Here is a 57,671-nt window from a genome sequence, read left to right as displayed (position 1 = left end):
CTTAGAATCTCTCCAAGAAGATGCTGTGAGTGGAGTGCGTATAGGACGCATCAATGGACAATTTTTGCTGAATCCTACAATGCAACAATTAGCTGAAAGTGAATTGGATTTGTTTGTATCGGGGAAAGGTGATGAATTATTGATGATTGAAATGCGAAGTATTAGGACGCAAAAAGGTTCTAATGAGCTTGCCGAATCTGATTTGCTTGAGGCTCTTGAATATGCTAAGGGCTATATTGCCAAGACAAGCCGACAATATTTTACTGCCTTTTCTCCCTATAAAAAGCCACCTTTTGCTTACGCTTCTGCTTTGAAAGAGAGTGATGAGAATCTGATGCAAAAAATCAAAACACATTATCATCATTTGATTCAAGAGGCGATTGCTCAAATGGCAAAATCAGAGCGAGACACATCATTACATCATATTGTTAAACGCGTGATGCAAGAGCATCATTTAGATGATGAAAAATGTGTCAAAGAACATATTTTGGCATACAAAAAACAACTTGTGCGAGAGATGATTTTGACATCAAAACATCGTCCCGATGGGCGTAGTTTTACTCAAGTGCGCCCCATTAGCATTCAAACGAATCTCCTGCCTTGCGTGCATGGCAGTGTGCTTTTTACAAGAGGGCAAACGCAAGCACTTGTGAGTGCGACATTTGGTGTGGAGAATGATGCACAAAGTCATGAAATGCTTAAGGGTAAAGCACCTTTTAAAGAGCGTTTTTTGTTTCATTATAACTTTCCCGGATTCAGTGTCGGAGAGGCAAGTATGATTGGTTCTGTGGGGCGTAGAGAGCTAGGACATGGGCAACTTGCCAAACGCGCCTTAGAATCGAGCATTCAGGAAGACAAGACAATCCGTTTAGTATCAGAGATATTAGAATCTAATGGTTCAAGTTCTATGGCAAGTGTGTGCGGTGGTTCGTTGGCTTTATATGCGTGTGGTGCAAAGGTTGATTCATTGATTGCGGGTGTTGCAATGGGCTTGGTTACTTGTGATGAACAATATGCGATATTGACAGATATTAGTGGCTTGGAAGACCATGATGGCGATATGGATTTTAAGGTCGCTGGTGGATACAGGGGCATTACAGCAATGCAAATGGATATTAAGCTCGGTGGTATTAGTCATGAGATTCTCACACAAGCTTTATTTCAAGCAAAACAAGCACGGGAAGAGATTCTACAAAAAATGGAAGAGGCGCGTTTGAATATTGTGCTAAATGAAGATATTTTGCCCAAAAATGAAGTATTCTTAATCCCTCCGCATAAGATTGTCGAAGTAATCGGACAAGGTGGCAAGGTGATTAAAGATATTATTGAACGTTTTGAGGTGAGTATTGATCTTAGTCGTGAAAGTGGCGCAATTAATATCAGCGCAAGCAATAAAGAAAGGCTCTCTGCTGCCAAAGCCTTCATTTTGCAATTGATTGGGCAAGGAAAGAATGAAAAAGTTGATTTGGAAGATTATGAAGTGGGTGAAAGATTTGTGGGCAAAATCAAAAAGATTCTGGATTTTGGCGTGTTTGTCGAGCTTCCTCGTGGTGGAGATGGGCTTGTGCATATCAGTAAGATTACTAAAGATAAGAGTAAAAAGGCTGTCGATTTGTTGCAAGGCTACACGGAGTTAGAATGTGAGATTCTCGGTCTTAACAAGGGCAAGATAGAGTTAGGCTTAATACAAAGTATTGGTGAAGATTTAAACTAACTTTTATTGAAAATGAGGCATAATCAAGATTCCAAAGTGTCAAGTAGGGGATTGATCCGAACAGACTTTGAGATTATTACACGAGGTGTCCAATGAGACTTTTAGTCGTATTGTGTTTGGGAATGATTGGTTTTGCATTTGGTACAGAAATGGGTGCAGATGTGATTAAATCATATTCAGTAGCTGGGGCGGTAATCGGTTTAGGTATTGCTGCATTAGGTGGAGCAATCGGTATGGGGCATGCTGCAGCTGCAACTATTTCAGGAACAGCGAGAAATCCCGGTATCAGTGGTAAGCTACTTGGGACAATGTTTATTGCATTAGCACTTATTGAAGCACAAGTTATTTATACACTTGTTTTGGCGTTAATTGCTCTTTACGCTAACCCATTTATTTAATGATTTTACTCTCCCTTTTTAAAGGGAGATTTGCGCTGGTGGTGGAATTGGTAGACACACCATCTTGAGGGGGTGGCGGGGCGACCCGTGCGAGTTCAAGTCTCGCTCAGCGCACCATAGATTCTGATTTTTCTCAATATGCCGGAGTGGTGAAATTGGTAGACGCGCTAGACTCAAAATCTAGTAGGGGCAACCCTGTGTCGGTTCGATTCCGACCTTCGGCACCATTACTTCATTTTTGTTCAAGCTTTATTTTTTTATATTTTTTGATTGTAGTGAATCTGCAAGTTTAATTATGATAGTGAGATTCTGTAAAAAGACAAATAATCCAAAGTAGCGTAAGGGTAAAATTTAAGAATTTTCACCCTAAGAAATATCTAATAAGAAGGGATTTATTTTTCCCCGCAGTCAAAGACATCAGCTTTTACGCTATGCGAGAGAAGAGCACCACCTACAATATTGTCTTTACCAATTATAACAGGTTCTTTGCAAGTGATTTCTTGTTTGATTCCGTTCTTAAACAAAACCATACATTTTGTTTCTTCTTTAGTGATTCTTAGCATAATGCGTCTATTCTCACCTGCTACTTCACCCGCTTCGTTTTTTAGTTCATTTCTTGCACTTTCTTGTAATTTGTCTCTTGTCGGATTGCGTCTCCCTGAAACATAGTCTCTACCTTCAACTTCTCCTAGAATCTTGCAATTATAGGGCGTAGAATGTGCAATCGTGATACCGCGCCCTTGAGATTCTAAAGCTTTGGGTGTATAAAGAGGAGCTTGAGGTTCTGGTTCTTCTAAGCACCCAAAGAACAATAATGGACTTCCTAAGATGATTGATAATTGAGCTAATCTTTTTGTATAAGCTATTTTCATCTTATTTTCCTTTCTTTTGTTGATTAGGGTTAAGCTGTTTGCCTCTATTGCCTTGATTTTGGTCATATTGCTTGTTTGTGCCTTGTGTTCCTTTATTGGCATTTTGCATATTTGCCTGATTGTCCTTTGGGCTTATTTTACCTGATGACATAATACCCTCCTTTAGAAAAATACTCTATTATAATAGAGTGAAATAAAATGATAAACAAACTAAACTTAAAAGAAAATAATCTATTATCATAGAGTTTAGAAATGTCTATCAATACTAAATGTGATGAAGTCAGCAAAGAGCAAATTTATCATTTTTATCATCAGATTGCCCAAAATGTCGCGAGAATCCGCAAAGAAAAAGGGCTTTCACAGCTTGATTTGAGCCTAGCGATTGGCTATAAGTCTGTCTCTCTAGTCGCTGGAGCAGAGGCAGGGTATAAAAATATTCATTTTAACCTTGAGCATCTTTATAAAATCGCAAGAGTTTTGGAGGTGGATATTAAGGAATTGTTTTGATGCAATAAAAAATGCGCTAGATTCTGTATTTGGATTTAAGCTATTTGACTTAAAGAATCTAGCCTAGTTTTTTCTTAAAGGTGCTTGCAGCAAGTGTGAGGGTCAAAATCGCAATGATAATAAGCGGAATCCAATTTAAAACCACATCTGATAATGTCATTCCTTTGAGAAAAATCCCACGAACTAACACCATAAAAAATCTTATTGGATTAAGTAAAGTCAGATATTGCAAAGCTACGGGCATATCTTCAATAGGAGAGATAAACCCCGATAGTAAAATAGCAGGCATTTGAAAGGTAATCACTCCCAGAATCGCTTGTTGTTGAGTATTGCAGATTGATGAGATAAATAATCCTATGCCTACGATTGAAAGCAATGAGATAAATATCGAGATAAAAAATAAAACAAATGAACCTGCAAATGGGATTTCAAAGAATATGATGATTAAAAATGTCATTAGAAAAGTGAGAAACATTGCAATTATCAAGGGTGGGATTGTTTTACCGACTAAAATTTCAAACGATGATAGGGGGCTTACGATAAGCTGATCAAATGTCCCCATTTCACGCTCTCTCGCAATTGATAAGGCTGTCAAAAGTAGGGTAATAACGGTCGCAAGCATTGCAACAATAACGGTTAAGATATACCATCTGTATTCAAGGTTGGGATTAAACCAATTTCTAATACTTGGCGTTATCAAGTTTGTTTGCGTTCCTAAGATTTCTGCGCTGTATTCTGATATGATTTGTGTGGCATATCCTCCTGCAATTGCAGCGGAGTTTGTCTGTCTGCCATCGGTTATGATTAAAACATCAGCACCTTTGCTTGATTTTAATGATGATGAAAAATGATTGTCTATAAAGATTCCAATTTGAACTTTTTGGTTATCCACCTTGTGCTTTAATTCTTTTTCATTTTCCACATAATAAAACTTTCTGAATCTTGTCGAATGCTCGAATCTTGATAAAAGCTCCCTTGATTCAATAGAATTATCTCTGTCCAAAACGGCGACATCGATATTTTTCACTTCCATTGTGATGGCATTTGCAAAAATAAGTAGCTGCATTAATGGCATACCCAGTATTATTGCGCGATTTTTAGGATCAGACCATATCACGATAAATTCTTTTTTGATTAATGCGAGTATTCTTCTTAACATACCTGTCATTTTGCAAGCCTCATATTTGTTTTTTTATAAACGAGCATAAAGAGTATAAGCCCCAAAGTCGCTAAGAAGATTGAGTTTATCATTACGATTTGAGGAATCGTCCCTGACATAAATTCACTTTCGACAAATGTTACAAAATACCTAGGAGGCAAAATCATTGTGAAGTATTGAAAAAACAAAGGCATAGAATTGATTGGGAACATTAGCCCTGATAAAAGCAATGAAGGCAAAAGCCCGATACCCAGCGAAACTTGACTAGCAAGGAATTGATTTTTTAACACAGAAGAGATTAAAAGCCCTATCCCCAAAAGTGTGAATAAAAACAGACTGCACACAAGAAGTAGGATTAAAAAACTTCCTCTAAAAGGGACTCCAAAGACAAACACACACAAAAACACATTAAACAGCATGGAGCACATTCCAAGCGTAAAATAGGGGATATATTTGCCCAAAACAATATCGATTTTTCTTACCCTTGTGCTTAAGAGAGCTTCCATAGTGCCTCTTTCCCATTCACGCGCAATTACAAGTGCTGTGAGTAAGATTCCAATTAAGGGCATAGTGATTGCAATTGAGCCGGGTAAGATAAAATGGTGGCTATTTAAGTCTTGGTTATACCATGTGCGGATTTCTGTATTTATGGCAGGTTTGACATTTTTAGGAGCGAATTTACTTGAAGCAAGCCAATGATTAATAATCGCTACTGCATAGCTTGAAACATAATTTGCGGTATTGACATCACTCCCATCGGTGATAATGAGAATCTCCGCATTTTGACCTTTTAAAAGTTTCTTTGAAAAATCATTGGGTATTATCACTGCCCCTTTGATTTTTGAACGTGCAATGGCTATTTTTATTTCGTTTTCATTGTCAAAGACTATGGATTGGACATATTTGCTATGTCCGAAAGATTTGACAAGGGTTGCAATTTCAGAGTTGCTATCATCGTTTTTGATACCGAGTGTAACCTTCAGAGAATCCATATTGATTCCATACATATAGATTAAAATAGAAATCAGAGGCAAGACAAAAGCAATGATGATGCTTGAAGGATCGCGGATAATTTGCTTAAATTCTTTTTTGATTAAGGCAAGTAGAATCTTCATTGCCCACTCTCTTTAATCAATGTGATAAAAGCATCTTCCATATTAGCAGCACCTGCTTTTTGTTTTAATTCATCAGGAGTGCCGATTGCAATTGCTTCTCCTTTATAAAAAAGGCTTATCCTGTCGCAATACTCGGCTTCGTCCATAAAATGTGTCGTAATAAGAATCGTAACGCCCTTTTTGGATAAAGATGTGATGTGATTCCAAAATTCTTTTCTTGCCAAGACATCAACGCCAGAAGTCGGCTCGTCTAAAAATAAAACGAGCGGATTATGGATAAGCGCACAAGCCATTGATAGTCTTTGTTTGAATCCTAAGGGTAAATCTTCTGATTTGATATGTTCAATCTCCCAAAAATCAAAAATCTCAATGATTTCATTGATTCTTTGTTTGTGGTTTTTACTCTCTACACCATAGACTGATGCGAAAAATTCGAGATTCTCTCTAAGTGAAAGTGAGCCATAAAGAGAGAATTTTTGCGCCATATAGCCTAAATTTGAGCGGGCTTTTGTGGGGTTTTTGGCTATATCAATCCCCATGATTTTGGCAGTCCCACTTGTAGGCTTAGCAAGTCCGCACATCATTTTAAATGAGGTTGATTTTCCTGCGCCATTTGGTCCTAAAAGCCCAAAGATTTCACCTTTTTGAATCTGAAAAGAATTATTTTTGACAGCATAAAAGTTTCCGTATTTTTTCTCCAAATGATGCGCTTCAACGGCGTATCCTTCAAAATCGCTTAGTGATTTGTAATTTTGAGCGATTTTTGAAGTCTCTTTTTTGTATCCACCCATAAGCTCAATGACTTTGTCTTCAAATGCTTGTGAAGTTTGAGCCAAGTCGTGAGGTTTGCCATTAAAAATACATCTCCCTTTGTCTAGAACTATTGCCGTATCAAAACTATGGGCTTCGTCTAAATATGCAGTCAGCCAAAGAACCGTCGTTTGAGGATTAATCATTTCTCTAACCATTTTCATTAAATCCCTGCGAGAAATCGGATCAACCCCGACTGATGGCTCATCAAGAAGGAGTAAATCAGGCGTTCCAAGTAACGCACAAGCCAAGCCTAGTTTTTGCTTCATTCCTCCCGATAATGCACCTGCAAGTCTGTCTTGAAATGGTGTGAGAGATGTAAATTCAAGCATTTTGTCAAAATGATGAGGTTGGTTTTTTAAATCCGCATAAAGTTTGAGATTCTCAATAACGCTCAAGTCTTCATAAAGCCCAAATTTTTGTGGCATATAACCGATTTTTGCCGTGAGTTCTTCTTTTTGCGTCAATGGATCTAATCCTAAAACAGAAATACTCCCACTATCAGGTGATAATAATCCTACAATAAGTCTTATCAAGGTTGTTTTACCCGCACCATCAGCACCGATTAAACCAGATATTTTCCCTTTCTCAATATTTAAAGAGAGATGATCAAGTGCGCATATTTTCCCAAATGTTTTGGTAAGATCTTTAATCTCTATGGCGTTCATTTTGAGCTTTCAGGTCTAATTTTATAGTTGTTGGCATTCCTTGTCGCAAGTATTCATCAATATCATCAATATAAACGCGGATTCTATACACGAGGTCTGTCCTTAGATCTGTTGTTTGGACGGTTTTTGGTGTAAATTCAGCAACAGGTGAGATATAGCCAATATAGCCCGTGTATTCTCGTTCTTTTCTTGTTTGCGGATTGATGCTATCAATGGTAATTTTTGCTTTTTGCCCGTATGTGATATTTCCCAAATCAATTTCATTGACATAGGCTCTAATCCAGACAGGTTTTGTTTTTGAAATCGAATACACGATTTGCCCTGCATTGATGATACTGCCGGGTTCTTGCACTCTTATCATCACAATGCCATCTTCGGGCGCGTAGAGTTTGGTGTATTCAAGCTGATTTTGTGCATAATGTTGGGCAACAAGCGCAGAATCATAGTCTGCAAGTGCTTTATCCTTTGCGTTTTTAAAACTATCGTATTCTTCTTTTGAAATCGCATTGCCTTTGACTAGTGGCGCGTGTCGGTTAAATTTTGAAACAGCATCGTTTTTGAGCGCGAGAGTTTTGGCAGTCTCGGCTTGTGCTTTTTGGAGATTCAAAACATAATCTTTGGGATCAATTTCAGCAATCAATTCACCTTTTTGAACGCTATCACCCTCTTCTTTAAGCATTTTGTCTAATTTACCTCCGACTTGAAAGCCTAAATCAACTTGGCGAATCTTGATATTTCCATATAAGGTTAGCTCCTCTAAATTTTGTTTTTTATGGGTGAAAAAGTAAGCAACGCCGCTGATTATTAAGAATAGTAAAACGACTATAATTATTTTCTTTTTCATAATGTTTTCTCCCGATGGTTAATATTTAATGTGAGAATCCTCTAAAAGAGCCTTGATATAAAGTTTTACATTGGATTTTATCATTGCTATGTCTTTTTGCGTGAAATTATCTTGTCCCAATAATCCTAGTGAAAAAGCCATTAAGATTCTCGGAGAATTGACTTGAGACATAATAAAAACCGCCTTAAAGATAATCTCTTGTTCGCTCTCATCTTTTTCAAAAATAGCAGCGATTAAAGTCCTTAAGTATGACAACATAGGAGAATTAGGGGCAAAATTTTTATTTTGCTGCTCTTGTAAAAGCAGAATAAACAACTCTTGAGAAATCCTTGAATATAAAAAATCAATAGCCTTATCAAGCATTAAAAACAAAATATCAATTTGTTCTTTTTTGCTTAAGTTTGCAGGTTTTGTGGATATATCCATAAATTTTTTTGCATATTCTGTCTGTTTTTCAATCAAATCATCTAAGATTCCCTGATAAAGCTCCTTTTTCCCACCCCAATAATACGAAATCATACAGATATTGGCATCGGCATTTTTGCAAATCTCTCTGATACTTGTTCCCTCAAAACCTTTGGTTGCAAATAGCTTGATAGCGGCTTCAAGGATTCTCTTTTTAGAATCTTCATCTTTGTTTTTATTTTTTTTCATATCGTATACCTTGTGATTTGATAAAAATTTTGGATATTTTGGCATCAATTATAAATCAAACGATTGTTTTATTATATCACAGAATGACAGAAATTTAATTGATTGAAAACATATCATTCAAAAATGTTACTTTTGGTTTGTTATTTCTTAAAGATTCTTTAAAAACTTTTGCTTTTAAGCAAAAATCGGGGGGGGGGGGGGCGATAGAATAGCGGAGCATAATTAATACCGGTTAATATTATGCAAAATTTTTACTAAAAGGTGGATTAACATGAAAACAAAAAAATTGCTTATAAGTGCTGCTCTTTCTTTAACTCTTGCAAGCTCTGTATTGAGTGCTGAAGAAAGTGGTGTATTTGTCGGTGTAGGTATAGGTTATGGAGGTTCTTCATTTAAGATGACAAGCGATGAGGGTAAGCAAACGACTAAACTAGATGGATTGTCCTATGAAATCATTGCTGGGTATAAGTCATTCTTCACTCCTAACTTTGGGTTGCGCTATTATGCAAATTTTGCGTATGGAGAACACAAAAAAGGTGGTGCAGATAAAATAACAGCAAATGCAATGGATTATGGGGTAAATATCGATGCACTCTATAACTTTATCTCTAGCGAAAATGTAAATTTTGGTGCTTTCTTAGGACTAGGAGCTGGTGCAGTCAGTTGGGGCGGCAAAACCTTAAAAGATCAGAAGATGGATAAAACAGGTTTTAATCTTGCTCTTAATGTTGGTTTAAGAAGTGAGTTTGCTAAGCATCATGGCGTTGAAATCGCAGCTAAAGTGCCTTTTATGACAACAACATTAAAGGACGAGACAGGTTTCAAAATGACATCTAAAGCAAATTATAATGTCGGTGTGCGCTATATCTTTAATTTCTAAGATTCTGTAAGGTCAGATTGTTTATAGAATCTCAAAAGCAAGGCTTATTTTAGTCTTGCTTATCTTTTGCCATCTCACATCCATTCAAGAATCTTGCTGACCTCATTTGCTTCAAAGCATTTGATGTTGCTATTATTGCTATTTGGTTTCTTAGCTAAGACAACCTTGGTGAATCCATAGTTTTCAAGCTCTTTTAAGCGTATGTCAATATTACTCACTTCGCGAATGTCTCCCACAAGTGAGACTTCTCCAATAAAAGCTGTGCTGATATTAAGCGGACGATTCCGAAAGCTAGAAACAATACTTGCGATAACTGCTAAATCTGCGCTTGGCTCATTGATCTTAATCCCTCCGGTAACATTGATAAATACATCATAATGCCCTAAGGGAATCTCAAGCTTGCGCTCTAAAAGGGCTAGAAGCATATTAAGACGATTGTTATCAAAACCCGTGCTTTGACGCTTGGGATAGCCTGATTCACTCACTAATGCTTGAATCTCAATCACCAATGCACGACTCCCCTCCAATACCACGGTAATTGCACTTCCTGCCATGGAGGATCGTTGAGAAAAGAATAGCTTTGAAGCATTTTTAGCGCTGATTAAGCCATTTTCTTTCATTTCAAAAATCCCGATTTCGCTTGTCGTGCCAAAACGATTTTTGAATCCTCTTAGCATACGCAATTCTTTGCTTGGGTCGCCTTCAAAATACAGCACACAATCCACCATGTGTTCTAAGATTCTAGGACCTGCGATTGAGCCTTCTTTTGTAATATGTCCGATGATAAACACGCAAATATTCATTTCTTTTGCCAAACGCATAAGGGCGAAAGTTACTTCACGCACTTGTGAGACAGAGCCGGGTGCAGAAGTAATGTCGGGTGAAAAAATCGTCTGAATCGAATCAATCACACACATTTGAAAGTTTTGCTCATTGAGCGTATTTTTGATGATACTAAGATCAATTTCATTGAGTAAAAAAAGCTTTTCATCAATTGCATCTAAGCGTTGAGCGCGCATTTTGATTTGTCCCGGGCTTTCTTCCCCGCTAACATAGAGAATCTTTTTCGTGCTTTTTTTTGCAATTTCTCCTGCGATTTTGAGTAGAAGTGTAGATTTTCCTACGCCCGGACTTCCTCCGATGAGGTATAATCCTCCCGGGACAATGCCCCCGCCAAGCACAATATCAAACTCATCTTCGCAAGAAGTGAAGCGATCAAGTGTTTCGTATTCTACTTGCGTGATAGGGATTGCTAAGGAAGAAGGGGGGTTATATTTTTGGGATTGTAAGCTTTGAATCTGTGAGGGTTTAAGCTCGATGAGCGATTCCCAAGTGCCACAATTCGTGCATTTTCCTACCCATTTTGAGCTTTGCCAACCGCAAAACTGGCATTCAAACAAGGACGATGTTTTTTTCGCCACTATTTGTCCTCAAAGATAGAATCAAGCAAAATATTCACATATTCATTCGCATCAAAATCAATCAAATCATCTTCTTTCTCACCCACACCAATATAAAGAATCGGCGTGTGTAATTCATTAACAATACTGAAAATTGCCCCACCTTTGCTTGTGCCATCAAGCTTGGTAATGATAATGCCATCAAAATCGATATTTTGGGAAAATGCGCGTGTTTGATTGATCGCTGCGTTGCCTTGAGTGCCATCAAGCACAAGGAATTTTCTCAAGGGTCGCTCTTGGAGAGCTTTTTGACATACGCGTATGATTTTCAAAAGCTCATTGTTGAGATTGGTTTGATTGTGCAAACGCCCTGCAGTGTCAATATACAGCTCATCAATCCCTTTTGCAATTGCGGAGTTGATACTATCAAAGGCTACTGCGCTTGGGTCGTGCATATGTTGGGTGGCAATGACGGGAATCTGGAGCTTCTCTCCCCATAGTTTGAGCTGTTCAATGGCTGCAGCACGAAAGGTGTCGCCTGCTGCTACCATAACTTTTTTATTATTTTTTTGGGCACGATGGGCAAGTTTGGCAATCGTTGTCGTTTTGCCTGCACCATTAACGCCAACGATTAAAGTCGTCAGAGGCTTAGTTTGTGCTTGAAATGGGGGCGAAGGCAAGGGCTGATTAAGCAAAGCAAGAAGCTCTTTGCTTAGCATTTCACGAGAGATGTAATGAGGCAGATTCTCAAACATTTGCTCAATCAATTCATAAGCAATATCGCATTCGAGTAAAATATCTTCTAATTCGGCTTTTGTAAATTTATTTTTCTTGGAGGTGAGAATCGAGGCAAGATTCTGTGTGGTTTTTTGGAGTGTCTTGCCTAATAATGAAATCATTTTTGCTCTTTTTGCATCGTGGATTGAGAATCTGAATCTGATGTGCGTTCAGAATCTTCTTGCACATTGATTTCTTCTTGAGTAAGTGTTTGCATTTCGCGTTGGGTTTTGGCATCAAGTTGATCTTGGATTTGATAAACAATATCAAGCTCGACCATTTCTTCGGGGACTAGCCCGACATAGTCAATCACTTTTTCACCTTGTTTGTCATAAAGCGCAATATAGCTTTGTTTGTCGTCTTTGTAGAGGAAATCCAAAAGATTTTTATTGTCTGTAGAAGCGTAGAGCTTAAATCGAGGATTAATCTCATCAATCTTCTTTTGAAGATCTAAAAGGTCATCTTTGGGGCTAATGGCGATGATAGAGATGAATTCTTGATATTTGTTGTATAAATCCAAAATATGCAAAAGCTCATCTTGGCATTGTGTGCATTCTTTTGAGATAAAAAACAAAAGTGTGGGTTGTTTGTTGTCGCTTTGAAAGATGCTTTTGGATTCATCGGTTTTGAAAAGAAGGCTTTCATTTTGTGTATTAATCACTTCAATATCAAGGATCTTGTTTTTACTCACACCTTCAAAACCAAAAATATCTTTATCCTTATCTTTTTCATCGCATGCTGCAAAAAAGAGGCTTGCAATAAGGATAAAAAGAAAAAAAGTGGGGTAATGTTTTTTGCTATGAATCTTCATCGTGCTCATTCTCCATTTTGATGTTTTAGATAAAATTATACCTAAAAAAAGGAGTGAATTATAAAACAAGCATTCAGAATCCAAGCAAAAGCAATCCTAAGACATTTTTCCAAGAGGATTAATTTTTCGGATAAGATTGTTAATCAAGCCCTTTATAAATATCTTAGAGAAAGGCATTGCCGTAGTGTGCTGGTGTATTTGCCTCTTCATACAGAAGTCGATATTACCCCTCTTATTGCTACGCTTAGGAAACAAAAAGTGCGAGTTTTTGTGCCATTTATACAAGAACTTAGCTTTAAAATGATACCATTACGAATGCCGTTAAAGAAAAACTTATATGGCATTTATGAATCAAATAATTCTTTATTTCATTTAATTAAAGTTGATTCAGTGATTATTCCTGTTTTGGGTATTGATAGAGATTTTAGGAGGATAGGTTTTGGTAAGGGAATGTATGATCGTTTTTTGCCAAATCTCAAACACAAAGTTCATATTATTTTTGTCGCAAAAAGCCCTAATATAGCTCAAGATGTCATTACACAGCCTTATGATACCTTAGGAGATTGTTTTTTCACTGCATCAGCCATTTGTAGAAGGAAGAAAAATGGAAGTGTGGTATGTGATAGGAAGTATAATCTTCGGATTATTGGTAGGAATTAGTGTCTATTTAGTCAGTCGGAAAGTCTTTTGTTCATCTGCTCAAATTATTGTCGAACAATCAAAAGCTAAAGCTAAAGCCATAGAGTATGAAGCGCAAAAAATGCTTCAAGAGCATCAGCTTAGGATCAAAGAAGAGCAAATCAATGTCAAGCAATTTTTAGAGAGCGAAAGAAATAAACTGCATCAAGAATACGAATCTCGTTCGGCGCAATTAGTGCAAAATGAGAATCGCTCAAAGCATGACATCAAACAGCAAATGTTGGCTTTGGAAAAAGAAAAGCAAAAACTTTCAGAAATGGAAGTGAAAATTTTGCGCACACAAGAAGAGCAAAATAAGCTTAAGGAAGAGTATTATCGAGCCAAAAAGGAGATGCTTGAGATTCTCTTTTCTTATACAAAAATGACGCAAGAAGAAGCTAAAAATATCATTCTTTCTTCTTTAGAAGATGAGCTTTCTAACGAAAAGGCTTATTTGATCAGACGTTACGAAAAAGAAGCCCATGATGAAGCGAAGAAACACGCTAATTATATCCTTGCCCAAGCTACTACTCGCTATGCGGGGGAATTTGCCACAGAACGATTGATTAATGTTGTAAATCTCCCTAATGATGAGCTTAAAGGACGCATTATTGGCAAAGAAGGGCGTAATATCAAGACATTAGAAATGATTAGTGGTGTAGATGTGATCATTGATGATACACCCGGGACGATTATTTTGAGCAGTTTTAATATCTATCGCCGCGCTATTGCGACCAAAACTATTGAGAATCTTGTCGAAGATGGACGCATACAGCCTGCGCGTATCGAAGAAATGTATGAGCGTGTCAAGAAAGAGATGGATGAGCAAATCCGACAAGATGGCGAAGATATTGTGTTGGATATGGGGCTTGGCTATATGCACCCAGAATTGAAATTTTTATTAGGCAAAATGAAATATCGTGCTTCCTTTGGGCAAAATGCGCTTGGGCATTCAATTGAAGTCGCTAATCTCGCTTCTATTATCGCAGGTGAGCTTGGTGGTGATGAGAAGCTTGCTAGACGCGCAGGGATTTTGCATGATATTGGCAAAGCTCTCACACAAGAATTAGGAGGGAATCATGTCGATTTGGGTGCAGAGATATGCACACGATACAAGGAACACCCTGTGGTGATTAATGCGATTAAGGCTCATCATGGACACGAGGAAATCAAAAGTATTGAATGCGCGGCAGTATGCACAGCGGATATTTTATCAGCGGCTAGACCGGGTGCTCGAAGAGAAGTTTTGGAGAGTTTCTTGAAACGAATGCAAGATGTTGAGCGTATCGCTATGGATAAAATTGGCGTGAAACAAGCCTATGCAATCAATGCGGGGCGTGAAGTGCGTGTGATTGTGCGAGCAGATATTGTAAGCGATGCGCAAAGTGTTGTGTTAGCAAGGGATATTGCACAAGAGATTGAATCTAGTTTGCAATACCCGGGTGAAATCAAGGTCAGCGTGATACGAGAGACGCGTGCAGTAGAGTTTGCTAAATAAGATTCTAGAATCAAAATAAATTATAGTAGAATCAAAGCTTTTCAAAAGTAAAGCCCCTTTGACGCAAAAGAGGCACAATTTTTTTGATACCCTCGAATGTATCACCTTGAGGTTTGTTGAAATGGTAAATGAGAATCGAACCATCTCTTGCTTGTTTAGCTTGCTCTATAATTCTTGCGGTAGAAAATGTCGCTCCCCCATCTCCTAAAACATCAAAACCTCCGATTTGATACCCCAAATCTTTAGCAATTTTAACAGCTATATCATCATAATAAGCAGTCCCCGAACGAAAATAGCGTGGGCGTGTGCCGGTAAGCTTGGTGATAAGCGCATCATTTTGCATAATTTCCTCATAGACTTCTTGGATAGAATTTGTGCCTTTGATATGATAAATCTCGCGTCCATTGACACTTAGGGGGCGGTGAAGTGTGCCATGATTTTGAATCGAAAAAAGGGGATTGTGTGCTAATTCCATAAACGCATCGTGATGTTTGTCAATCCAGCGCGAATTGATAAAAAGTGTAGCAGGAATCTGCTCTTGGATAAGATAATCAATCAAGGCTTTATCATATTCTCCGCCACACGCGTCAAATGTGAGATAAACTCGTGGGGATTTTGGACGAGGGAGAAGTCGTGAAGTGATCCCCTCAAAGTCTTCACTCCATTCGGAAGGTTTTTGATCCTGATATTTATGTTCAATCTGCTCCACACTTGGGATAGGCTTTGTATAAGCGAGGTGAGAATCCCGCAAAGAGTGGAGTTTTTGGTAGGCGATAACCGAAAATACACTGACAAGGAAAATAACAACAAAACTAATAAAAACTTTTCGCTTATTCATCATTATGATTTGTTAATATCTTGCGGTGTAATGGCTTCTTGTTCATCAATCTTGCTTTTTTGAATCTGAATGATTGAATTCGCAAGATATTTAGCAATATTATGACTGAATCCAATAGCATTGAGCAATGAAGTGCCGCTTGCAACATTGATCTCTTTTTTGCTAAGCATGGATTCTATCTCAAAAAGTGATTCTTTATCAATTTTCTTAAAGGCTTTTTTTGTGCCTTTAAGTTTGATGATAGCTTCTTCTGGGTGGATTTGCTGATCAAGGTTAATTTCCCCAATCTCTCTTAAAAGCATTGCTAGATTCACTCTCAAAGTATTGTATTCACTTGAGAGTAGTTTGTTTTTAGAAAGACTATTCTTTTTAAGGTTAGGTTGGAGAAGTTCCATATTTTTGATCGCTTCGACAATATATCGTGATGATGCGGTGAGATTAGCAAATTTGCGGATATATTCTTCATCTTGTGTGTGAGCTTGGACTTTAGTTGTGAATTCTAAAATAGCATTAAAAAGCACCTTAATTTTTTTGAGATAGAAGATCTCAATATCTACATCTTCTTTTGCCCATATTTTTGCTTTGATGACTTCGTCCATATTTTTATCACTTAAAATATCTTCTCGTGAGAATCCAAGCGCATGCGCAATAAGCTCAAAGGCATTTTGGTAAAGGTGTTGCACTTCGTGTGTAAGGGCAAGCATAGCAGTATCGGGGTATTGGATAATGCTGCTGTTGATATAGAGAGGCTTATCAACCTGCGTGTCTTCTTGCTTGATAATGTGTGTGAGTAAATTAGCGATTTTAGGAATGAGCGGTAAGAGTAAAACGACTGCTACAAAGTTAAATAATGTATGGAAAACAGCAATTTTCAATACACTATCTTCGCTCAATCCAACCACGCGAGAAATAAAATGTGTCGCAATGACAAAGTAATCAAAAGTGATAATGACAAGAATGGCAATGCCAAAGTTAAAGATACAATTGGCAACAGCGAGCCGCTTACCATCAATATTAGTGCTAAGTGATGCAATGAGGGCTGTTACCACACCACCGACACTTGTTCCCAATGTCGCCGCAATAGCGTTGTCAAAAGTAATGCTTCCTGTAGCAAGTGCAGAAATAATAACCGTGAGTGTCGCGTGGGAGCTTTGGACAATAGCAGTCATCAAAGCTCCTAGTCCTACAAAGAGCAAGATTCCCTCTAAGCCGTCCATTGAATATTTAGCAAAATCCACAATGGATTGATATTCTTCAAAGCCTTCCTTGATATAAGAAACACCGAGAAAGAAGAATCCAATACCGATAAAAATTTGTCCCAATCCTTTGGAAGTTTTGTTACTTTGGAAGTTGAAAAGCACACCACCTACAATAAGCGGAAGGGCTAAAGCGGAAATTTTCATTCCACTTACCCCTGCAATCACCCATGATCCCGCACTGTTCCCGAGATTTGCACCAAACATCACACCGATGCTTTGTCCAAGTGTGAGAAGTCCTGCAGAGACGAATGAGATAGAAAGCACTGACACCAACGAGGAGCTTTGCATAATAGCAGTAGCAATTGTCCCAAAAGTAACACTTTTGATAGCATTGCTTGTGGAATGGGTGAGAAGATTCTCTAAGAATCCCCCATTGAAAGAGCGGAATCCGTTCCCTAAGCTTAGCATACCAAAAAGTAAGATGGCAAGTCCCGCACTCACACTCGTAAGAGCTTCGCTTGTGGAGACAAAATAAACTAAAGCAAGGATACAAATAGGTATAAGGTATTTTTGAAACATTATCGTCCTTTAAGTGAAATAAAGCCAAATAGGGACACTGATAAAACTAAGCAAGATTCCAAACGCAATTGCGCTGACTGCAAGTTTGGCATTTAACCCCGCTTTAATGACAATCGCTCCTGCGCTTACAACAGGTGGCATTGCTACCTCAATTAATGCCATGCGCAACAAATCATCAAATTCCCCAATCATCAATATAACAAATAAAAATAATAGCAAAGGAGCGACAAGCATTTTACCCAATAAACACACCATTGTCAAACGCCATTCTTCCTTAATGCCTTTTAAACTCATTTGCACACCAATGGCAAAAAGTGCGACAGGAGTTGCAGTTTGAGCAAGACTTTTGAGAGGGAGAAAAAGCTCATCAGGAATAGATATAGGAAATGCTTTGAGTAAAAGTCCCATCAATAAAGCAAGAAAAAGTGGGCTTTGAAAAAGCCTTAAAGCCACTGCACGAGGACGAAAACCTCCTTTGCCACCCATACTAAGAATCAAAGGAGCTAAAAAAGCAATGGGAATCCCCGTAACAATTTGATCATAAATAATTACTTTATTGGCATACGCCTCTCCTAAAGCTCCATTGACGATAGGCAGACCGAGAAAAAGTGTGTTACCAAAAGCTCCCATAAAGCTCATAGTGATAAGAGAATCCCGACTGACTTTAAGAATCTTGCCAATACCAAAGAGTGCTAATCCTCCACCGATAGAACAGAGAAATCCGATGAGGCAGACTTGCAAAAACATTATATCAATGTGTGCATGGTAAGTCCCATTAAAGATTTGTGCAGGTAATGCAAAGTTTAACAAGAATCCAAGCAAGATTCCGCTTTCTCTATTTCCCACGAGGCGCAAGAGTTTAGCGATATAACCGATACAAACAAATACACAAACACTATAAATAGCAAGTAGCATTAAAGTATCCCAAATCACAGAGCATTTTAAAGAATCTAGATTCTATCACAAATCAGATTAAGAGATTATTTTTTTTTGGGGTTTTATCAAGAGATAGATTCTCATTAATGAGCTTAATTTACTAAAATCCGAGATAAATGCGTTATAATGTGCGAAGAGTTTAATCTCATAAATTTTAGATTCTAGGAAGATAGAATGGCATATCAAACAAAAGAACAAGTTATAGAAGTTTTGAAACAAGTGATTTACCCTAATTTTTCAAAAGATATTGTAAGTTTTGGGTTTGTAAAAGAAGTCAATGTGGGAAAAGATAGTATAAGCGTAACTATTGATATACCTTCAAGCTCTCAAGAAGTTATAGATGCGCTTAGAAAAGATGTCGTTGCAAAGATTCAAGATTCTAATCTTACGCTTGTGATCAATCCTCCCAAACCTGCTCATAAGCCTCAACCTACGACTAAGAATCTCGCTCCACATATTAAGCATTTTGTCATGGTGAGTTCAGGAAAAGGAGGTGTGGGTAAATCCACAACAAGTGTGAATCTTGCTATCGCCCTTGCGCAACAAGGACAAAAGGTCGGATTACTTGATGCTGATATTTATGGTCCAAATATCCCGCGTATGCTTGGGTTGAATGTCAATAAAGCCGAAGTTGATGAGGATCAAAAAAAGCTTATCCCACTCAAAGCTTTTGGCGTAGAAATGATGAGTATGGGTGTGCTTTATGATGAAGGGCAAAGTTTGATTTGGCGAGGTCCGATGATTATGCGTGCGATTGAGCAAATGCTTACAGATGTATTATGGAGTGATTTAGATGTGCTTGTCATTGATATGCCACCGGGCACGGGCGATGCACAGCTTACACTTGCTCAAAGTGTCCCTGTGAGTGCCGGTGTGGTCGTAACCACTCCTCAAAAAGTGAGTTTAGATGACAGCGCGAGAAGTATGGATATGTTTGATAAGCTTAAAATCCCTATTGCTGGGGTGATTGAAAATATGAGCGGTTTTATTTGCCCTAATTGTGGAACAGAATATGATATTTTTGGTAAGGGGACAAGCGAGATTCTGACGCATCAATATGATACGACTTTATTAGCTCAAGTGCCTCTTGAACCAAAGGTGCGTGAAGGCGGCGATAATGGCAAGCCAATCGTATTTTTTGAGCCACATTCACAGAGTGCAAAGGCTTATATGAACGCAGCCATTAAGATTTGGGATTTTTTGCAAAAAGTCAAACATCATAACCTTGCTGACAATCGTGAGATTCAGCCTACACAAATGGCACGCTAGTCTAGAGAAAACACCATGTATAACTTTGTTTTAAGAATCTAAATATTCCTTAGGGTAAATTCTCTTACCCTAAGGTCAAGCTCGATAATGGATTCTATATCTTTAAGTTCCCCTAGATGATGAAAAGTATCTATCGCCTCAAATACAAGAGGCGCAATACGCCCAAAATCGATACTGCCTTTTAAAAATGCTTCAACTGCTATTTCATTACTAGCATTGAGAACAATCCCTTTTTTGGGATTTGAGAGGATTTCATCTTTTAAGCACCACAAAGGGTATCGTTGCGTGTCAATAGGTGCAAATGATAATTGCAAATCGCAAAGCGAAGTCGGCTGGATAAAAGATTGTTTTAAGGCTTGCTTATTATCCAAAGCATAGGCAATAGGTAGCTTCATATGAGGCTTACTGATGTGCGCAGTGATACTTCCATCAAGAAATTCTATCAGCGCATGCACATTTGAGCTTGGCTCAATATACGCATCAATATTCGTAGAACCAAATAGCCAAAATGCCTCAAGTATCTCAAAAAGCTTGTTTGCCATACTCGCAGAATCAATAGTGATTTTGCGCCCCATTTCCCAATTTGGGTGCTTGAGGGCTTGCTTTGGTGTAGCTGTGGCGATAGATTCTAAAGGCGCATCGCGAAATGCTCCGCCGCTTGCAGTGATATAAAGCTTCTTGATAGGGCGTTGATTAATCAGATACCATAATCCAAAATGCTCGCTATCAATAGGTGTAATGGGTGCTTTTTGGAGTAACCAACCCCCGCTGACAAGGGATTCTTTATTAGCTAGAGCAAGTTTTTTATTGCATTCTAAGGCTTTGAGGCTTGGCTCTAAACCGATAAATCCGACAAGAGCATTCAGCACAAGATTGCTTTTGCTTGATTGGATAAGCTCCAAAATGCCTTGATTCCCAAAGAAAAGCTTATAGTCGCCTTTGATGAGTTTAGGAGCGTCATTTTTATCGGCAATGCAGACATTACGCGGACGATGAGCTTGAATCTGTGTATTGAGTAAAGCAATGTTTTTACCCGCACATAGAGATTCTATGGGTATATGGAAACTTTGAGCAACTTCGAGGGCGTTTGTCCCAATCGAACCTGTGCTACCTAGTAATATCATCGATTTTCACTCAAAATGGGATAAAGACATCTCTATAACCGGGCAAAAAGAAAAGTAAAAAGTGCATTATAATCGCACCAAAAAATATTGCATCAAATCGATCAAGCACACCTCCATGTCCGGGAAATATCGTGCCACTATCTTTTACATCTGCTTCGCGTTTGAGATAACTTTCAAACAAATCCCCAAAGACAGATGCGATAGATACTGCAAGGGTGATTAACACAGAAGGCAAGAATCCACCGCAAGTGCCAATACCAATGATAGAGCCTACAATCACACCACACGCTACGCCACAAATAACGCCTTCAAGAGTTTTTTTAGGTGAAGTAGGGCAAAAGGGTGTTTTGCCAAATGCTTTTCCGCCAAAGTATGCGCCAATGTCGGTTAAAGCGACAATGACAATCAGCCAAATGATTACCCACACACCAGCACCTCCAGCATCACGATAAAGTGCCCAAATAGTTAAAAAGGGCAATACAGGATAAACGAATACAAGTAAAGCTTTCAACTGAATCGATTTGGTATAAGCTAAATAAGAAGCATAAATGAGTAACACAACAAAGCATGATTCTATGGGTGATTCATTAAAATATGCCAAAACCCAAATAAAGATTGTCGCAATATAATAATGCGGAGCAGATTCAAGTTTGTAGAGATTCAAAGCCTCCTTGACACCGACAACGCAAAATCCAGCGAGGATAGCACAAGTTAGCGGTGGATAATCAATACTTAAGACAACAACAAGTATTGCAATAAGCACAATGGCTGTGATAAATCGTGGTCGGTCAGACAAGAGTTTCTCTTTGAGATTCTGTGTATGCGGAGTTTGCAATGTCGAATCTGCTTGTGTGTCAGTGGATTCTGATGATTGATTAGGTTTTTCTAAATCATTTTTTTCGTTGTAATTGCTCAAATGACGCTCCTTTGAAGTATGAGATTAAAAATGGTGGTGAATGTAGAAAAACGCATGACTGCGATCATCAGTGCGATTTTTACTTAGCACACCTGCATTTTCTCCAGCATATCCAGCGATAGGACTATAACCTGCTTTGGTTGTATCACTAAACCATTCTATTTTACCACCAATGAACAAATCATCACGAATACGATAATTTAATGATAGCCCTACGCTTTGCTCATCGCTTCGTTCGCTTTTCGTGCCTCTTGCGATAATTTTCCAATGAAAGACATTGTAGTCTCCTCCTACAAAGCCATAGCCTGTAATTGCATCTTTTCCTACAATGTCTGAAAGTGCTTGCCCGATGTCGTAAGCACTTGCTGTCCAAATATCAATTGTCGATAGTAGAGGATTCCCCCATGTCCCAATGTGGGCATTAGCGTTGCCAAAATTTTGATAGTAACCCGCACCGAAATTAAACTTTGAGAGATCAAATTTTTGTTCTATATAAAGTGTGGCTGTCGTTTTTTCAATACCTCTCCATTGATTCTGTCGCACTGATGCGCTCTCTCCCCAAAATTCACCTTCAAGTCCCAAAGCCATAGGGACAATTGTGCGGATTTTTGTAATTGAGCGCAATCCTCTAAAAGCAAAATCCGGATTGGTATCATAAGTAAGGCTAATACCCGGAGCGACTACTTTTCCTGTAACACCATAAGAAAATAATGAAGCGGTGAATTTTGTTGTATTGAAGTCAATTCCAGCAGCATAAGTTTGTCGACCATTCCCATTTTTATCAACCCCATGCACGCGGTAAAAGTCATTGAAAAACTCATCATAAGCAAATCCGCGGCGGTTTGACCAAAAGCCCCAGATTCTAGTTATTCCTAATCGGATATAGCCCTCTGCTCCTTGCGTGTAACCGCTAAAATATTCACCCACTTTTTGATTATGATTAGCTCCAGCTGTGCCAGATTCATATCGTCCTAAACGAAAATAGATTCTGTCATTGTAGAGATATTCAAGAAAGGCATTTTGTATCATATAATTTTGCATGGTGTTTTTGTCATAAGCGTATCCGTAATATGATGTTTGGACAGCAGAAAATTCTTGACCTGCAATGATATTATTACGCGTGCTATCAAAGGCTAATCCTCCAATTGAGCCACCTAAACCAAATCGAAAACCGCTGCCTAAATCTGCATTGAGATTGAGCTGTGCAAAAATAGTTGTAAAACTTTCTGTAGGAGCTGCACCTGTAGATGAGTTGTAGCTTTGATTGTTGAATCCGACTTTTGTGAAAGTTTGCGCCGTGCCACCCACATTATAATCAAACGCATTTGCTATATTTGCTAGTAGTGCAATGCTTACACTCGAATATAAGATTTTCTTCATTTCTTTTCCTCAAAACTTATTCAAATATGCGTATTTTTTAAAATACAATATGTATTCTACAAAATAAAACTTAAATACTACTGAAGCGAGAATCAGCTGATGTCAAGGGCATTGATAAAATATTCTAGCACAGCCATTCTTACGCGCACACCATTATTGACTTGTTCAAGCACTTTGCATCGTTTGTCTTTAAGCACTTCATCATCAATATCAATATTGCGATGCACGGGTCCGGGGTGAAGAATCACCACATCACGATTACCGAGAATCTCCTTGGTGATGCAGTATTGAGAAGCATAATCTTTCAGCGAGCCATAAATTTGCTTATCATGGCGTTCGGTTTGAGTGCGCAAACTCATAAACGCATCGACTTCTTGCGCAATATCACGCAAACGATGAAAAGTGGGGAGATTTGTTGGTGGAAGAAAATGAGGCGGGGCGACTAGCAATACTTCCATACCAAAGCGTGTGAGAAGTTCGATATTGCTATTTGCAACACGAGAATTTTTAATATCTCCTACAATGGCAATTTTTTTACCTTTGAGTTGAGAAAAGTCATTACCAAAATATTCTTTCAGTGTGAGGAGGTCAAGCAAGGCTTGGGTAGGGTGAGCGTGAGCTCCATCTCCACCATTAATGATAGGGCAGCTTACTTGAGAGCGCAAATAATATCCCGCTCCGGCATTTTTATGGCGAATGATGATTGCATGAGGGTCCATTGCGTTAAGATTTGCTGCTGTATCTGAAATCGTCTCTCCTTTGCTTGTAGAGCTTTTACTGACATCAAGCCTAATAACATTCGCATTAAGACGCTTTGCTGCAATTTCAAAGCTTGAAAGAGTGCGGGTGGAGTTTTCAAAAAAAATCGTGATGATTGTTTTGTTTGCTAGAGAATCACAATGTTTTGTGTCTTTGTAGCTTTGAGCTTTGTCAAGAATAGATTCTATTTCTTTGACTTGAAGATCGCTGGTGCGCAAAAGATGTCGGGGTGTTTGCATCGGTGATCCTTGCGTTAGAGTTATTTGGCAGAATTGTAGCAAAGTTTGTGTTAAAATAACGCTAAAGAATGAGTAAAAAGAAATTGAGAAATAACAATGAGAATCATCTATTTTTTTCTATTTATTGCGCTATTATGCGGTTGTAGTGATTTGTATAAAAAAGATTTTGTCCGCATCGCTTCAGCAAATGTCGATTCTAAACAAGATAAAGCACTTTTAGAGCGGCATATTCAGGCAATGCGTAAATCTCAAATTATGCAAAATAATCGCACACAGCTTCTTGCTATTGTGCATTATATCAATCAGTCAGATTCTCATTTGGCTCAATCAATCCAAGAAGGTAGTGAAGTTTTTTTGGTAGAAATTTTTGACAGAGCGCATCAAATCAAGAAAAGCCAGATTCATTTTACACTTACTGCTTCATATAAAAGTATTGATGAAAAAAGTGTTATGCAAGCCAAAAGAGAAGATTTAGGAATTCTTACTCCCGATATTAGTTATAATAGCGCATATTGGGTGATTTTTGAGGGAATCGGTGAGCGTGGTAAAGAAGAGATGAAACTCATTATGAATGTGCAGAATATGGGTGAGATGGAATTTGATTTTGGGTATCACACTAATAAAAATAGTTTGGCACAATGATGCGTTTAGATGTGTATCTGAAAGAAAAATTAGGCTCAAGGCAAAAGGCACAAGAAGCCATAGAATCTGGTTGTGTGCGTGTCAATGGTATGTGTGTTTATAAGAGTTCTAGGCTGCTTGGAGATAATGATGAAGTGTGTATTGATACACAGGGCTTATTATGTGGGAGGGCGGGCTATAAGCTGCGAGGATTTATCGAGGAGTTAAAGCAGGTTGAGATATGGACAGAATCTTATCTTGCCTATAAAAATGCGCTAGATATTGGCTCTAGCACGGGAGGATTCACACAAGTGCTTCTCCAAAATGACATTAAGTCAGTCGTGTGTGTCGATGTAGGAAAAAATCAGCTGCACCCTATCGTGCGAGAAGATAAGCGAGTGAAAGCGTTTGAAGAATGCGATATTCGCACTTTTGTATCTAAAGAGTGTTTTGATATAGTGGTATGCGATGTGAGTTTTATTTCGCTTTATCAAATTTTGCCTTGTTTTAGGCAGATTCTGTGTGATGAATTTATTATGTTGTTTAAGCCGCAATTTGAAGTTGGTATAAAGGCTAAACGCAACAAAAAAGGCGTTTTGCAAGATTCGCAAGAGATTATTTTGGCATTAGAATCATTTTGTAAAGATTTACAAAATGAAGGTTTTAAGATAATTCACACACAAAAAAGTATTTTGAGCGGGAAGGAAGGGAATGAAGAGTTTTTTATCTATGCAAAAAAACTATGCGATTAAATCTCTCGCATTAGGGAAGTTTGATGGAATGCACCTTGCACACAGAATCCTTATAAAAGAGCTTTATCATCAAGGTGCTTTGTTGTGTCTTGAGATGGAAAAGGAAGATTGTTTAACGCCTAAAAATGAGAAATCACTTTATACGACATTGCCGATTTTTTATTTGCCTATCAGCAAGGTTCGTCAAAAAAATGGTATTGAGTTTGTGTGCCTTTTGCGTCAAAAATTTCCTAATCTCTCTAAGCTTGTTGTGGGCTATGATTTTCGATTTGGTAAAGATCGTGAGTTTGGGGCAAATGATTTGCCAAAGCTTTTTGATAAGCAAGTCGTGATTGTGCCAGAATATCGTATCAATGGTGTGGGTGTGCATTCTACGCTGATTAAAGATTTTATCCGTTTGGGTGATATGAATATGGCAAATGCACTATTGGGGCGATTGTATTGTTTGTATGGAAAGGTCGTCAGTGGGCAGAATCTCGGCTCAAAATATCTCTATGCGACTATCAATATTGAGACCAAAAATTATGTGATTCCTCAAGAGGGCGTTTATGTCAGTTTGAGTGAAGTTGATCAGCAAGTTTATCCAAGTGTCTCATTTATCGGGCATCGTTTGAGCACAGACAGACGTTTTGGCATTGAAAGTCATATTTTAGATAAAAATATCACTCTGCGTAAAAAAGAAGCAAGAATTTATTTTGTCCAAAAAATCCGCGATAATCAGGTGTTTGAAGATTTGAATGAGCTAAAAAAGCGTATTGCGCAAGATATTGTTCAAGCGCGAGATATTTTAGCTCTTGCGCGTTTAGATTCTATGCTTTCTCCCAAATCGTGCCTTGAGGCGTGTCCATAATCTCAATGCCTTGCTCTTTAAGCTCTTGACGCAAAGAATCTGCCAATGCGTAATTTTTCTGTGTTTTTGCAAGTGCGCGTTGGGCGATAATGTCATTAATGTGTTGCTTTTGCTCTTCGCTCACGCCTAACTGGAAGTAGCTTTGCGCATTTTTGCCTCCTAAGCCTAGCAATTTATCGATACACGCAAGATTGGCTGCAATCATTTGTTTGTAAGCCTTATCTTTGGGATTCTTATCAAGATGTTCATTGCTATTTGAAAGCATTTCTTCAATAATGCTTAGGGCTTTAGAGATATTAAAATCATCACTCAAAGATTCTATAAGGGTTTGGAGGAAATGTGAATCAGCCTTTTGCTGTGCTTGTGAGAGTATCTCTTGCGTCTCTTGTTCGGTGAGATTGAGACGTTTTTTGAGTCGATAGATTTTATCAAGACGCTTTTTGCTTTGTAATAAATCTTCTTCATTGAAGTTTAGAATCAGGCGATAATGCACGCCTAAAAGATAATTGCGCAAAATTTCTCCGTCATAGATTCTAAGAGCATCTTTGATAAAAAAGCTATTCCCTAAGGATTTGCTCATTTTTTCACCATTAATATTGACAAATCCATTATGAAGCCAATATTTAGCAATTTCTCGATGTGTAGCGCAACGCGTTTGGGAGGCTTCGTTTTCGTGATGAGGGAAGATAAGGTCTGCTCCACCAGCGTGAATATCAATAGCAAATTCACCGGTTTTGTAAGCAAGATGTTCTTCTATCATTGCCGAGCATTCGATATGCCAACCCGGACGCCCTTGCCCAAACGCACTTGCATAGGCAATGTCGTTTTCACCCTTATAACCTTTCCATAGTGCAAAGTCATTGTGGTCAAGCTTGTCATCTAACTCTGCGATACGGCTTTGGGCATTTGGGTCATCAATCCTGTGGGAGATAGAGCCATAAAGTGGGTCTTTATGGATACTTAAATACACATCACCATTGCTCCCTTTGTAAGCATAACCTTGTGCAAGAAGTTTTTGTATCATATCCTGCATAGGTTTTAGATTCTCTGTTGCTTTTGGTTCTATATCTGCGCGCCATACGCCTAGAGCGTCCATATCTTTGAGATAGAGATTGATATAATGTGTGGTGAGTTCTTCGAGCGGGATATGCTGCTCAAGGCTTTTTTTGATGATCTTATCATCAATGTCTGTGAAGTTTTTGACAAAAGTAACTTTATAGCCTAAAAACACGAATAATCTCCGCCATAAATCAAAAGCAATAGAGCTTCGCGCATGTCCAAGATGTGCCTCATCATACACCGTGGGTCCGCAGACATAGATTCTCACTTCATTTTCTTTGATGGGTTTAAAAGGGATTTTTTGTTTTTTAGCACTATCAAATAATGTGATCATTTAAATATTCCTTACAAATATGTGTATGCCTTCTACAAGTGCCTTAACATAAGGCTTAAGGAGCAAGAGAATCAAATATTCTATGCCTAAGATAGCGATAATGGCAAACCATGCTTTTTTTTGGTGAATTATACCCAAGAATTCTTTGAAGCCAAAGATTCTAATCGTCAATATAAAGAGCACAAATCCACTTAAACTTGCTGCAATCGCAAGTCCCATCGCACCCAATGGGTGCATAAGAATTAATGAGAATCCTACTCCACACAGAAGAGAAATGGCAGAGATTTTTGCCGCTTTCCCTTGCATTTGATGTGAATAAAGCCATAAAGAAAAGATTCTCGCAAGTCCAAAAGGCAGTAATCCTATCATATAAGCAGCAAATACATTTGCCACAACAAGAGTGTTTTCTTGTGTAAAATTCCCCCATTCATAAAGCAAAGAAATGATTTCATCTTTGAGCATAATACCGCCTAGCACGCATACGCTTAAGGCAATACATAAAAACCAAAATGATTTTTTCATCGCTTGGAGGGCTTGTGTAGATTGATCGTTTCTAATTGCTTTTGCAACAAGTGGAAAAAGAGCGGTTGAACAAGCAATCGCAAACACTGCGAGAGGAAATTGAAAGATGCGATTGGCATAATACAAATAACTGATACTTCCGCTTGCAAGAAATGAAGCAAGAAGGGTATCAATAAATGATGCAAGTTGTGCTGTGGAGCTACCTAGCATTGCAGGAAAGAATTGTTTAGCGAAGCTTTTGAGATCACTTTTGACAATAGCGATTTTCTTTTGAATCTTTTCGCTAGAATGAGGCATTTTAAACCACTGCCATAGCTCAATCATACCGACTTTCAAAAGTTTAAAGAATCGCAAACGATAAAGCGGATAAAAATGTAAGAAAATCTGTGCCACACCGCCACATAAAACGCCATAGCTTAGCATATATACCATTTGCATAGAATCTTTATCTTTTGATGAAATCAATGCGACAATCATACAAATGTTGAGAAGAACTGTGTTGTAAGCATTGACCCAAAAGCAATTTTTATATTGCAAAAGTGAAGATAAAAAAGTAACAATAAATACAAGCTCTAAATACCAAAAATTAATCACCACGATAGGTTTGGCAAGCTCAATAGTCGCATCATCGAATCCATAAGCGAGGAGTTTGGTAAAGAATCCGCTGAAGCAAACAACCAGCAATGAGAGTAATAAAATAAATGTAACAAAAAGGATAAAGGTAATTAGGGCAAACATTCCTTTGCGCCGACTGCGTATGAAGTTAGGCAAAAAGCTTTGCGTGAAAGCACCTTCACCAAACACGCGGCGAAAAAGATTGGGCATTTTGAATGCTGCAAAAAATATATCGCTATAAACACCCGCTCCAAGAAATTTTGCTGTGCATAAATCTCGCACAAATCCTGCAATTCTTGATAGCAAAATACCACTACTATTAGTGAGAAATGCTTTTTTTATCAACTTTTGCCTTTTTTAAAGTAAAATCATACTAAGATTATATCTATAATAAACAAACTGACACTAAGGGGTTTTTATGCAGTATTTTGAGCCCATTCCTATCAAGAGTTGTAATGATGTGGGTATGGAAATCAGAAAAGTCGCTGATTTTTTTGCGCTTGAAGAAGAGATGGTAAGTTTTGATATTGTATCTATTACAACTTTGCATCGGGGTGAAAAAAAGAAAGACTTCAGCGTCCTTAGTGGCGAAGAATTGCAGAATATTTTAGGCAATGATGAGCAATATCTTAAAGATGATTTTGAAGTCAAGCAAGTTTATGATGTCTTAATAAGATGTCTAAAAGAAAACGATCTTGCACCATTTGTAGCACTTAGAATGGATAATCAATGCTACGAGCTTACATTGGACTTAAAAGCGGGATTGGAAATCACGACAGATGATAGCTTTTTTAGCTCTTTGTATGAAGAAATCACGCGAAAGAAGATTGTAGAGCATATTATCATACGCCTTTTTGGAGAAAATACTCAAAAAGAAATCACCTACCTCAAAGAGCTTTTTTCACACTTGGGACTGAAGGGCAAATTAGAATCTGACCAAAGTGTTGTGATAGGGAAGGCTAGTCAATTTGTCCCAGAAATCAAGCCACATTTTACATTCGTGCTTGAGGATCAATGGAAAAAAAGTAATGCGACACATGTTGATTTTGCTTCTTATGCGGCAAAAGGTGGTGATGTCGTAGGTATTAGTATCAAAGCACAAGCAGGGTCAAGCGGACGCAATCTCAAAGGTGAATATGTCAATGTCAAAAAACAAGATAAGCCAGAGGGTGAGAAAGTCGAAGAAGAAATTAAGATTCGCTTTAAAGAGAGTGATTTTCGGAAAGAAGATAAAGAGGGCGTAGTGGAATATTATGCTCTCCAAGATGGCTATGTAGATTTTGGCGAAGGGGAGTTGCGTTTGATCTCGGATTTTGCATTTCCTGAAGTGAGCTTGCGTAAGAATGGCAGTTTGTTGGGAGGTGTGCAAAAAGGCTTTGTCATAGAGGTAACTTGTGCTGATCCTAGTCAAGATGCAATTGGAGCAAGCATTATTCTTGAAGCTAGTGAAGTGAAAGTTTATGGGAGTGTGGCAGAAAATGCTACAATCATAGCGAAAAAGATTGAAATCAATGGACAAACCCACCAAAGCTCACATATTAGAGCTGATGAGATTACGATTGATATTCATAAAGGGACAGCTGTGGGCGATAAGGTCCGTGTTAATCGACTTGAACTTGGACACATAGAGGGCGAAGAGGTTGTCGTTGAGAGTGCAAGTGGAGGACAGATTCAAGCAATGGATATTACCATTACTAAGCTCCATTCTCATTCAAAAATCTCCCTTTCTAATAAACTTTATATCAAAGAAATGTTAGGCGGAGAAAATGAAATCGTTATTTCTTCTCGCGCAAGCCTCAAGGCTCATGAACAATCAGAATATGTCAATTCGCAAATTGCGCATAATATTGAAGAAATTAATGCTTTGCTCCATGTGCTTAATAAAGATTTAGTGGAGGTGCGCAAAACAAAGCCGGTGGTAGAAAAAATTAAGGGCATTATGGAAGAGAACAAGAAAAACAATAGACCCAATGACAAAAATATCACTGATAGTGTAGCACAATATGTGATTTTGCTTAGGCGCACAAAATACCTTAAGGAACGCATTGTTACCTTGCAGGAGAGTAGTAAAAAACTCAATGCAAGTTTGGAGATTCTCGATAAAAAAACACAAGAAGCAAAAATCATTAGTGATACTCAATGGCAAAAGGATAATGAAATTGTTTATGAACACTTTTTCCCCGAGGGTCGAGATATGATGTTGATTAGTGGTGGCGAAAGTGCTAATATCAGCATTGATCAAGAGACATTAAAGCTGATTCGAGAATAAAGATTGATTGGCAAGGAAAAGAAGTGATTGTCGGTTTGCGTGGAAAGCTTATCAAAAATGAACCTACTTATGTGGAGATTGATGCGGGAGGCGTGATCTATGGAGTGCAAATGTCAGTTAATGCCACGACAAGCTTAAAAGATCGTATCAATGAAGAAGTGCAGATTCTGTGTATGCAGATTGTGCGAGAAGATGCACATCTACTCTTTGGATTCGCAGAGGCACTTGAGCGGACAACTTTTGAGCGTTTGATAAAGATCAATGGTGTGGGTCCCAAAGTCGCTATGGCGATTCTTTCGACTTATACACCTTCGAGTTTTGGAAGGATTATTGCAGACAAAGACATTGAAGCACTGAAGCGCGTTCCTGGTATTGGCGTAAAAGGAGCGGGCAAGATTATGGTTGATTTGGCAGGATTCTTTAATGGATTGGTGAGTTTTGAACAAGCATCTTCTTCTGAAAATCACCATCATGCCAAACAAGAAGCAGCCCTTGCTTTAGAATCTTTAGGCTTTAAAGCAAGCGATATTCAAAAAGCTCTTCACAATATACATTCTGATTCTGTATCTGAAATTGTCAAAGAAGCACTAAAAAAATTCGCATAAAGCTATTTATTAAGTTATAAAATTATAAAATTGAGAAAGATATTCCAATATTAAGGGAAAGTATGTTGAAGTCTTTTCGATCCAAGGTTCTTTTTACACTTTTTATTTTTATTATTATCGGTTTTAGCGCACTTTATAATATCATTTCTATGGATTATGAAAAAATGGCAGAAGCCGAGGGTAGTAAGACTGCTCAAATGTTGGGAGATTCAATCTTTCAAACCGTGCGTATGAGTATGAATCTGGGTATGCGGGAAATGATTGATGCGGGATTAGAGCAAGCAGCGAAGATTCCGGGCGTATTGTCTTTGGAGATTCACAAATCACAAGATGTGATTGATTTGTTTGGTATGTCTGCATCTCCTTCTGTCAGAGAAGATATTCAAGACATCTTTAAAAACAAACAATCTGTTTTGATTGAAACACATGAAGGCAAAACACATAATGTGATATTACAAAAGCCTTTGATTGCTGATGAAAGTTGTATGGCTTGCCATGAGTATGGTCATGTCAAAGCAGGCGATGTGCTGGGTGTTTTGGAGCTTAAAATTTCATCTGATAGTCTTTATGAACAAATTGATAATAGCAAGGAATATATGCTTTTGGCGATGATTATTGCGGGGATTTTGGCAATTCTTGGGCTTTATATCTTTTTTGAGAAAGAATTGGTTAAGCCACTTAATCGCCTACGAGATATGGCAAAGGATCTTACAGAGAGCGGGAGCGGTGATCTTACAAAACGGATTGTGATTAAGAGCGAAGATGAGGTTGGTATTACTTCTGGATATGTCAATAAATTTATACAGACGATTCAGGATACGATTGTCGTTAGCAAACGAGTAAGTGAAGAAAATACTCAAATTTGCGATCGTTTGCTGGAAGTTTCTGATACACTTGCAAAAAATTCTGACGAACAATTTGAGCTTGTTGATAAGGTCAATATACTTGCAAAAAATGTGAGTGAAAATACAGATGTCGCTGGAGAAACGATTGATTTGACGACTGATAGTATTACTGATACCGAAGAAATGCTTGATAAATTTGTCGATAAGCTTCAAGATTCAATCGAACTTGTTAATACATCGGCTCAAACACAGCAAAATATTGTTGAAAGTATTGGTGAGCTTATTGTGCATGCTGATGAGGTGAAGAGCGTTCTTTCTATCATCAATGACATTGCAGACCAAACCAATCTCTTAGCTCTTAATGCAGCTATTGAAGCAGCAAGAGCAGGAGAACACGGCAGAGGATTCGCAGTCGTTGCTGATGAAGTAAGAAAACTTGCAGAAAGAACTCAAAAGTCTTTAGGAGAAATAGAAGCCAATACAAATCTTCTCGTGCAGTCTGTCAATGATATGGGAGAATCTATCAGGGGTATCACAGATGAAATGATGTTGATTACAGAAAAAACGACACCACTTATCGAAGATGCACACAGCACACATCAAAGACTTACTTTGACTAAGCAAAATTCTGTCAAATTACGAGAGATTAGTGCGTCTATTGCGTCTAGCACTAAGGAATTGACACAAATGATGGAAAGTATTATTACTTCATCGGAATCGACACAAAATGTGGGACGCAATATCCAAAAAGTTGTCCATAGTATGTCTCAAAAAGCGCAAGAGCTTGATAGTGTGATTTCTAAATTTAAAACTTGAGAATCTAAAAAGAGCGTATGCGGCATATAGCGTATTTTGAGGCAAATTTACAATCCATCGATGCAATACTTTTGTGGGTAGATTCTGTCTTTGCTCCGCTTTCAAAGTATTGCTACGCTAGAACATTTTTGCCTATTTATCAGCCAAAGACACAAGGTCAATTTGATTTGTTAGGCTCGATGCTTTTTGAATATGTGAGTAATGTGATTGAGCATGGGATATTGGGATTGGAAAAGATGCAAGTGTATAACGCTAAGAGAAGTTATAGACAAAGTATTTTAGAGCGTAAAAAAATATGTGTTTATCTTGCATTTAATACTAGGTTTTTAACCTTTGATATAATATATCCTTTGGGCGGAATTTTTCAACGAAGAGATTTTATGGTAAATAGGCAAAAATGCGATGAGTTGTTGGGTGGTAAAGGAGAAAAAATAATGAAATGGCTTTTTAGACATCATATCATTTCTGTGCGTAAGCATAAAACAATGACTATGCGGTTGAGGTTACAATGGCGTTAAGTGCAGAAGTGATCAATGATTTGCATATCATTAAAAGCACAGGAAAACTCAAAACCTATGAAGCATTTTTTGCTTTTAAAAATGAGCTTGAGACTTTTATCCCAAATATACTTTCTAGCGATGATCCTATTTTGAGATTGTATTTTGTCCAAGCATTTCCTATCAGTTCGTATGTATTGGGTTATATTTTAAAACTTAGAAATATAGACAAAGTGCGTATTGAAATCATTGTCGATGATTTGCGTCTTTTTATGTTTTTTGATGAAGTGGATATGGTCGATGAATTTAAAATTAAAATTATGGAGATGTAGTCAGTGATGGACACTTTACATCAATCGTCTTATAGTGCATGGAATCATATTTATGATTATATTGATCCTATTGCGTTTGAAATGTTTGGAATCAATGTCCATTGGTATGGTATTGCCTATGTGAGCGCAATGCTAGTCGCATTTTTTATTGCTAAGGCATTTGTAAAGTATCACAATCAACGCTTTCCTATCACGCAAGAGTTGCTTGATAGCTTTTTTATTTGGGTAGAGATTGGCGTGATACTTGGAGGGAGAATCGGCTATGTGATGATTTATTCTCCTCAACACCGGTGGGATTATCTTTTGCAACCTTGGACGATGTTTAATCCTTATGTTGATGGTGTTTTCGTGGGGATTAGTGGGATTAGTTATCATGGAGCACTAGTTGGCTTTGTCTTGGCAGCAATTTTGTTTTGTGTGGTTAAAAAGCAAAATTTCTTTATTTTTATGGATCTTTCGGCAATTTCTATTCCTTTAGGCTATGTGTTTGGGCGATTAGGTAATTTTCTCAATCACGAACTTTATGGGAGAGAGATACAAAGTGATAGTTTTGCACATCATATAGGAATCTTAGTCGATGGGACTTTGCGTTACCCAAGTCAGCTTTTTGAGGCTTTTACGGAGGGGGTTGTCGTCTTTATCGTGATGATTTTATTGTTTAAATACGCAAAGCGTCCGGGAAGTTTGCTCGTGTTATATGGGTTTTTATATAGTCTTGCGCGGTTTAGTTGTGAGTTTTTTCGTGAAGCTGATTCTCAAATGGGCTATTATGCGTTAGGTTTGTCAATGGGGCAGATTCTAAGTCTTGTGATGATAGGGGTGAGTGTGATTTTGGCTTTGATTGTGTTTTTGAATCCCTCATATAAGGCTTATCCGCAAACAAAACACGCAAAAAGGAAAAAGCGATGAGCTTTAAAAAAGCCTATATGTGGCTTATTTTCGCTGTGCTAACCGAAGTCTTGGCTACAAGTTTTATGAAAGCAAGCCAATATCAAATATGGGGATTTGTGTGTATGTATGCAATGCTTGTCTTTTCATATTATTTTATGGCACTTTCACTCAAAAAACTTTCTATAAGTGTAGCTTATGCTATCTGGGAAGTTTTAGGTGTTTTGTGTGTAGTAGGCATAGGGATTTTTTATTTTAATGAGATTCTCACACCCAAACAGACAATAGGTATAGCCCTTTCTATTGGCGGTATTATGTTGATTAATATCGCAGAACTCAAAAATCACAAAGCAGATTCAGAATCTCCGCAAGAGTAGGGAAATGTGATGAGCTGGGCGTTGGTATTTGTGTTGTGTGCGGCGATTCTTGATGTCATTGCGAATTTGTTTTTAAAAAAATCTCATAGCTTTACACACAAAGGATATGCAGTGGGCTGTATTCTAATGGTTTGGGCTGCTTTTAGTGCTTTGGCTTTAGCGATACAGACTTTACCTTTGAGTGTGGCTTATGCGACTTGGGGAGCAGTAGGGATTATAGGGACGAGCATAGGCGGCTATATTGTTTTTAAAGAGCGTTTAGGAATGATAGGCTATATCGGTATCGCAATGGTTGTATGCGCAGTGATTTTACTTAATTCATAAATTGAAATATGCTAGAATCTAGCAAGAAAGGAAGAAAAATGTTAGATAAAAAAATGAATCTTCATAGCTTTAAGGCAAAAAAAGGCAAGGAAAAAATCACTTCTATCACGGCTTATGATGCTTTGATGGCAAAGATTTTTGATGGTGAAGTCGATATGATTTTGGTTGGAGATAGTCTCAAGATGAGCTTTGGTGGTGAGAGCGAGACATTAGGGGCAAGTATGGAAGAGATGATTTATCATACAAAAGCAGTGTGTAAGGGCGTAAAATATTCTTTTGTCATAGCGGATATGCCTTTTGGAAGTTATGCGACTAAAGATATGGCACTGACGAATGCCCTCCGATTCTATAAAGAAACTGCTACTGATGCGATTAAGCTTGAGGTGGGCTTGGAGAAGCTAGACATTGTGCGTTCTTTATGCGATGAGGGTATTGCGGTGATGGCGCATATTGGCTTAAAACCTCAATTTATGCGGTTTGATGGAGGGTTTAAGGTGAAGGGTAAAGAGGAAACCCAAGCTAAAGAATTACTTCAAACAGCCTTAGCAATGCAAGAAGCAGGAGCTTTTGGGATTTTGATTGAAGGTGTGAAATCCGATGTCGCAGCACAGATTACAGAATCTTTAGAGATTCCCACTATCGGCATTGGTGCGGGGGTGGATTGTGATGGGCAGATTCTCGTGTGGAGTGATGTATTTGGATTTTTCGATGAGTTTAAGCCTAAATTTGTCCGCCGTTATTTAGAGGGTAAAAATTTACTCAAAGACGCAATTAGAGCATATGCAAGTGATGTGAAAAACAAAGCATTTCCTCACTCACAAGAGAGTTATTAGAATCAATGGAAAAAATTTCAATCCAACACTCATCAGATTCTAATTCATCTCGCAATAATCGCATTGTAGAGGTGCAAAAGATTGATATTGAATCGCATCAGGAAGTCTCGTTGCGCCCAAGTGTGTGGGAAGAATACATCGGACAGGAAAAAATCAAAAAGAATCTTAAAGTTTTTATTGAGGCAAGTAAAAAGCGACAAGAATGTTTGGATCATATTTTATTTTTTGGACCACCCGGACTAGGCAAAACAACGCTAAGTCATATCATTGCTAATGAAATGCAAAGCAGCATTAAAATAACCGCTGCGCCGATGATTGAAAAGGCGGGAGATTTAGCGGCGATTCTGACAAATCTCAATGAGGGAGATATTTTATTTATCGATGAGATTCACCGCTTGAGTCCTGCTATTGAGGAGATTCTCTATCCTGCAATGGAGGATTTTCGACTAGATATTATCATCGGTTCGGGTCCTGCAGCGCAAACATTAAAAATCGATTTGCCTCATTTTACTCTTATTGGTGCGACCACGCGTGCAGGTATGCTTTCTAATCCTTTGAGAGATCGTTTTGGTATGAATTTTCGATTGCAATTTTATGAATCTATCGAATTGGCACAGATTATTTTAGCCGCTGCTTCTAAGTTAGGCAAGACTCTCTCTCAAGTAGCTGCTAATGAGATTGCTAAACGTTCAAGAGGGACACCGCGTATTGCATTAAGACTTTTACGAAGGGTGCGGGATTTTGCCGATGTGAAAGGAGAAGAAAATATCAGTTTAGAGTGCGCCCAATACGCTCTTAATGAATTGGGTGTCAATGAGTTTGGCTTTGATGAGCTTGATTTGCGTTATTTAGAGATTCTCGCAGAATCTCGAGGCAAGCCTATTGGGCTGAATACAATTGCTGCAGCAATGAGCGAAGATGAGGTTACTATAGAAGATGTGATTGAGCCTTATTTGCTTGCTAATGGTTATTTAGAACGCACTGCAAAAGGACGAATTGCGACTTTTAAAACCTATGAATTGCTCAAAATTTCATTTTTTGAAAATAGAGGTTTGTTTTAATTTTTTGTTATTTTGTTTCTTTTTGTTAAGATTCTGACCGACTTTTTTAAAAGTGTGTTGATTCTAAACTGCCTCTTTTGTCGTGTGTAGTTTATACACATACCGATTTTTCGTTTTTTTTTTTTTTGTTTCAAAAGTTTATAATAATTATTTTTTTATATTTAGTATTATATAAAAAACCTTTAGGAGTATTGATGTCATTTTTAAGAAATTTAAGCATTGGTAATAAAATTAGTATTCTTTTAACATTAATTTTATTGGTGGGTAATGTTGCTGTATTAGTGCTTGTATCGATTAATATTGAAAAAAGTATGCAGGAAGAAGCAAAAAAACTTTTGCTCACATCAGCTATTGGTGATGCTCATAATGTAACAGGTTATTTTGAAGCTACAGGTGTGAGTTTAGAGGGTATATCAAAAGCTGTAAGTGCTAATATCAAGGCTTCTCAAGCAATGAGTAGTATCACTTTGGGGAAATTTTTAGAATATATCGTTGATCATGATAGTGTCATCATAGCGAGTTATATCAAAATTGATCATTCTGATTTTGATGCAAGAACACAAAAAGGTTTTGTGATGATTGATAGAGAACCTAATGTTTTTGACAAGGGCGTGGAGTTTGCTTCACTTGATAAAATAAGAACTAAAGGGGGTCAATCAATCATTGAGGCGTTTAGAGATGTCAAAGCGGTGAAAAGTAAAAATTCCGAAGTTATGGTTTCTGACCCTACAAGTGTGATGCTAGAGGGTAAAGAATCTAAGGCTATCAGCATTGCTTTTCCTATTAGAGATGGCGACAAACGCATCGGAGTTGTGGGTGTGTTGATTGATATGAGTAGTCTTACTCAAAAGATTCTTAACGACAAAGATAAGATTTTTGAACATTCTATTCGTCTATTACTTGGCAGTAATGGAATCTTGACAATGTATTCTGATGGCACAAAAATAGGAATACCTCTTCTTGACATTAATGCGACTGAAGGTGCAAAGAAAACTATTGCATTTCAAGCAAGTAAAGAAAGTGATGGAGATGTCATAGAGCTTGAGGCAAGCACAGGGCAAAAAGGTCTTGCGGCTTTGTATAATTTTGAGATTTGGGATAATGTGTATTGGACAATGTTTGATTTCGCACCTTATGAAGAGCTGTTCCAAGCATTGCGTTCTGTGGAAAGAAGTATGCTTGCGGTGCTTATAGTGGTGATGATATTAGTGAATCTTATCGTGATTGGTTATGTTAAATGGGTCATACAAAAAGATATTCACAGAATCTATGAGGGGCTTAAAAACTTCTTTGCATTTTTGAAACGCGAGACGGACGATGTGGCAACAATTCATATTGATAAAGGTGATGAGTTGGGCAAAATGGCAGCGCGTATAAACCAAGCTGTCAAGGATATTAAAGAATACACCCATATTGATAATTTGGCTTTAGAGCAAGCAATTAATTCTGTGCATCAGGTAGAGCAGGGTAATTTAAGCGTGAGACTTGATGCAAAGCCTAACAATCCCGGACTTCTTAAACTTCAAGAGATACTCAATGAATTATTGGAAGTTTTGCAAAAGCGTGTGGGGAGTGATTTGAATCGTATTCATGATATTTTTGAACAATACAAATCATTTGACTTTACAAGCTCTATCCCTAATGCGGTAGGAAATGTCGAAGTTACCGCTAATATATTGGGGGAAGAGATTTGCCAGATGCTTAGAATCTCTAGCGGATTTGCGGAGGAATTAGCCCAAAAAGCACGAGATCTTGATGAATCTGTATCCAAACTCACTGAAGGTTCGACTTCTCAAGCATCTTCATTAGAGCAAACAGCGGCTGCAGTAGAGGAAATCACTTCATCAATGCACCATATCTCTGATAAAACCAATGAAGTGGCTAATCAAGCTAATGATATTAGAAATATCGTGGGTATTATCCGAGACATTGCAGACCAAACTAATCTCTTAGCTCTTAATGCAGCTATTGAAGCAGCAAGAGCAGGAGAACACGGCAGAGGATTCGCAGTCGTTGCTGATGAAGTAAGAAAACTTGCAGAAAGAACTCAAAAGTCTTTAGGAGAAATAGAAGCCAATACAAATCTTCTCGTGCAATCTATCAATGATATGGGAGAAAGTATTAGAGAACAAACCACAGGTGTTACTCAAATCAATGAAGCTATCTCTCATTTAGAATCTGTTACACAAGAGAATGTAGAGATTGCACATCATACCGAGACGATTTCCGAAGTGGTAGATCGTATCGCACAAGATATACTTGATGATGTGAAAAAGAAAAAGTTTTAGCGGTTTTTAATCATATCCGCGATGAGAAAAGCCATCTCAATGGCTTGAGTCGCGTTCAGTCGAGGGTCGCATTGGGTGTTGTAGTTACAAGCTAAACCTTCTTCAGTGATTGCTTGACTGCCACCGATGCACTCGGTTACATTTGCTCCCGTCATCTCTAAATGCACACCGCCCGCATAACTTCCACACGCTTTGTGAATCTCAAAAAAGCTTTTGACTTCATCAAGCACACGATCAAATAGACGTGTCTTGTATCCATTGCTTGCTTTGATTGTATTGCCGTGCATAGGGTCGCAACTCCACAGAATCTCCCGCCCTTCGGTATTAATGGATTCTAAAAGTTTGGGGAAGTTTTGTTTGATTTTATCAGACCCCATACGCACGATGAGATTCAGTCTTCCTCTTTCGTTATGAGGATTAAGAATGTCGCAAATCCCCATAATTTCTTCCTTAGTCGCATTAGGTCCGATTTTCACACCGACAGGATTCTTCACACCGCGTAAAAATTCGATATGTGCTTCATTAAGCCCTCTTGTGCGCTCACCAATCCATAGCATATGTGCGGAGCAGTCATACCATTCGTTTGTGAGAGAATCTTGCCGACAAAGCTGCTCTTCATAATGCAATACCAAAGCTTCGTGAGATGTGTAAAAATCAGTCTCCCTAAGCGTGGGGAGGTTATTAGAATCAATCCCACAAGCTTTCATAAAATCCAATGCTTGTGTGATACGCGATGCAAGCTCTTCGTATTTTTGCCCAAAAGCATTATCTTTGACAAAGCTAAGATTCCATTGATGGACTTGGTTTAAGTCAGCAAAACCTCCTTGCGCAAATGCACGCAAGAGATTAAGAGTCGCCGCACTTTGATGATAGGCTTGAAGCATTCGATTAGGGTCATGCTCACGGGCTTCTGGAGTGAATGCCATTGCATTGATCATATCACCACGATAGCTTGGCAATTCTAATGTGCCATCAGATTCTGTATCGTTTGAGCGAGGTTTTGCAAACTGCCCTGCAATACGCCCGACTTTGATGATTGGACAAGAAGCTCCAAATGTCAGAATCGCCCCCATTTGTATGATTACTTTAAACAAATCACGGATATTAATAGCATTAAATTGTGAAAAGCTTTCGGCACAATCGCCTCCTTGTAGCAAAAATGCTTCTCCCGCGCATGCTTTTGCAAGCTGTGCTTTAAGTGCCCTTGCTTCACCTGCAAAAACAAGGGGAGGGTAACTTTTGAGCTGTGATTCAACGGATTCTAAAAGCTGTTGATTTTTATAGGTTGGGTGTTGCTTGATCGGTTTATGACGCCAACTTTTGGCATTCCATTCATTCATTTTCTCTCCTTTGTAAAACTCAAAAGCGATTTTAACACTTTTGAGCTAAAATGCACTTGAGATGATTATTTGGATTTTTTATAGACATTAAGAGCTGCTGGAGCTTGCATTGTAGGCATCATTTCAAGTCGGTTGATATTCACATGTGAGGGCAAACTTGCCACCCACAATACACTTTGCGCAATGTCTTGGGGCAAAAGTGGCTGTGTATTTTCATAAACAGAATCCGCCTTTGCTTGATCACCCTTGAAACGCACGAGTGAAAATTCACTTCCCCCGCACAAACCCGGCTCAATATCTGTAACGCGAATATTTTTATCATACAAATCTGCCCGAAGATTGAGGCTAAATTGTTTCACAAATGCTTTTGTCGCGCCATAGACATTGCCACATGGATAAGGATAAGTGCCAGCAATCGAACCGATATTGATGATATGTCCATGACCTTGCGCCACCATTTGAGGTAAAAGTAAATGTGTGAGTTTGATTAGGGCTAAGACATTGACTTCAACCATTGTTTCCCAATCGTGTATATCGGCTTTGTCGGCACTATCAAGCCCTAATGCAAGTCCGGCATTATTGATGAGAATATCAATAGATTGAAATTCTGCAGGGAGAGTGCGAATCTTTGCGTGGATACTTTGCGTATCTCGCACATCGCAGACAATTGTTTGAGCAAAGATTCCTAGCTCGTTTTGGAGATTTTTGAGCTTAGATTCTCTTCTTGCAAGGAGAATGACACGATGTCCATTTTGAACAAAAAGTCTTGCAATTGCTTCACCAAATCCGCTTGAAGCTCCTGTGATTAATGCGATCATTGATTACTCCTTTTGTGGGTTTTAAGTGCAAAATAGTGTTTATCACGCTCTTGTTTAAATTCGATAACTTCTTCTTTGACAAGTTCATTGATTAGGCGTTTGAAAGTCTTTTTGCTGATGTGAAATCTATCAAAAATCTCTTGAGGTTGCGAGGAGAAGTCAAGCCTTAAAGGCATCGCATCAATGAGCTGTTGTTTGTGTGTTTGGTGATAGGGCGCAAGAAGTGTGAGGTCAAGTTTCCCATCGGGACGAGCCTTTTTCACATAGGCTTCAAGGGTGCTTCCTAGTGTCAAAGGGGTGTTGAGTTCGTTGTGATAAAGCAAGCCATAATATTTTTGATTGACGACGCAGCCCATACCAAGCGGTGTTTGCTCAAAGACTAAAATTTCTACTTTCGTGTGAGGTGGGATTTTGGAGGGTTTGAGATAGTCTTTGATATTTTGTTTAGCAATTAAGCGGGATTGTTTGTCAAGAGCGATTTTTATTACGACTTTTTGGCTGATTTGAAAATATTGTGGGGATTTGGTGGGCATAAAAAGATCTTTGTCTAAGCCCATATCTAAGAAACACCCAGAATCTGTGCGACTGATAATTTCTAAGGCTATTATCGTTCCTAGCTCTGCTTTGGGAATCTGTGTCGTTGCGACTGGGCGATCATCAGAATCTGTATAGACAAATACTTGCAAATGATCATCTGTTTTTGCATCTTTGGGGAGAAATTTTTGAGGAAGAAGAACTTCTTGAATATCTAGTGCATTGTGAGGGTGATGTGCTATCTTAGTGAATGGAGTAAGATATGCGCCATTTTTTGAGAATCTCTTAATAGAGAGGGTTTGGGTTTGTCCCATAAGAATAGAAGTGTGCATTATAAACGCGCTTTAGATAAAAGAATTTCAAACTCTTTAATTTCTTGTTCTTGAGATTGGATAATGCGTTGGGCAAGGGCTCTTACTTGCTCATTTTGCGTATATTTGAGAATCTCTTTTGAGGTATCAATCGCACACTGATGATGAAGAATCATCAGTGCAAGAAAGTTTTTATTGATGTTTGGCGTGAGATTTAAATCGTTCATTTCTTGTATCATTGTATTTTTGTCTGATTTAGCTTGTTGGTTAAAAAGTGTAACTTCTTTGGGGCTATAAAGTTTTTTCTGTGTTTCTAGTGTCGGTAGCAATATGCCAAATTCTTCAATTTCAGCTTTTTGGTCTTTGATGATTTTTTGTGCAATCTTTCTGATTGTCGGATTCTTGGAGTATTTAAGCACGATTTGTGAAGCATCAATCGCACCTTGATGATGGGGAATCATATTTGTGATATAGTTCAAATCTAAATAATCACTTTCCAAAAATTTTTCTTGCATTATGGGTTCTTGTATTGCGTTTATGATGGTTTGAGAGGGGGTTGGTTTGGGCGCACTTATGGGCTGCTTTTCTTGTTGGTTAGAAGGGGGATTTTGATGCGTGTCTTGGATAATTTGAGCATTTAAGTTTAGCAACATTCCCCATATAATGAGCATTTTTTTCATACCAAAACCTTCGTTTTTTATTTTATGGTATCAAAAATTAGTTTATCATCTTTAAATCATTGTAGGTGTTATTTTATAAAATACCATTTTTGTAAAGAAGACAAAATTCTCTTGCAATACGCGGATTCTTACTGCCCTTAAGTGAAGCAAAATTTAACGCTTTTTGTCTCCAAAGCTCTTCTAATGGTATGGGTGATATATAGGTTTCTAGTAATGTGTGGATAAGCGAGAGAAACTCTTGTGTGCCTAAAGTATAGAATCCTAAAGTAAGCCCGAAACGATCACTTAAGGAAAGTAATTCATCGTGAGCATCATTGAGGTGCATAGTGTCTTGAGGATAGGTTTCATCAATAAGATGTCGTTGATTAGAAGTCGCATACAGCAAGACATTAGAGGCTTTTTGCTCAAATGAACCTTCCAAGACACTTTTTAAAGCTTTATAGCTTTCATCATTTGCATCAAAAGAAAGATCATCGCATATTATAATAAATCGATAGGGCAAATCCCGCACAGAATCAATACATAAAGGCATAATAGCAAGGCTATTTTTTGGGATTTCTATCACTCGTAAAAGAGTATTGGGTGTGTGTAGAAAAGAGCCTAACACACATTTGATTGCCGAGCTTTTACCACAGCCTCTAGCACCCCACAATAAGGCATTGCAAGATTCTTCGCCTTGAATGAATTTTTGTGTATTGCGTTGGAGTGATTGTAGTTGAGAATCTATCCCTTTAAGTGCATCAAAAGAGAGCGTATCCCATTGGGCAATGGGCTTAAAATATCCGCCATAATCTTCAAATTTCGGGCGATAGATACAAGCTAAAGTCGTGTCAAAATCAAATTTAAACATCATATTTATCTTTATTTTTGTGATTTATCCGCATTGCAGCACAAATTTTTGATGAGTATCAAGCGTGATTTTGACATTACCGCCTTTTTTGAGTTGTCCAAAGAGAATCTCATCGCTAAGTGCAAGTTTGATATGCGTGTCGATGATTCTGCGTATTTCTCTTGCACCAAGTGCTTTATCAATGCTTTGTGAGGCAAGTTGATGTAAGGCTTTATGGGTGATGCTAAGGTTAATTTGACGCTCTTTAAGATGCTGTGCTAGATCATTGATGTATTTTTTTGCAATCAAGAGATATTCTTCTATGCCTAAAGCATTGAAATGTATCACACAATCAATGCGACTGCGCAATTCGGGAGAGAAAAGATGTTTGATTGCCGTGTCATTTTTGCTCGACATATCAGCATTGAATCCTAGCACATTAGCTTCTTTACTTCCTGCATTGCTTGTCATAATGATAATGACATTTTTAAAATCTGCTCGATTCCCAGCATTATCTGTCAAACTCGCTGAATCAAGAATCTGCAAAAGGATATTGTAAATATCTGCGTGAGCTTTTTCAATCTCATCAAGGAGCAACACACAATGAGGTGTTTTGCGTATCGCATCGACAAGCAATCCGCCTTGTTCGAACCCGACATATCCTGCAGGTGCGCCAATGAGCCGTGAAACGGAATGAGATTCCATATATTCACTCATATCAAATTTGCAAAATTCAATGCCTAACTCTTTTGCTAACTCTTTTGCTAACTCCGTTTTACCTACGCCACTAGGACCTGCAAAGAGAAAACTCCCGATAGGTTTTTCTCCTTCGGTCAATCCGGCTTTATTTTTCTTGATGACATTGACTAGCTCATCAATGGCTTTGTCTTGTGAGAATATACGCTCTTTAAGTTTGTGGGCGAGATTCTGAAGAGTTTTGCCTTCACTCTTGTTGATTTGAGATTTGGGGATATGCACACTTTTGCTAATCACAGATTCAATGTCTTTGAGTGTGATAACAGGGATTTTTTCTTCGGTTTTGCCAGAGATTCTGAAATTTGCTCCGACTTCGTCAAGCAAATCAATCGCCTTATCGGGAAGAAATTTATCACTGATATAACGATGAGACAAATCCACACACGCCTTAAGAGCGACTTTAGAATATTTGATATGATGATAAGATTCATAAATTGGTGCAAGCCCTTCTATGATTTTGTAGCAATCCTCAAGGCTTGGTTCTTTTACTTCTACCTTTGCAAAGCGGCGCACAAGGGCTTTATCTTTGTCAAAATGTTGTTTAAATTCAGTAAAAGTAGTCGCACCGATGCAACGCAAAGTGCCATTAGCAAGAGCAGGTTTTAAGAGATTGGACGCGTCAAGATTCGAACCCGAAGTCGCCCCAGCTCCTACAATTGTGTGAATCTCATCAATAAATAAAATACTATGAGGGATTTTAGCGATTTCAGCTAAAACGCCCTTAAGACGTTTTTCAAAATCACCACGATATTTGCTTCCCGAAATCATTGAGCCAATGTCAAGTGCAAAAATCTGCGCATCATGCAGGACTTTAGGCAGTCGTTTATGATGCACCTCTAATGCCAATCCCTCCGCAATGGCTGTCTTCCCTACACCCGGCTCACCGACAAGGATAGGATTATTCTTTTTGCGTCTGCACAGAATCTCACTCACCCTCCAGATTTCATCTTCTCGCCCGATGACAGGATCGATTTTATTTTCTTGTGCAAGTCGTGTGAGGTTTTTTGTGTATTTTAGCAAATAATTTTCAGCTCTTTCAGGGCTTTCGGTATGATCTTGTGTGGATTCTTGTTCATCTTGAGTGATGACTTCTAGCACACTCAAACGATCAATACCTTGAGATTTGAGAATCTTTGTGCTAAAGCTTTGTGTTTCTTCTAAGATTGATGCGATGAGATCCCCGACATCAATATTTTGTTTATTGCTACTTTGGGCGTGATTCATCATCGAACTCATAATGCGATCAAGTGCAGGGGTTTGACGCGGATTAGTGATAATATGATCGGTGAAAGGAATGTATTTTTTGAGATAAAGGCTTGTCATTTGCACCATTTCTTGGATATTGCCTCCGCATTTTTGCAGGATAGATTTACCTTGTGTATTGTTAAGCGTGGCGAGAAATAGATGCTCGGTCGTGAGGATATTGTGTCGCATTTCGCGTGCAATATCAATAGATTCGTTAAAAATCAATGTAAGATTCTGTCCAATCATTGTATTCCTCTTAATTAAGGCATTTCTTCTGTTTTGACTCGCAGAGGATAGCCGTGTTTATGTGCTTTTTCTTTGACGATTTGTGTTTTAAGCTCGGCAATATCATAAGTATAAATGCCGCATACCCCTATACCTTCATTATGGACTTTAAGCATAATTGCCATTGCTTCATCAGTCGTCTTTTCAAATACTTCTACTAGAATATTCACGACAAAATCCATCGCTGTCCAGTCGTCATTTAAAAGGAGGACGCGATACATTTTAGGCTGCTCTAATAATACCTCTAGGCTTGTTTCAAATGCTGTTTGTGCCAAAATTTATCCCTCAAAAGTTTGATTTAAGCTCCATCATTTTAGCAAAAATAAGTAAAACATTGTTTATTTATTTTTGTTTTGCTTACTTTTGATATTGCAAATGAATGAGAATCTTATCATTCATTTGCTTGAGTTTGCATAGAGCATTTTGCTTTTAATGCGTGAGATTCTGTGTCAATGCAAAAATATAAAAATCTGCAAAAGAAGTGTGATTGGGATTCTTTTCGTCAAAAGGATATTTGTTAGGAATGACTTGAGAGAGATTCCAAGAAGGTGCATTTTCTTTGACCCAATCGGTGAATTTCCTGTGCTTGACATGTTCCCAGTGCAGCTCTGTTTTGTTGGAAGAATAGATAATGACAAAGGCGTATGAGGAGGCAAAGAGATGGCGCATATAAGTGTCAAATACAGAATCATCGACTAGATGATAAATCACATCAAGTGAAATACTTAAGGGCGATTGTGGCGGATTTTGTTGGAGGTATTCTTTGACTTCAAAGAATGTTTTTGTCTTATCGTTACTGAATTTTTGTCTGTTATTTTTAATAGCAGTGGGTGAGACATCAAGCCCGATATAAGAGGGAAACGCAAACAAAGCACATTGATTCCCATCGCCGCAACCCCATTCTAAAACATTATGGATAGAGTGTTCTTTGACAAAGGCATTAAGCACTTCTGCTTTAAATTGTGCGAGATTATTGTAGCTCCCTGCACCCGATGCGCCAATATAGGCAATGCGGGCTTTGGATTTTATCTTATGCCCCCCCCCCCATTACTTCATCAGTATGTGATTTATATCGAATTTCCCAATATTCATCAGAATCAAATCGTATTTTTTCTTTGAGTTGTGGATAATGCGTCATCACATTGGCGAGTTGCTTATCATTTGCTCCCCCAAAGACATTGGTGCGATAGAGCGCAAGGTCGTGATTCCCGTCCCAATCCACATCATTAAGAGTAGGGATATTATCCTTTACAACATTGATTTTTGTCCCTTTGAGCAAAGCCATAGCAAAAAACCAAATATCATCAGCACTCGGGCAAAGTTTTAAGAACAAATCTTGTTTTAAAATATCTTCATGCAAGCAATGCGGAGGATAAAGCACACCACCTACACCTGTGAAAAAGTTTAAATATGAAGGTATGGTTTGTGTGTAGAGAATACTTGATTGCCATTGTTGGTAGGGTCGTATCTCTCCGTTTGAATCAAAAGAGATTCTGTGCGCTCTGTGGCAATGGATAAATTGAGGCTCTTTGAGATAGGCATCATAGAGGAGTTTTAGCCAATCTGGACTATATATCACATCATCATCGGCTGTAACGATTATAGAATCTTTAAAATCTTGCAGAGCGTGAATAAACTTATTGTAAGATCTAAGATTTCCTTGCACAAAGGCAATTTCTAGCCCACATTCACAAAAAGCCAAGAGTTTAGCAGGCAAATCTTGCTCTTTATTAGGGAATTCATTTTCAGTGAGATAAAGAACCACGCGATGAGGTTTGTGTGTCTGTATCAGTAAAGAATGCAATGTGTGGTGAATAAGTGGGATTCGTTTGGGATAAGAAGTCAGAGAGATGATGAGCTCTTGTGATTGTGGATTAGAATCTTGAGATTCTGCATTGCTCCCCCCCCCCCCGCTATTTTATTGTGATTAAGTGCATAAAGCGTGCCGGGTGTTTTAGAATCTAAAAAAGCTTCGATGATTTTATCGAAAGCGGCGATTCTCCTTTTGTGTCGGATTTTTTGCTTTTTTTCTCTGATGATGTCGCGCAAAAAACGAGGTAAAAGTTTCATAGCGGATTCCTTTGGGTAAGATAGCCTTTGATAGGGCATTATTGCGTCTTGGCTTTCAAAATATTTTAGCCTTAAGCAAGGGGATTTTATCATAAAATCTTATACGCATACTTAAACTATGATTTGTATTTGCGCAAGTTAAGTTAAAGAGTCTAAAGAAGATTTTTAGAATGGGTTTTTAGCTTTACATATTTTAATCAATAATGAACGTAGATCTAAAATGATATAATGCTGATTTTATTTTTATTTCAAAAGGAGATTTTAATGGCTAAATCGCGTTTAGATCCACTAGGTGGCATCAAAAGAAGATTAAATATTGTTAATGACAACTTATATCGTTTGCAGAGTTTGCAGAGAATCATCAGCACAAACCATGCAATACAAGCTTGTGTCCAGAATCAAGAGCATAAGGAATTGCTTTTTACAATGCTTCAAATGGGATTAAATGTAGTGGTAGATTCTCGTAAGTCTTGCATTGAAAATACGAAAAAGTATCTTAATGCTGTGCGTCCAGCACAAATTGATAATCTCGTGCGAATAGGTGGCAAAAGAGATGGCGGATATGTAATGTTACTACCCCCCCCCCATTAATAGCTCACAGCCAAAGGCAGTTTCTCTAGGTGTTTCTGATTTTTCCCCTTGGGATTTAGATATGGCAAAGATGGGCTATCAAGTCTTGCAATATGATGCAAGTATAAAAAAAGCTCCAGATACACATAAGAATATGATTTTTCATAGAAAATTTGTCGGGACAATAAGAGATCATCAAACCATTACTTTTGAAGATATTATGCAGCAATACAGCTTTGATGAAAAAGCCCATAATATATTACAAATAGACATTGAGGGTGCGGAGTGGGAGATACTTGAAAAACTTGATTTTAGCATATTTGAAAAATATTTTTCACAAATTATTCTTGAGTTTCACGACTGCGACCCTAGAAAATCACTACAAGCACAAAGACATATCTCCATACTAGAGAAGTTTCGCCATGCTTTTCAGCCAATACACTTGCATTATAATCCATGTCATTATCATGTTTATGTAAAAGATCGTTTTATGTCAAGTCTGCTTGAAGTGAGCTATGCGAGAAAAGACTTACTACCAAAGACTTTTATACTACGAAATGAATGCGGTGATATACCAAACCTTGATTATCCAAATCACGAATGGTTGCTGAATATCCCCATTTTATTTGAATAAGCTTTAATGATGCGATAGGCATTACCCAGTGATAAGATGATATGTGCTTGATATAAGCGCATATCTATATCGTATAAGAATCTCAAATACATTTATCACAATCGTCATTTATCAAAAATTCATTATAATTTTAGACTGATTGCGATAGAGATTTTCACTAAAATAAATAGAGAATCTTGATGCTAAAATATTCACCCTCAAAGGAATTTTTTGATAAAAGCTCTGTTTGTAAAGCATCTGTGGCAGATTCTGTGTGGGTTTGCCTTTTGTATCACGCAAGTTTGGGGTGTGCAGGATTCTACTTATGCACTAAGTATTGATGGCTCGCCCAAATATCCTATAAATTTCACACATTTTGATTATGCTAATCCTAACGCATCTAAAGGCGGGAGTCTTAAGGGATTCTCACTAGGGACTTTTGATAGTCTCAATCCTTTCGTGCAGAAAAACAATCCCGCCGCAGAACTCACGACACTTCTTTATAATACACTTACTATTCAAAGCCTTGATGAGCCTTTTAGTGAATATGGGTTGATTGCAGATTCTATTACTTTGGCAAAGGATTATTCATTTGTGATTTTTCATATTAATCCTAAGGCAAAATTTGCTGATGGCGTGAGTGTGAGCGCACAAGATGTAAAGTTTAGCTTTGAGACGCTTTTAAATCGTGGCAAAATTGAATACAAGCGTTATTATGCTGATGTCCAATCTGTCGAGATTCTGAATCCTCAAGAAGTCAAATTTACCTTCAAAACTAATACAAATAAAGAACTCCCCTTGATTCTGGGACAATTACCCATTTTACCGCAACATTTTTATATGCGTAATGGCGAGAATACTTTTGGTCAGAATCTATTAGAAATCCCTCTAGGAAGCGGCGCGTATCGGATTAAAAAGTTTGAAGTAGGGCGCAGTATCACCTATGAGCGCAATCCTGAATATTGGGCGAAAGATCACCCGACACAAAAGGGAATGTATAATTTTGATGAAGTTGTGATTGAATATTACAAAGATCCTGCAGTGGCGCAAAATGCTTTTATGGCGGGTGAGTATGATTGGCGGATTGAGACAAGTGCGAAAGTATGGGCGAGTGATTATCAAGGTGCGGCATTGCAAAGCGGCAAGATTATCCAAAAAGCCTTTAGACATCAGCTCCCTAGCACTTTTCAAGGATTTTTCTTTAATACTCGTAAAAGCCCTTTTGATAATATCAAAGTGCGCGAAGCTTTGTTGTATGCTTTTGATTTTGAATGGAGCAATCAGAATCTGTTTTTTAACCAATACACACGCACGACTAATATTTTTAATAATTCTCCTTTTGCGTCATCGAGAATCCCAACAGGCAGAGAAAAAGAAATACTCCTTAGCTATAAAGATTCTCTCAAAGATGAGCGAATATTATCGCAAGAATATATCATTCCACGCACTGATGGGCGTATCAAAGTAGGGGAAAACAAGCGAGAAAATCTCAAATACGCAAGGGATTTGTTGCAACAAGCAGGTTATCATATCCGTAATGGTGTGTTAGTCAATCAAGCGAATGAGCCTTTAGAATTTGAGATTCTCATTTCATACGAGGGATTTGAGCGGCTTTGTTTGCCTTTTGCACAGAATCTCCAAAAGCTTGGTATCAAAGCGACAATCAAGAATGTTGATAATTCACAATATATTAATCGTGTGAGAAATTTTCAATACGATATGGTGATTGAGCTTTTGGGGCAAAGTCTTTTTCCGGGTAATGAGCAAAATTACTATTGGGGGTCGTTTGTCGCAAATACAGCAGGAAGTAAGAATTTTGCGGGGGTGAGTGATCCTGTGGTCGATGATCTTGTCGCAAGGCTCATTGTCGCGCAAGATTCAGATGAAAGAAATGCCATAGGCAGGGCATTGGATAGAATCTTATTGTGGGGATTTTATGCAATCCCGCATTTTAATGTCCAAACTTTCCGCATAGCGTATTGGGATAAAATCGCTATGCCTAAAGATTCACCCCCTTATGGAATCGATCCTTACTTATGGTGGGCAAAGGCTCAATGAGCGTAGAGTCTTGTTTAAATCTAAAATGTTATAATATTGCCTTTATAGATTCTAAAAATCACGCTTTTTAAGGAAAAATATGCACCATTATTTGGATTTTATCAATGCTAAAGACTTGGAGAAAAATGCTATTTTTGGCTATTTGAAATGCGATGTGCAAGAGGGTAGAATCTTGCAAATAATGGCTCAATCTCTGCTTGAGGGGGAAATAGATTTTTGCGTAAATACCTTGCTTTCAAAGGTTTTCCCACACGCAAAGGGCGATTTGCTCACACAAAATGAAGTTAATCTCTCCTATTTGCCTAAGATTAGGAATCTTATTGAGCTTGGTTGGATTGCGCAAAGCTCATTTTTACAGCATAGAATCGGTGAGATTTCGTTGCTTGAATTGTATAATGATAATATTTGCCTAACCCATACTTTTTTGAAACTCCTTGAGGATGGCACACTTAATATTGATTTACCTGAAATCACACCTTATGAGGATCATTTAGAGTATCTCAAAGACCAGTTTGCTGTGATTGATATTTTGCAAAAGATGAGTGCGCTAAAATTTGCTCAAAAAATCAATTCCGCCGCACTCTCACGCGCAAGCTATCGTTTGAAACTCCTTGAAGACACGATAAGCGCGCGTTTAAATCTCACACAAAAAGATATTAGTATTATCTCTTTATGTAAAGAATACGCACTTGAAAATAAAGAGCAAATCATTTTTTTCGCTTTGTTGAAAGAGGAATATTCTGGGAGTGATGAGAATCTGCGCGATATGAATCATCTTTTAGAGCTTGTCAGTCAAGATGAATACGACAAAATCAAGCACCGCGTCTTGCTTGATGAAAATTCAAAACTTGTGCAAAAGGGATTGGTTGATTATGATGAGTTGCTTAGTCCTTTTGGGGGAATCTCACGCACATTTTTTATTCCCGAAAATATTTTGCAAATGATCATTCACCCCACTAAAAAGAAAAAACGCATTAAGATTAGCCTTGATAGCATTATCAAGGAGCAAGAAGTGTTTGAGCTTTTAGAGCCTAAATACGATATGAGCGAGATTATCCTTGATCGTCAAACGCGTGAAATTTTAGAGAATCTCCTCTCGCAAATGGATAGTAATGTCGTGCGCTTACTCAAACTCTGGGGGATTAAAGACAAAAAAAGAGGCATTGATGCGAAGATTCTCTTTTATGGTGCGCCCGGCACAGGCAAGACAATCAGCGCGCTTGCACTCGCAAAAAGTCTTAAAAAGCAGATTCTTAGTTTTGATTGCTCAAAAATTCTCTCTATGTATGTTGGAGAATCTGAAAAAAATGTCCGCAAGATTTTTGATAATTATCAAGAGATTTGCAAAAAAATCAAAAACGAACCTATCTTACTGCTTGATGAGGCGGATCAGTTTCTTAGCACGCGCAATACAGGTGGTCATAGCGTAGATAAAATGCACAATCAAATGCAAAATATTTTCCTAGAACAAATTGAGCGATTTGAGGGAATCTTGATTGCTACGACAAATCTTCTTGAGACTTTTGATAGCGCATTTTCACGGCGATTTAATTATAAGATTCAGTTTAAGCGTCCGCATTTTGAGCAGCGCGTGGAGCTTTGGGATAAACTTTTGCCACAAAATGCAGAATTTAAGGCACTCCAAAGAATGGAGCTTGCTAAGAATCTCGCACAATACGACCTTAGCGGAGGACAGATTAATCTTGTGATAAAAAACACCGCTTACAAAGTCGCGACTAAAACTAAGCCGATTTTTACTCAAGAAGATTTCATCAAGGCGATTAAGGACGAATTGAGTGGGAATTTTGATGGCACAAAGAGTATGGGCTTTGGAAGATGAGAAAGATTATCTTGTAGTATTGCAGAATCTCCGAATTCTTATACTTATTGGAAAGATACCATTAGAACAATGTTAATCAAAGTGCTACAATAGAAAAATCCCTAAGAAAGCAGGAGCTAAGACACTTTTGGAGATTTTAAGGAGTGAAGAGAAGGTAAAAGAATATAAAAAAGAGTTTTGGGAGAAAAGATGGTAGAAAAAGAGGAAGAGTATAGGCGAAAGCTACGAGAGAATTATCAAGAAATAAGCAGTAATCCCAATATTCCTTGGCATTTTTAGGTCGCATCGAAGTGGAGGAGGATTAAGCAATGCAAATCCATCAAACAAGGATAGAAAATGAAAGCTATAATTTTAATTAAAAAATTTTACGATTCTTTTATATTGCCCCCTTTATACAACACTATAACTTTCAACTTTGAAGCCAAGCTTTCTCGGAGAGAATATCTAGTTTTTTGGCTAAGCATCCTTATATTTGTTGTCTGTTTAATGATATTTACAATTTATGGTATCAGCTTTACTCGAGGGCTTTTTAGAATCTTATTTGACATTCAATATCCCAAATTGGATTTAGGAGATTTATTATTTTTTTATATGTTTGGCTGTATGGTGTCTATGGCAGTATTGACTTTGCCATTTTTTATCACAACAGCAAATCGCTTAAAAGATGCCGACATAAATGCGTGGATTCTGTTACCATTATTTATTTTAATGTGGTTATGGGGGACGAATTTATTGCAATTCCAATACAATAGCGAATCTACCCCTTTGATATATAAAATATTAAGCTATTCGTTAATGTTTATGCTTCCGTGTATAATTCTTTTGGCGGTATTTTTCCCCACCAAAAACAAACCATAAGCCAACTACAATAATATGTCTTCCACCCCCTCCATTTACACTTTACAAACAATCCTACAAAAAGACAAAGCTTATTCTACTTTAGGCATAGAGTTAAAATCTCCTAAAATGATAGATACTTATAACAACAATGGAAACTTTAGTATTAAACTCACAAATATTAACTTACAAGATACTAAACTTCTCTTTCTTTTATTCCCTTTAAAGATAATTATGAGGCTAATAATACCAAAGCATAAAAGATTCAAATAGAATCTAACCTTTGGAAGAAATAAAGGCATATGTGGATAAAGAAATGATGCCTTTCTTATGAGTGGAAAGGTGAATGGGTGTTTTTTTGAAGTTTATCATACAGAGATTCTAAAAGATGCTTGAAATAATAATTGATTGAAAAACAATTTCTTCGAAACGACGAGGGTCTTCCTTTTTTTATTAAAAAAATGAAATTTTGCGCACATTTTAGGAGAATCTTAGATTTCTGTAATGTGCGCCAAGTTAATTGCGTGCTTAAGAAGTTTCGAGCCTAATCTTTAAGGCTCTTCATATCAATCACATAGCGGAATTTTGCTTTGCCGCTCGTGAGGTTTTCATACGCTTCATTGATTTGTGTGATAGAAATCACCTCTGTTTCGGGATAAATCTTGTGTTGGAGCGAAAAGTCGAGCATTTCTTGAGTTTCTTTAATCCCGCCAATCAGAGAACCATAGACCTTTTTACCCGCCGCAAAAACAAGCCTTGTCAAGTCGATTGCAAGATTCTCATTTGCCGGTGGCAAGCCCACAATCGCCATTTCTCCGCCGAATTTGAGCAGCTCGAGATACGCATTCACATCATACGCGGTGGGAATCGTGGAGATGATAAAGTCAAACCGCTCTTTGCACGACTTTGTGTCGGTGTAGAGTGCCTTTGCGCCAAGCTCTAGGGCTTCTTTTTCTTTGTTTTTGTTGCGCGCAAACACGCTGACTTCTGCGCCCATTTTGAGCGCATATTTGAGCGCCATTACGCCAAGCCCGCCAAAGCCAGCCACAGCGACCTTATCGCCTTTTTTGACATTACTAAAACGAATGGGCGAATAGGTGGTGATACCCGCGCAAAGCAGCGGTGCGACCTTTTCAAGCGGCGCGTCTTGGGGGACATTCACCGCAAACTTTTCGCTCACCACGATGTTGTTTGAATACCCGCCATAAGTTGGCTCGTTGTCGTGGAAGTAATCGCGGCAGTCATAGGTGAAAACGCATTGTCCGCGTTCGCAAAACTGCTCTTGGCTTCTCTTGCACGCCTCGCATTCACCGCAACTATTGACCATACACCCCACACCCGCGTAATCGCCGACCTTGAACTTGCTCACATTTTTGCCCACCGCGACCACGCGCCCGGCGATTTCGTGCCCCGGGACCATTGGGAAGATGCCCTTGTGCCACTCTTCGCGTGCGCTGTGAATGTCGCTGTGGCAGATTCCGGCAAACAAAATCTCGATTAAGATGTCGTTTGCGCCCAGAGGGTGGCGCGAAAAGCTAAAGGGTTTGAAAGTGTCGCTTTTGTGCGCGACTGCATAGCCTTTGGCAGTGATTCTCTCTCCATTTTGTGCCTGTGTCAAATTGTCTTTTAATAGCATTTACATCTCCTTAACATTGAAATAAATCTTACAGAATCTGGATTCAAAATTATACCGCTTGATACCTAGTCTTTGTCAAGAGGTTTTGTAATGCTAAGCTTCTCAAACTCTTGATAATATTTCCATGAAGCTACAATGTCGGGACGATGAGATTTGATAAGCTCTAAGTGTTTATCGAAAATATTTTTACATTTTGCCCTTAATTGCGCATCTTTTTTAAAGTGTTCTAAGACATCTTCTTCAGTGAGTTTTTTTGCTTTTTCTTTTGCGTCTTGCTCTATAAGGCTAGGGATAAAGTCTTGTAAATATTCTTTAGTGCGCTGATAGAGTGGTATATTTTGTTTTAATCTCGCTTCATCGTTTTTATCAATGGCAATGCGCACCATATCGTGTGCCAGATTCCCTAATATTTCAGCACTTATATCTCGCTTATTTTCAAGGTGAAATTTTTTAAGGATATGGATAGTGATGCCTCCTTGTTTTGTCAGTGAATCTGTATCGTTTGTGTTGAATTTTTCTAAGTCTTGCTGATGGACATAGAGTGTAAGTGGCAACAAACAACCAAAGTCATGTGATCTTGTGAGAAAAAATTCTTTATCGCTTGCTTGGGGAGCAGGGACATTAAAAAGCTGTGCAAAGTTTGCCATTGTTTGTAGGGTTTTTTCTCCTACGATTTCTGACATATCCATAAAGCTTACTTTTTTCTCGTTAATATTGACTAGCTCTCTAAAAAGCTGTGTATCGTGGAAGCATATATAGCGACACTCAAGCCAATCTTCAGTCGCGCTAAGGTTAGGATAATAGCTAGATCCTATGTGATTTTTTGCACTGCTGTATTCTACGAGTTGGGTTAGGATAAAATCCTTATCAAAAGTGAGATTGAATCTCCTTGGGGCTTTGCCTAGTCTCCTGATACTCATATAATGTCTAAGCATACTTATAGGATCTCTGACTTGATTAAGACAGATGATTTGAGGAGAGGGGATTAGAGCATAAAGTTTTTTAGCATTATCATCTATGACGGAGAGATAATCCCTCATCGCAAGAATCCTAGCACCTTGATTAAGGTCATTAAAAAATGAGCAATAAGCAGATTTAGCACAATAATTCTCATCAAGATGTTGAGTAACCTTAATGCCTAGCTTTTCTAAAAATGGCTTGAACACACTCCCCGTGCCATGAGATTCAAATTTCACCATATCGCATTGTGGCAAAGGCACATTCATCTCCCATGCAAGTTCTGCAGGGATATTCTCATAGCTTAAGATAAGATGATGTATGGGTGTGTGTGATAGTGTATTTTTGTTGGGATTATGAGATTCTATTTTTTTATTGTG

The 57,671-nt window shown here is 38.1% G+C and carries 57 protein-coding genes and 2 tRNA genes (1 of these 59 running past the window's edge); 28 read left to right on the top strand and 31 right to left on the bottom strand.

The features are described 5' to 3' along the window. From LS68_RS07795 to LS68_RS07780, 4 genes are all read left to right on the top strand, one after another. Positions 1–1,714 carry the 3' portion of a polyribonucleotide nucleotidyltransferase gene (locus LS68_RS07795; RefSeq protein ID WP_034371775.1) on the top strand. Its footprint begins 422 nt before the window's first position, so the window shows 1,714 of its 2,136 coding nt (coding positions 423–2,136); its start codon lies beyond the left edge, outside the window; its stop codon occupies positions 1,712–1,714. A 92-nt stretch (positions 1,715–1,806) separates the two neighbouring features. After that, entirely contained in the window at positions 1,807–2,112 is a 306-nt protein-coding gene (locus LS68_RS07790; protein WP_034371772.1) for a F0F1 ATP synthase subunit C, read from the top strand. A 32-nt stretch (positions 2,113–2,144) separates the two neighbouring features. Then, a tRNA-Leu gene (locus tag LS68_RS07785) sits at positions 2,145–2,229 on the top strand. A gap of 23 nt (positions 2,230–2,252) precedes the next feature. Then, positions 2,253–2,339: transfer RNA gene (locus LS68_RS07780), tRNA-Leu, on the top strand. 165 nt (positions 2,340–2,504) lie between these two features. Here LS68_RS07780 and LS68_RS07775 read toward each other — a convergent pair. Further along, complete coding sequence (locus LS68_RS07775; RefSeq protein ID WP_034371769.1) at positions 2,505–2,984, bottom strand: DUF4156 domain-containing protein; 480 nt, start codon at positions 2,982–2,984, stop codon at positions 2,505–2,507. 1 nt (position 2,985) lies between these two features. Beyond that, complete coding sequence (locus LS68_RS09695; protein ID WP_199741497.1) at positions 2,986–3,135, bottom strand: hypothetical protein; 150 nt, start codon at positions 3,133–3,135, stop codon at positions 2,986–2,988. 101 nt (positions 3,136–3,236) lie between these two features. Here LS68_RS09695 and LS68_RS07770 point away from each other — a divergent pair, with 101 nt between their 5' ends. Next, positions 3,237–3,491, top strand: coding sequence for a helix-turn-helix transcriptional regulator (locus LS68_RS07770; RefSeq protein ID WP_034371767.1), 255 nt, complete (start codon positions 3,237–3,239; stop codon positions 3,489–3,491). Between the two features lie 58 nt (positions 3,492–3,549). On the opposite strand, the gene LS68_RS07765 is transcribed toward LS68_RS07770, so the two are convergent. The 5 genes from LS68_RS07765 to LS68_RS09595 are packed head-to-tail and all read right to left on the bottom strand — an operon-like array spanning position 3,550 to position 8,741. Next, positions 3,550–4,659, bottom strand: coding sequence for an ABC transporter permease (locus LS68_RS07765; protein WP_052100401.1), 1,110 nt, complete (start codon positions 4,657–4,659; stop codon positions 3,550–3,552). Continuing rightward, complete coding sequence (locus tag LS68_RS07760) at positions 4,656–5,765, bottom strand: ABC transporter permease (protein ID WP_138091358.1); 1,110 nt, start codon at positions 5,763–5,765, stop codon at positions 4,656–4,658. The genes LS68_RS07765 and LS68_RS07760 overlap by 4 nt, the downstream gene beginning before the upstream one ends. Then, complete coding sequence (locus LS68_RS07755; RefSeq protein ID WP_138091356.1) at positions 5,762–7,243, bottom strand: ATP-binding cassette domain-containing protein; 1,482 nt, start codon at positions 7,241–7,243, stop codon at positions 5,762–5,764. The genes LS68_RS07760 and LS68_RS07755 overlap by 4 nt, the downstream gene beginning before the upstream one ends. Beyond that, positions 7,224–8,087 carry an efflux RND transporter periplasmic adaptor subunit gene (locus LS68_RS07750; protein ID WP_034370409.1) on the bottom strand — a complete coding sequence of 288 codons (864 nt, stop codon included), beginning with the start codon at positions 8,085–8,087 and terminating at the stop codon, positions 7,224–7,226. The genes LS68_RS07755 and LS68_RS07750 overlap by 20 nt, the downstream gene beginning before the upstream one ends. Before the next feature lie 18 nt (positions 8,088–8,105). Further along, positions 8,106–8,741 (bottom strand): TetR/AcrR family transcriptional regulator, encoded by a 636-nt coding sequence (locus tag LS68_RS09595; RefSeq protein ID WP_034370406.1) that lies wholly within the window; start codon positions 8,739–8,741, stop codon positions 8,106–8,108. A gap of 271 nt (positions 8,742–9,012) precedes the next feature. On the opposite strand from LS68_RS09595, the gene LS68_RS07740 reads away from it, so the two are divergent. Further along, positions 9,013–9,621 (top strand): outer membrane protein, encoded by a 609-nt coding sequence (locus LS68_RS07740; protein ID WP_034369329.1) that lies wholly within the window; start codon positions 9,013–9,015, stop codon positions 9,619–9,621. A gap of 74 nt (positions 9,622–9,695) precedes the next feature. Here the strand turns inward: LS68_RS07740 and radA are convergent, their stop codons facing one another. The 3 genes from radA to LS68_RS07725 are packed head-to-tail and all read right to left on the bottom strand — an operon-like array spanning position 9,696 to position 12,618. Then, complete coding sequence (gene radA / locus LS68_RS07735; RefSeq protein WP_034369332.1) at positions 9,696–11,042, bottom strand: DNA repair protein RadA; 1,347 nt, start codon at positions 11,040–11,042, stop codon at positions 9,696–9,698. Beyond that, positions 11,042–11,920: a signal recognition particle-docking protein FtsY gene (gene ftsY / locus LS68_RS07730; protein ID WP_034369334.1), complete on the bottom strand. Its 879-nt coding sequence runs from the start codon at positions 11,918–11,920 to the stop codon at positions 11,042–11,044. Before ftsY ends, radA begins: the two co-directional genes overlap by 1 nt. Next, positions 11,917–12,618 (bottom strand): redoxin domain-containing protein, encoded by a 702-nt coding sequence (locus LS68_RS07725; protein WP_034370806.1) that lies wholly within the window; start codon positions 12,616–12,618, stop codon positions 11,917–11,919. The genes ftsY and LS68_RS07725 overlap by 4 nt, the downstream gene beginning before the upstream one ends. 48 nt (positions 12,619–12,666) lie before the next feature. On the opposite strand from LS68_RS07725, the gene LS68_RS07720 reads away from it, so the two are divergent. Beyond that, positions 12,667–13,269, top strand: coding sequence for a 5-formyltetrahydrofolate cyclo-ligase (locus LS68_RS07720; protein WP_347232428.1), 603 nt, complete (start codon positions 12,667–12,669; stop codon positions 13,267–13,269). Continuing rightward, positions 13,214–14,785, top strand: a complete 1,572-nt coding sequence (gene rny / locus LS68_RS07715; RefSeq protein WP_138091354.1) for a ribonuclease Y — start codon at positions 13,214–13,216, stop codon at positions 14,783–14,785. Before LS68_RS07720 ends, rny begins: the two co-directional genes overlap by 56 nt. Before the next feature lie 31 nt (positions 14,786–14,816). On the opposite strand, the gene LS68_RS07710 is transcribed toward rny, so the two are convergent. From LS68_RS07710 to LS68_RS07700, 3 genes are read right to left on the bottom strand one after another with little or no spacing between them, the layout of a single operon-like run. Beyond that, positions 14,817–15,626 (bottom strand): polysaccharide deacetylase family protein, encoded by an 810-nt coding sequence (locus LS68_RS07710; protein ID WP_241993716.1) that lies wholly within the window; start codon positions 15,624–15,626, stop codon positions 14,817–14,819. Continuing rightward, positions 15,626–17,401: a Na/Pi symporter gene (locus LS68_RS07705; RefSeq protein ID WP_034369340.1), complete on the bottom strand. Its 1,776-nt coding sequence runs from the start codon at positions 17,399–17,401 to the stop codon at positions 15,626–15,628. Before LS68_RS07705 ends, LS68_RS07710 begins: the two co-directional genes overlap by 1 nt. Before the next feature lie 9 nt (positions 17,402–17,410). After that, entirely contained in the window at positions 17,411–18,316 is a 906-nt protein-coding gene (locus tag LS68_RS07700; RefSeq protein WP_034369342.1) for an AEC family transporter, read from the bottom strand. Between the two features lie 195 nt (positions 18,317–18,511). Between LS68_RS07700 and LS68_RS07695 the strand changes: the two genes are divergently transcribed. Continuing rightward, positions 18,512–19,606 (top strand): Mrp/NBP35 family ATP-binding protein, encoded by a 1,095-nt coding sequence (locus LS68_RS07695; protein WP_034369345.1) that lies wholly within the window; start codon positions 18,512–18,514, stop codon positions 19,604–19,606. Positions 19,607–19,644: 38 nt separating this feature from the next. On the opposite strand, the gene dxr is transcribed toward LS68_RS07695, so the two are convergent. From dxr to LS68_RS07675, 4 genes are all read right to left on the bottom strand, one after another. Then, the gene (gene dxr, locus LS68_RS07690; protein ID WP_034369348.1) at positions 19,645–20,730 is read right to left on the bottom strand and encodes a 1-deoxy-D-xylulose-5-phosphate reductoisomerase; all 1,086 of its coding nucleotides are present in this window, start codon (positions 20,728–20,730) and stop codon (positions 19,645–19,647) included. 10 nt (positions 20,731–20,740) lie between these two features. Beyond that, positions 20,741–21,646, bottom strand: a complete 906-nt coding sequence (locus LS68_RS07685; protein ID WP_081950867.1) for a CDP-archaeol synthase — start codon at positions 21,644–21,646, stop codon at positions 20,741–20,743. A gap of 24 nt (positions 21,647–21,670) precedes the next feature. Continuing rightward, positions 21,671–23,026 (bottom strand): outer membrane family protein, encoded by a 1,356-nt coding sequence (locus LS68_RS07680; RefSeq protein WP_034369350.1) that lies wholly within the window; start codon positions 23,024–23,026, stop codon positions 21,671–21,673. Positions 23,027–23,118: 92 nt separating this feature from the next. Beyond that, positions 23,119–24,024 carry an aspartate carbamoyltransferase catalytic subunit gene (locus LS68_RS07675; RefSeq protein ID WP_034369351.1) on the bottom strand — a complete coding sequence of 302 codons (906 nt, stop codon included), beginning with the start codon at positions 24,022–24,024 and terminating at the stop codon, positions 23,119–23,121. A 96-nt stretch (positions 24,025–24,120) separates the two neighbouring features. On the opposite strand from LS68_RS07675, the gene LS68_RS07670 reads away from it, so the two are divergent. From LS68_RS07670 to LS68_RS07660, 3 genes are read left to right on the top strand one after another with little or no spacing between them, the layout of a single operon-like run. Continuing rightward, positions 24,121–24,666 (top strand): hypothetical protein, encoded by a 546-nt coding sequence (locus LS68_RS07670; RefSeq protein ID WP_034369354.1) that lies wholly within the window; start codon positions 24,121–24,123, stop codon positions 24,664–24,666. Then, on the top strand, positions 24,666–25,397 hold the full coding sequence (locus LS68_RS07665; protein ID WP_138091352.1) for a TlyA family RNA methyltransferase: 732 nt from the start codon (positions 24,666–24,668) through the stop codon (positions 25,395–25,397). Before LS68_RS07670 ends, LS68_RS07665 begins: the two co-directional genes overlap by 1 nt. After that, positions 25,357–26,247, top strand: coding sequence for a bifunctional riboflavin kinase/FAD synthetase (locus LS68_RS07660; protein WP_052100107.1), 891 nt, complete (start codon positions 25,357–25,359; stop codon positions 26,245–26,247). The genes LS68_RS07665 and LS68_RS07660 overlap by 41 nt, the downstream gene beginning before the upstream one ends. Here LS68_RS07660 and cysS read toward each other — a convergent pair. Both cysS and murJ read right to left on the bottom strand, forming a co-directional pair. Beyond that, positions 26,207–27,640, bottom strand: coding sequence for a cysteine--tRNA ligase (gene cysS / locus LS68_RS07655; RefSeq protein ID WP_034369359.1), 1,434 nt, complete (start codon positions 27,638–27,640; stop codon positions 26,207–26,209). The genes LS68_RS07660 and cysS overlap by 41 nt on opposite strands. Then, positions 27,641–29,122 (bottom strand): murein biosynthesis integral membrane protein MurJ, encoded by a 1,482-nt coding sequence (murJ, locus tag LS68_RS07650; RefSeq protein ID WP_034369362.1) that lies wholly within the window; start codon positions 29,120–29,122, stop codon positions 27,641–27,643. It abuts the gene before it with no gap. Positions 29,123–29,195: 73 nt separating this feature from the next. On the opposite strand from murJ, the gene LS68_RS07645 reads away from it, so the two are divergent. The 11 genes from LS68_RS07645 to LS68_RS09965 all read left to right on the top strand — a co-directional run bounded on the left by LS68_RS07645 (position 29,196) and on the right by LS68_RS09965 (position 39,912). Continuing rightward, positions 29,196–31,046 (top strand): hypothetical protein, encoded by a 1,851-nt coding sequence (locus LS68_RS07645; protein WP_034369365.1) that lies wholly within the window; start codon positions 29,196–29,198, stop codon positions 31,044–31,046. 23 nt (positions 31,047–31,069) lie between these two features. Then, positions 31,070–31,651: a Holliday junction branch migration protein RuvA gene (ruvA, locus tag LS68_RS07640; RefSeq protein ID WP_034369367.1), complete on the top strand. Its 582-nt coding sequence runs from the start codon at positions 31,070–31,072 to the stop codon at positions 31,649–31,651. A 62-nt stretch (positions 31,652–31,713) separates the two neighbouring features. Beyond that, the gene (locus LS68_RS07635) at positions 31,714–33,312 is read left to right on the top strand and encodes a methyl-accepting chemotaxis protein (protein ID WP_138091350.1); all 1,599 of its coding nucleotides are present in this window, start codon (positions 31,714–31,716) and stop codon (positions 33,310–33,312) included. 17 nt (positions 33,313–33,329) lie between these two features. Continuing rightward, positions 33,330–33,830, top strand: a complete 501-nt coding sequence (locus tag LS68_RS07630; protein WP_034369915.1) for a hypothetical protein — start codon at positions 33,330–33,332, stop codon at positions 33,828–33,830. Next, positions 33,821–34,141, top strand: a complete 321-nt coding sequence (locus LS68_RS07625; protein WP_034369913.1) for a hypothetical protein — start codon at positions 33,821–33,823, stop codon at positions 34,139–34,141. Before LS68_RS07630 ends, LS68_RS07625 begins: the two co-directional genes overlap by 10 nt. Positions 34,142–34,147: 6 nt before the next feature. Further along, positions 34,148–35,050 carry a prolipoprotein diacylglyceryl transferase gene (lgt, locus tag LS68_RS07620; RefSeq protein ID WP_138091412.1) on the top strand — a complete coding sequence of 301 codons (903 nt, stop codon included), beginning with the start codon at positions 34,148–34,150 and terminating at the stop codon, positions 35,048–35,050. Beyond that, entirely contained in the window at positions 35,047–35,406 is a 360-nt protein-coding gene (locus LS68_RS07615) for a multidrug efflux SMR transporter (protein WP_034369911.1), read from the top strand. Before lgt ends, LS68_RS07615 begins: the two co-directional genes overlap by 4 nt. A 9-nt stretch (positions 35,407–35,415) precedes the next feature. Continuing rightward, positions 35,416–35,730 (top strand): multidrug efflux SMR transporter, encoded by a 315-nt coding sequence (locus tag LS68_RS07610; protein WP_034369909.1) that lies wholly within the window; start codon positions 35,416–35,418, stop codon positions 35,728–35,730. A gap of 38 nt (positions 35,731–35,768) precedes the next feature. Continuing rightward, positions 35,769–36,563, top strand: a complete 795-nt coding sequence (panB, locus tag LS68_RS07605; protein ID WP_034369907.1) for a 3-methyl-2-oxobutanoate hydroxymethyltransferase — start codon at positions 35,769–35,771, stop codon at positions 36,561–36,563. A 5-nt stretch (positions 36,564–36,568) separates the two neighbouring features. Next, on the top strand, positions 36,569–37,624 hold the full coding sequence (ruvB, locus tag LS68_RS07600; protein WP_052100178.1) for a Holliday junction branch migration DNA helicase RuvB: 1,056 nt from the start codon (positions 36,569–36,571) through the stop codon (positions 37,622–37,624). A 194-nt stretch (positions 37,625–37,818) separates the two neighbouring features. Then, on the top strand, positions 37,819–39,912 hold the full coding sequence (locus LS68_RS09965) for a methyl-accepting chemotaxis protein (protein ID WP_347232427.1): 2,094 nt from the start codon (positions 37,819–37,821) through the stop codon (positions 39,910–39,912). Here the strand turns inward: LS68_RS09965 and LS68_RS07590 are convergent. The 10 genes from LS68_RS07590 to LS68_RS07545 all read right to left on the bottom strand — a co-directional run bounded on the left by LS68_RS07590 (position 39,909) and on the right by LS68_RS07545 (position 48,780). Further along, positions 39,909–41,252: a 3-deoxy-7-phosphoheptulonate synthase class II gene (locus tag LS68_RS07590; RefSeq protein ID WP_034369370.1), complete on the bottom strand. Its 1,344-nt coding sequence runs from the start codon at positions 41,250–41,252 to the stop codon at positions 39,909–39,911. The two genes, LS68_RS09965 and LS68_RS07590, sit on opposite strands and share 4 nt — an antisense overlap. A gap of 65 nt (positions 41,253–41,317) precedes the next feature. Beyond that, the gene (locus tag LS68_RS07585) at positions 41,318–42,070 is read right to left on the bottom strand and encodes an SDR family oxidoreductase (protein ID WP_034369372.1); all 753 of its coding nucleotides are present in this window, start codon (positions 42,068–42,070) and stop codon (positions 41,318–41,320) included. Further along, positions 42,067–42,936, bottom strand: a complete 870-nt coding sequence (locus LS68_RS07580; RefSeq protein WP_052100109.1) for a S1-like domain-containing RNA-binding protein — start codon at positions 42,934–42,936, stop codon at positions 42,067–42,069. Before LS68_RS07580 ends, LS68_RS07585 begins: the two co-directional genes overlap by 4 nt. Beyond that, positions 42,936–43,595, bottom strand: a complete 660-nt coding sequence (locus LS68_RS07575; RefSeq protein ID WP_034369375.1) for a DUF305 domain-containing protein — start codon at positions 43,593–43,595, stop codon at positions 42,936–42,938. The genes LS68_RS07580 and LS68_RS07575 overlap by 1 nt, the downstream gene beginning before the upstream one ends. A 73-nt stretch (positions 43,596–43,668) precedes the next feature. Further along, positions 43,669–44,448, bottom strand: a complete 780-nt coding sequence (locus tag LS68_RS07570; protein ID WP_052100111.1) for a DUF815 domain-containing protein — start codon at positions 44,446–44,448, stop codon at positions 43,669–43,671. A gap of 21 nt (positions 44,449–44,469) precedes the next feature. Then, the gene (locus tag LS68_RS07565) at positions 44,470–46,671 is read right to left on the bottom strand and encodes an AAA family ATPase (protein ID WP_138091346.1); all 2,202 of its coding nucleotides are present in this window, start codon (positions 46,669–46,671) and stop codon (positions 44,470–44,472) included. Positions 46,672–46,685: 14 nt separating this feature from the next. Further along, complete coding sequence (locus LS68_RS07560) at positions 46,686–46,985, bottom strand: ATP-dependent Clp protease adaptor ClpS (RefSeq protein ID WP_034374233.1); 300 nt, start codon at positions 46,983–46,985, stop codon at positions 46,686–46,688. 154 nt (positions 46,986–47,139) lie between these two features. Beyond that, positions 47,140–47,658 (bottom strand): class I SAM-dependent methyltransferase, encoded by a 519-nt coding sequence (locus LS68_RS09850; protein WP_241993715.1) that lies wholly within the window; start codon positions 47,656–47,658, stop codon positions 47,140–47,142. Positions 47,659–47,740: 82 nt separating this feature from the next. Next, positions 47,741–48,427, bottom strand: coding sequence for a hypothetical protein (locus LS68_RS09845; protein ID WP_347232426.1), 687 nt, complete (start codon positions 48,425–48,427; stop codon positions 47,741–47,743). A 125-nt stretch (positions 48,428–48,552) separates the two neighbouring features. Next, entirely contained in the window at positions 48,553–48,780 is a 228-nt protein-coding gene (locus LS68_RS07545; RefSeq protein ID WP_138091344.1) for a hypothetical protein, read from the bottom strand. Positions 48,781–49,044: 264 nt separating this feature from the next. Between LS68_RS07545 and LS68_RS07540 the strand changes: the two genes are divergently transcribed. The 5 genes from LS68_RS07540 to LS68_RS07520 all read left to right on the top strand — a co-directional run bounded on the left by LS68_RS07540 (position 49,045) and on the right by LS68_RS07520 (position 54,719). Continuing rightward, positions 49,045–49,371, top strand: a complete 327-nt coding sequence (locus tag LS68_RS07540; protein WP_034372218.1) for a hypothetical protein — start codon at positions 49,045–49,047, stop codon at positions 49,369–49,371. A 61-nt stretch (positions 49,372–49,432) separates the two neighbouring features. After that, entirely contained in the window at positions 49,433–49,984 is a 552-nt protein-coding gene (locus LS68_RS07535) for an FkbM family methyltransferase (protein WP_034372216.1), read from the top strand. A gap of 210 nt (positions 49,985–50,194) precedes the next feature. Next, entirely contained in the window at positions 50,195–52,021 is a 1,827-nt protein-coding gene (locus LS68_RS07530; protein WP_241993714.1) for an extracellular solute-binding protein, read from the top strand. 79 nt (positions 52,022–52,100) lie between these two features. Then, positions 52,101–53,861, top strand: a complete 1,761-nt coding sequence (locus tag LS68_RS07525) for an ATP-binding protein (protein WP_034372213.1) — start codon at positions 52,101–52,103, stop codon at positions 53,859–53,861. Between the two features lie 336 nt (positions 53,862–54,197). Continuing rightward, positions 54,198–54,719: a DUF805 domain-containing protein gene (locus LS68_RS07520; protein WP_034372210.1), complete on the top strand. Its 522-nt coding sequence runs from the start codon at positions 54,198–54,200 to the stop codon at positions 54,717–54,719. 523 nt (positions 54,720–55,242) lie between these two features. On the opposite strand, the gene LS68_RS07515 is transcribed toward LS68_RS07520, so the two are convergent. Together LS68_RS07515 and LS68_RS07510 are read right to left on the bottom strand one after the other, a co-directional pair. Next, complete coding sequence (locus LS68_RS07515; RefSeq protein ID WP_138091342.1) at positions 55,243–56,334, bottom strand: NAD(P)-dependent alcohol dehydrogenase; 1,092 nt, start codon at positions 56,332–56,334, stop codon at positions 55,243–55,245. A 65-nt stretch (positions 56,335–56,399) separates the two neighbouring features. Beyond that, a partial coding sequence (locus LS68_RS07510) for a DUF2972 domain-containing protein (RefSeq protein ID WP_138091340.1) occupies positions 56,400–57,671 on the bottom strand: 1,272 nt, incomplete at its 5' end.

Origin of the sequence: Helicobacter sp. MIT 05-5293 (assembly GCF_000765665.2) — a bacterium.
Classification (GTDB): domain Bacteria; phylum Campylobacterota; class Campylobacteria; order Campylobacterales; family Helicobacteraceae; genus Helicobacter_C.
This window is presented reverse-complemented; position numbering and strand designations above follow the sequence as displayed.

Coding starts and splice junctions, on each gene's coding strand:
- LS68_RS07790 (WP_034371772.1), top strand. CDS start 1,807: ATGAGACTTTTAGTCGTATTGTGTTTGGGAATGATTGGTTTTGCATTT.
- LS68_RS07775 (WP_034371769.1), bottom strand. CDS start 2,984: ATGAAAATAGCTTATACAAAAAGATTAGCTCAATTATCAATCATCTTA.
- LS68_RS09695 (WP_199741497.1), bottom strand. CDS start 3,135: ATGTCATCAGGTAAAATAAGCCCAAAGGACAATCAGGCAAATATGCAA.
- LS68_RS07770 (WP_034371767.1), top strand. CDS start 3,237: ATGTCTATCAATACTAAATGTGATGAAGTCAGCAAAGAGCAAATTTAT.
- LS68_RS07765 (WP_052100401.1), bottom strand. CDS start 4,659: ATGACAGGTATGTTAAGAAGAATACTCGCATTAATCAAAAAAGAATTT.
- LS68_RS07760 (WP_138091358.1), bottom strand. CDS start 5,765: ATGAAGATTCTACTTGCCTTAATCAAAAAAGAATTTAAGCAAATTATC.
- LS68_RS07755 (WP_138091356.1), bottom strand. CDS start 7,243: ATGAACGCCATAGAGATTAAAGATCTTACCAAAACATTTGGGAAAATA.
- LS68_RS07750 (WP_034370409.1), bottom strand. CDS start 8,087: ATGAAAAAGAAAATAATTATAGTCGTTTTACTATTCTTAATAATCAGC.
- LS68_RS09595 (WP_034370406.1), bottom strand. CDS start 8,741: ATGAAAAAAAATAAAAACAAAGATGAAGATTCTAAAAAGAGAATCCTT.
- LS68_RS07740 (WP_034369329.1), top strand. CDS start 9,013: ATGAAAACAAAAAAATTGCTTATAAGTGCTGCTCTTTCTTTAACTCTT.
- ftsY (WP_034369334.1), bottom strand. CDS start 11,920: ATGATTTCATTATTAGGCAAGACACTCCAAAAAACCACACAGAATCTT.
- LS68_RS07725 (WP_034370806.1), bottom strand. CDS start 12,618: ATGAGCACGATGAAGATTCATAGCAAAAAACATTACCCCACTTTTTTT.
- rny (WP_138091354.1), top strand. CDS start 13,214: ATGGAAGTGTGGTATGTGATAGGAAGTATAATCTTCGGATTATTGGTA.
- LS68_RS07710 (WP_241993716.1), bottom strand. CDS start 15,626: ATGATGAATAAGCGAAAAGTTTTTATTAGTTTTGTTGTTATTTTCCTT.
- LS68_RS07705 (WP_034369340.1), bottom strand. CDS start 17,401: ATGTTTCAAAAATACCTTATACCTATTTGTATCCTTGCTTTAGTTTAT.
- LS68_RS07700 (WP_034369342.1), bottom strand. CDS start 18,316: ATGCTACTTGCTATTTATAGTGTTTGTGTATTTGTTTGTATCGGTTAT.
- LS68_RS07695 (WP_034369345.1), top strand. CDS start 18,512: ATGGCATATCAAACAAAAGAACAAGTTATAGAAGTTTTGAAACAAGTG.
- dxr (WP_034369348.1), bottom strand. CDS start 20,730: ATGATATTACTAGGTAGCACAGGTTCGATTGGGACAAACGCCCTCGAA.
- LS68_RS07680 (WP_034369350.1), bottom strand. CDS start 23,026: ATGAAGAAAATCTTATATTCGAGTGTAAGCATTGCACTACTAGCAAAT.
- LS68_RS07675 (WP_034369351.1), bottom strand. CDS start 24,024: ATGCAAACACCCCGACATCTTTTGCGCACCAGCGATCTTCAAGTCAAA.
- LS68_RS07670 (WP_034369354.1), top strand. CDS start 24,121: ATGAGAATCATCTATTTTTTTCTATTTATTGCGCTATTATGCGGTTGT.
- LS68_RS07665 (WP_138091352.1), top strand. CDS start 24,666: ATGCGTTTAGATGTGTATCTGAAAGAAAAATTAGGCTCAAGGCAAAAG.
- LS68_RS07660 (WP_052100107.1), top strand. CDS start 25,357: ATGAAGAGTTTTTTATCTATGCAAAAAAACTATGCGATTAAATCTCTC.
- cysS (WP_034369359.1), bottom strand. CDS start 27,640: ATGATCACATTATTTGATAGTGCTAAAAAACAAAAAATCCCTTTTAAA.
- LS68_RS07645 (WP_034369365.1), top strand. CDS start 29,196: ATGCAGTATTTTGAGCCCATTCCTATCAAGAGTTGTAATGATGTGGGT.
- LS68_RS07635 (WP_138091350.1), top strand. CDS start 31,714: ATGTTGAAGTCTTTTCGATCCAAGGTTCTTTTTACACTTTTTATTTTT.
- LS68_RS07630 (WP_034369915.1), top strand. CDS start 33,330: ATGCGGCATATAGCGTATTTTGAGGCAAATTTACAATCCATCGATGCA.
- LS68_RS07625 (WP_034369913.1), top strand. CDS start 33,821: ATGGCGTTAAGTGCAGAAGTGATCAATGATTTGCATATCATTAAAAGC.
- lgt (WP_138091412.1), top strand. CDS start 34,148: ATGGACACTTTACATCAATCGTCTTATAGTGCATGGAATCATATTTAT.
- LS68_RS07615 (WP_034369911.1), top strand. CDS start 35,047: ATGAGCTTTAAAAAAGCCTATATGTGGCTTATTTTCGCTGTGCTAACC.
- LS68_RS07610 (WP_034369909.1), top strand. CDS start 35,416: ATGAGCTGGGCGTTGGTATTTGTGTTGTGTGCGGCGATTCTTGATGTC.
- panB (WP_034369907.1), top strand. CDS start 35,769: ATGTTAGATAAAAAAATGAATCTTCATAGCTTTAAGGCAAAAAAAGGC.
- ruvB (WP_052100178.1), top strand. CDS start 36,569: ATGGAAAAAATTTCAATCCAACACTCATCAGATTCTAATTCATCTCGC.
- LS68_RS09965 (WP_347232427.1), top strand. CDS start 37,819: ATGTCATTTTTAAGAAATTTAAGCATTGGTAATAAAATTAGTATTCTT.
- LS68_RS07590 (WP_034369370.1), bottom strand. CDS start 41,252: ATGAATGAATGGAATGCCAAAAGTTGGCGTCATAAACCGATCAAGCAA.
- LS68_RS07585 (WP_034369372.1), bottom strand. CDS start 42,070: ATGATCGCATTAATCACAGGAGCTTCAAGCGGATTTGGTGAAGCAATT.
- LS68_RS07580 (WP_052100109.1), bottom strand. CDS start 42,936: ATGCACACTTCTATTCTTATGGGACAAACCCAAACCCTCTCTATTAAG.
- LS68_RS07575 (WP_034369375.1), bottom strand. CDS start 43,595: ATGAAAAAAATGCTCATTATATGGGGAATGTTGCTAAACTTAAATGCT.
- LS68_RS07570 (WP_052100111.1), bottom strand. CDS start 44,448: ATGATGTTTAAATTTGATTTTGACACGACTTTAGCTTGTATCTATCGC.
- LS68_RS07565 (WP_138091346.1), bottom strand. CDS start 46,671: ATGATTGGACAGAATCTTACATTGATTTTTAACGAATCTATTGATATT.
- LS68_RS07545 (WP_138091344.1), bottom strand. CDS start 48,780: ATGAAACTTTTACCTCGTTTTTTGCGCGACATCATCAGAGAAAAAAAG.
- LS68_RS07540 (WP_034372218.1), top strand. CDS start 49,045: ATGGCTAAATCGCGTTTAGATCCACTAGGTGGCATCAAAAGAAGATTA.
- LS68_RS07535 (WP_034372216.1), top strand. CDS start 49,433: ATGGCAAAGATGGGCTATCAAGTCTTGCAATATGATGCAAGTATAAAA.
- LS68_RS07525 (WP_034372213.1), top strand. CDS start 52,101: ATGCACCATTATTTGGATTTTATCAATGCTAAAGACTTGGAGAAAAAT.
- LS68_RS07520 (WP_034372210.1), top strand. CDS start 54,198: ATGAAAGCTATAATTTTAATTAAAAAATTTTACGATTCTTTTATATTG.
- LS68_RS07515 (WP_138091342.1), bottom strand. CDS start 56,334: ATGCTATTAAAAGACAATTTGACACAGGCACAAAATGGAGAGAGAATC.